Source organism: Stenotrophomonas sp. 17(2023) (assembly GCF_030345315.1).
In the GTDB taxonomy this organism is placed as follows: domain Bacteria; phylum Pseudomonadota; class Gammaproteobacteria; order Xanthomonadales; family Xanthomonadaceae; genus Stenotrophomonas; species Stenotrophomonas acidaminiphila.
In genome coordinates this window covers 3,564,130-3,619,778 of the sequence record NZ_CP128405.1, presented here as the reverse complement: position 1 = coordinate 3,619,778, position 55,649 = coordinate 3,564,130, and the positions used below count along the sequence as shown (strand labels likewise).

The 55,649-nt window shown below is 70.7% G+C and carries 51 protein-coding genes (2 of these 51 only partly in view); 30 read left to right on the top strand and 21 right to left on the bottom strand.

What is annotated here, in order from left to right:
• The 3 genes from QQA12_RS16280 to QQA12_RS16270 form a co-directional block, all read right to left on the bottom strand.
• A protein-coding gene (locus tag QQA12_RS16280) for a DUF802 domain-containing protein (protein ID WP_226049872.1) crosses the window boundary here: on the bottom strand, window positions 1–1,045 show its beginning. It extends 1,352 nt beyond the left edge of the window; 1,045 of the gene's 2,397 nt are visible here — the first part of the coding sequence; its start codon is at window positions 1,043–1,045; its stop codon lies off the left edge, out of view.
• 10 nt (window positions 1,046–1,055) lie between these two features.
• Entirely contained in the window at window positions 1,056–1,778 is a 723-nt protein-coding gene (locus QQA12_RS16275) for a DUF3348 domain-containing protein (protein ID WP_226049871.1), read from the bottom strand.
• Window positions 1,779–1,870: 92 nt separating this feature from the next.
• On the bottom strand, window positions 1,871–2,143 hold the full coding sequence (locus tag QQA12_RS16270) for a metal/formaldehyde-sensitive transcriptional repressor (RefSeq protein WP_054668485.1): 273 nt from the start codon (window positions 2,141–2,143) through the stop codon (window positions 1,871–1,873).
• A gap of 46 nt (window positions 2,144–2,189) precedes the next feature.
• On the opposite strand from QQA12_RS16270, the gene dmeF reads away from it, so the two are divergent.
• Window positions 2,190–3,203, top strand: coding sequence for a CDF family Co(II)/Ni(II) efflux transporter DmeF (dmeF, locus tag QQA12_RS16265; RefSeq protein ID WP_226049870.1), 1,014 nt, complete (start codon window positions 2,190–2,192; stop codon window positions 3,201–3,203).
• Window positions 3,204–3,215: 12 nt separating this feature from the next.
• Here the strand turns inward: dmeF and QQA12_RS16260 are convergent, their stop codons facing one another.
• A complete protein-coding gene (locus QQA12_RS16260) occupies window positions 3,216–3,851 on the bottom strand; it encodes a response regulator transcription factor (protein WP_226049869.1) in 636 nt (211 codons plus the stop codon).
• Window positions 3,848–4,954, bottom strand: a complete 1,107-nt coding sequence (locus tag QQA12_RS16255) for a histidine kinase (protein ID WP_226049868.1) — start codon at window positions 4,952–4,954, stop codon at window positions 3,848–3,850. Before QQA12_RS16255 ends, QQA12_RS16260 begins: the two co-directional genes overlap by 4 nt.
• A 164-nt stretch (window positions 4,955–5,118) precedes the next feature.
• On the opposite strand from QQA12_RS16255, the gene QQA12_RS16250 reads away from it, so the two are divergent.
• Entirely contained in the window at window positions 5,119–5,835 is a 717-nt protein-coding gene (locus QQA12_RS16250) for a hypothetical protein (protein ID WP_152985066.1), read from the top strand.
• Between the two features lie 79 nt (window positions 5,836–5,914).
• Here the strand turns inward: QQA12_RS16250 and phhA are convergent, their stop codons facing one another.
• Window positions 5,915–6,805, bottom strand: coding sequence for a phenylalanine 4-monooxygenase (phhA, locus tag QQA12_RS16245; RefSeq protein ID WP_054668480.1), 891 nt, complete (start codon window positions 6,803–6,805; stop codon window positions 5,915–5,917).
• Window positions 6,806–6,933: 128 nt separating this feature from the next.
• Between phhA and QQA12_RS16240 the strand changes: the two genes are divergently transcribed.
• The 6 genes from QQA12_RS16240 (at window position 6,934) to QQA12_RS16215 (ending at window position 15,693) form a co-directional block, all read left to right on the top strand.
• On the top strand, window positions 6,934–7,419 hold the full coding sequence (locus tag QQA12_RS16240) for an Lrp/AsnC family transcriptional regulator (protein WP_054668479.1): 486 nt from the start codon (window positions 6,934–6,936) through the stop codon (window positions 7,417–7,419).
• A gap of 149 nt (window positions 7,420–7,568) precedes the next feature.
• Window positions 7,569–9,533, top strand: a complete 1,965-nt coding sequence (locus tag QQA12_RS16235) for a TonB-dependent receptor (RefSeq protein WP_226049867.1) — start codon at window positions 7,569–7,571, stop codon at window positions 9,531–9,533.
• 2 nt (window positions 9,534–9,535) lie between these two features.
• Complete coding sequence (cobN, locus tag QQA12_RS16230) at window positions 9,536–13,510, top strand: cobaltochelatase subunit CobN (protein ID WP_226049866.1); 3,975 nt, start codon at window positions 9,536–9,538, stop codon at window positions 13,508–13,510.
• 31 nt (window positions 13,511–13,541) lie between these two features.
• On the top strand, window positions 13,542–14,021 hold the full coding sequence (locus QQA12_RS16225) for a MotA/TolQ/ExbB proton channel family protein (RefSeq protein ID WP_056932205.1): 480 nt from the start codon (window positions 13,542–13,544) through the stop codon (window positions 14,019–14,021).
• A 3-nt stretch (window positions 14,022–14,024) separates the two neighbouring features.
• Window positions 14,025–14,384, top strand: coding sequence for a DUF2149 domain-containing protein (locus tag QQA12_RS16220; RefSeq protein WP_054668475.1), 360 nt, complete (start codon window positions 14,025–14,027; stop codon window positions 14,382–14,384).
• 79 nt (window positions 14,385–14,463) lie between these two features.
• The gene (locus tag QQA12_RS16215; RefSeq protein WP_226049865.1) at window positions 14,464–15,693 is read left to right on the top strand and encodes an alginate export family protein; all 1,230 of its coding nucleotides are present in this window, start codon (window positions 14,464–14,466) and stop codon (window positions 15,691–15,693) included.
• Window positions 15,694–15,717: 24 nt separating this feature from the next.
• Here QQA12_RS16215 and QQA12_RS16210 read toward each other — a convergent pair whose 3' ends face one another.
• The 5 genes from QQA12_RS16210 to QQA12_RS16190 all read right to left on the bottom strand — a co-directional run bounded on the left by QQA12_RS16210 (window position 15,718) and on the right by QQA12_RS16190 (window position 20,463).
• Window positions 15,718–16,755 (bottom strand): patatin-like phospholipase family protein, encoded by a 1,038-nt coding sequence (locus QQA12_RS16210; protein WP_226049971.1) that lies wholly within the window; start codon window positions 16,753–16,755, stop codon window positions 15,718–15,720.
• A 112-nt stretch (window positions 16,756–16,867) separates the two neighbouring features.
• Window positions 16,868–17,464: a hypothetical protein gene (locus tag QQA12_RS16205; RefSeq protein ID WP_226049864.1), complete on the bottom strand. Its 597-nt coding sequence runs from the start codon at window positions 17,462–17,464 to the stop codon at window positions 16,868–16,870.
• Window positions 17,465–17,598: 134 nt separating this feature from the next.
• On the bottom strand, window positions 17,599–18,612 hold the full coding sequence (locus tag QQA12_RS16200) for a TIGR00266 family protein (protein ID WP_056932209.1): 1,014 nt from the start codon (window positions 18,610–18,612) through the stop codon (window positions 17,599–17,601).
• A 125-nt stretch (window positions 18,613–18,737) separates the two neighbouring features.
• Entirely contained in the window at window positions 18,738–19,580 is an 843-nt protein-coding gene (locus QQA12_RS16195; protein WP_226049863.1) for a phosphatase PAP2 family protein, read from the bottom strand.
• A gap of 58 nt (window positions 19,581–19,638) precedes the next feature.
• Window positions 19,639–20,463, bottom strand: a complete 825-nt coding sequence (locus QQA12_RS16190) for an ATP-binding cassette domain-containing protein (RefSeq protein ID WP_056932213.1) — start codon at window positions 20,461–20,463, stop codon at window positions 19,639–19,641.
• Between the two features lie 142 nt (window positions 20,464–20,605).
• Here QQA12_RS16190 and QQA12_RS16185 point away from each other — a divergent pair, with 142 nt between their 5' ends.
• From QQA12_RS16185 to QQA12_RS16165, 5 genes are all read left to right on the top strand, one after another.
• Entirely contained in the window at window positions 20,606–21,808 is a 1,203-nt protein-coding gene (locus QQA12_RS16185; RefSeq protein ID WP_182335690.1) for a fatty acid desaturase, read from the top strand.
• Window positions 21,805–22,176, top strand: coding sequence for a hypothetical protein (locus tag QQA12_RS16180; protein WP_226049862.1), 372 nt, complete (start codon window positions 21,805–21,807; stop codon window positions 22,174–22,176). Before QQA12_RS16185 ends, QQA12_RS16180 begins: the two co-directional genes overlap by 4 nt.
• 246 nt (window positions 22,177–22,422) lie before the next feature.
• Window positions 22,423–23,235 carry a bifunctional DNA-formamidopyrimidine glycosylase/DNA-(apurinic or apyrimidinic site) lyase gene (mutM, locus tag QQA12_RS16175; RefSeq protein WP_054668464.1) on the top strand — a complete coding sequence of 271 codons (813 nt, stop codon included), beginning with the start codon at window positions 22,423–22,425 and terminating at the stop codon, window positions 23,233–23,235.
• A 105-nt stretch (window positions 23,236–23,340) separates the two neighbouring features.
• Window positions 23,341–24,936: a glucan biosynthesis protein D gene (locus tag QQA12_RS16170; RefSeq protein ID WP_054668463.1), complete on the top strand. Its 1,596-nt coding sequence runs from the start codon at window positions 23,341–23,343 to the stop codon at window positions 24,934–24,936.
• Between the two features lie 267 nt (window positions 24,937–25,203).
• The gene (locus tag QQA12_RS16165; protein ID WP_226049861.1) at window positions 25,204–26,649 is read left to right on the top strand and encodes an MFS transporter; all 1,446 of its coding nucleotides are present in this window, start codon (window positions 25,204–25,206) and stop codon (window positions 26,647–26,649) included.
• Window positions 26,650–26,685: 36 nt separating this feature from the next.
• Here the strand turns inward: QQA12_RS16165 and QQA12_RS16160 are convergent, their stop codons facing one another.
• Window positions 26,686–27,306 (bottom strand): thymidine kinase, encoded by a 621-nt coding sequence (locus QQA12_RS16160; protein ID WP_054668461.1) that lies wholly within the window; start codon window positions 27,304–27,306, stop codon window positions 26,686–26,688.
• Window positions 27,307–27,430: 124 nt separating this feature from the next.
• Here QQA12_RS16160 and QQA12_RS16155 point away from each other — a divergent pair, with 124 nt between their 5' ends.
• Together QQA12_RS16155 and QQA12_RS16150 are read left to right on the top strand one after the other, a co-directional pair.
• Window positions 27,431–29,413, top strand: coding sequence for a UvrD-helicase domain-containing protein (locus tag QQA12_RS16155; protein ID WP_226049970.1), 1,983 nt, complete (start codon window positions 27,431–27,433; stop codon window positions 29,411–29,413).
• 43 nt (window positions 29,414–29,456) lie between these two features.
• Window positions 29,457–30,005: a GNAT family N-acetyltransferase gene (locus QQA12_RS16150; protein WP_056932216.1), complete on the top strand. Its 549-nt coding sequence runs from the start codon at window positions 29,457–29,459 to the stop codon at window positions 30,003–30,005.
• A 193-nt stretch (window positions 30,006–30,198) separates the two neighbouring features.
• On the opposite strand, the gene QQA12_RS16145 is transcribed toward QQA12_RS16150, so the two are convergent.
• Entirely contained in the window at window positions 30,199–30,858 is a 660-nt protein-coding gene (locus tag QQA12_RS16145) for a DUF480 domain-containing protein (RefSeq protein WP_226049860.1), read from the bottom strand.
• 177 nt (window positions 30,859–31,035) lie between these two features.
• Between QQA12_RS16145 and QQA12_RS16140 the strand changes: the two genes are divergently transcribed.
• The 5 genes from QQA12_RS16140 to QQA12_RS16120 all read left to right on the top strand — a co-directional run bounded on the left by QQA12_RS16140 (window position 31,036) and on the right by QQA12_RS16120 (window position 36,745).
• Window positions 31,036–31,938, top strand: coding sequence for a 5'-nucleotidase, lipoprotein e(P4) family (locus QQA12_RS16140; protein WP_056932218.1), 903 nt, complete (start codon window positions 31,036–31,038; stop codon window positions 31,936–31,938).
• The gene (gene pyrF, locus QQA12_RS16135) at window positions 31,935–32,654 is read left to right on the top strand and encodes an orotidine-5'-phosphate decarboxylase (RefSeq protein WP_226049859.1); all 720 of its coding nucleotides are present in this window, start codon (window positions 31,935–31,937) and stop codon (window positions 32,652–32,654) included. The genes QQA12_RS16140 and pyrF overlap by 4 nt, the downstream gene beginning before the upstream one ends.
• A 277-nt stretch (window positions 32,655–32,931) precedes the next feature.
• On the top strand, window positions 32,932–33,870 hold the full coding sequence (locus tag QQA12_RS16130) for a hypothetical protein (RefSeq protein ID WP_226049858.1): 939 nt from the start codon (window positions 32,932–32,934) through the stop codon (window positions 33,868–33,870).
• The gene (gene plsB / locus QQA12_RS16125; RefSeq protein WP_054668455.1) at window positions 33,870–36,482 is read left to right on the top strand and encodes a glycerol-3-phosphate 1-O-acyltransferase PlsB; all 2,613 of its coding nucleotides are present in this window, start codon (window positions 33,870–33,872) and stop codon (window positions 36,480–36,482) included. The genes QQA12_RS16130 and plsB overlap by 1 nt, the downstream gene beginning before the upstream one ends.
• 35 nt (window positions 36,483–36,517) lie before the next feature.
• The gene (locus tag QQA12_RS16120) at window positions 36,518–36,745 is read left to right on the top strand and encodes a hypothetical protein (protein ID WP_289211193.1); all 228 of its coding nucleotides are present in this window, start codon (window positions 36,518–36,520) and stop codon (window positions 36,743–36,745) included.
• Between the two features lie 25 nt (window positions 36,746–36,770).
• On the opposite strand, the gene QQA12_RS16115 is transcribed toward QQA12_RS16120, so the two are convergent.
• From QQA12_RS16115 to QQA12_RS16105, 3 genes are read right to left on the bottom strand one after another with little or no spacing between them, the layout of a single operon-like run.
• Complete coding sequence (locus QQA12_RS16115) at window positions 36,771–36,977, bottom strand: YdcH family protein (RefSeq protein WP_054668453.1); 207 nt, start codon at window positions 36,975–36,977, stop codon at window positions 36,771–36,773.
• Window positions 36,978–36,994: 17 nt separating this feature from the next.
• Window positions 36,995–38,464, bottom strand: a complete 1,470-nt coding sequence (locus QQA12_RS16110) for a CehA/McbA family metallohydrolase (RefSeq protein WP_226049856.1) — start codon at window positions 38,462–38,464, stop codon at window positions 36,995–36,997.
• A complete protein-coding gene (locus tag QQA12_RS16105; RefSeq protein ID WP_226049855.1) occupies window positions 38,464–41,010 on the bottom strand; it encodes a TonB-dependent receptor in 2,547 nt (848 codons plus the stop codon). The genes QQA12_RS16110 and QQA12_RS16105 overlap by 1 nt, the downstream gene beginning before the upstream one ends.
• A gap of 130 nt (window positions 41,011–41,140) precedes the next feature.
• Between QQA12_RS16105 and ttcA the strand changes: the two genes are divergently transcribed.
• The 3 genes from ttcA (at window position 41,141) to QQA12_RS16090 (ending at window position 43,896) form a co-directional block, all read left to right on the top strand.
• Window positions 41,141–42,052, top strand: a complete 912-nt coding sequence (ttcA, locus tag QQA12_RS16100; protein WP_182212632.1) for a tRNA 2-thiocytidine(32) synthetase TtcA — start codon at window positions 41,141–41,143, stop codon at window positions 42,050–42,052.
• Window positions 42,053–42,146: 94 nt separating this feature from the next.
• Complete coding sequence (locus QQA12_RS16095) at window positions 42,147–43,055, top strand: recombination-associated protein RdgC (RefSeq protein WP_054668449.1); 909 nt, start codon at window positions 42,147–42,149, stop codon at window positions 43,053–43,055.
• Between the two features lie 52 nt (window positions 43,056–43,107).
• A complete protein-coding gene (locus QQA12_RS16090) occupies window positions 43,108–43,896 on the top strand; it encodes a SprT family zinc-dependent metalloprotease (RefSeq protein WP_226049854.1) in 789 nt (262 codons plus the stop codon).
• A gap of 87 nt (window positions 43,897–43,983) precedes the next feature.
• Here QQA12_RS16090 and QQA12_RS16085 read toward each other — a convergent pair whose 3' ends face one another.
• Both QQA12_RS16085 and hemH read right to left on the bottom strand, forming a co-directional pair.
• Window positions 43,984–44,769, bottom strand: a complete 786-nt coding sequence (locus QQA12_RS16085) for an alpha/beta fold hydrolase (RefSeq protein WP_226049969.1) — start codon at window positions 44,767–44,769, stop codon at window positions 43,984–43,986.
• A gap of 68 nt (window positions 44,770–44,837) precedes the next feature.
• Complete coding sequence (gene hemH / locus QQA12_RS16080) at window positions 44,838–45,800, bottom strand: ferrochelatase (RefSeq protein WP_056932228.1); 963 nt, start codon at window positions 45,798–45,800, stop codon at window positions 44,838–44,840.
• A gap of 187 nt (window positions 45,801–45,987) precedes the next feature.
• Between hemH and QQA12_RS16075 the strand changes: the two genes are divergently transcribed.
• The 4 genes from QQA12_RS16075 (at window position 45,988) to tatC (ending at window position 48,387) form a co-directional block, all read left to right on the top strand.
• On the top strand, window positions 45,988–46,887 hold the full coding sequence (locus QQA12_RS16075; protein WP_054668445.1) for a lipid-binding SYLF domain-containing protein: 900 nt from the start codon (window positions 45,988–45,990) through the stop codon (window positions 46,885–46,887).
• A 75-nt stretch (window positions 46,888–46,962) separates the two neighbouring features.
• Complete coding sequence (gene tatA / locus QQA12_RS16070; protein ID WP_054668444.1) at window positions 46,963–47,190, top strand: Sec-independent protein translocase subunit TatA; 228 nt, start codon at window positions 46,963–46,965, stop codon at window positions 47,188–47,190.
• A 16-nt stretch (window positions 47,191–47,206) separates the two neighbouring features.
• Window positions 47,207–47,647, top strand: a complete 441-nt coding sequence (gene tatB, locus QQA12_RS16065; protein WP_054668443.1) for a Sec-independent protein translocase protein TatB — start codon at window positions 47,207–47,209, stop codon at window positions 47,645–47,647.
• Window positions 47,644–48,387: a twin-arginine translocase subunit TatC gene (tatC, locus tag QQA12_RS16060; protein WP_054668442.1), complete on the top strand. Its 744-nt coding sequence runs from the start codon at window positions 47,644–47,646 to the stop codon at window positions 48,385–48,387. The genes tatB and tatC overlap by 4 nt, the downstream gene beginning before the upstream one ends.
• An 86-nt stretch (window positions 48,388–48,473) precedes the next feature.
• On the opposite strand, the gene QQA12_RS16055 is transcribed toward tatC, so the two are convergent.
• The 3 genes from QQA12_RS16055 to QQA12_RS16045 all read right to left on the bottom strand — a co-directional run bounded on the left by QQA12_RS16055 (window position 48,474) and on the right by QQA12_RS16045 (window position 52,047).
• Window positions 48,474–49,367 carry a BPSS1780 family membrane protein gene (locus QQA12_RS16055; protein ID WP_054668441.1) on the bottom strand — a complete coding sequence of 298 codons (894 nt, stop codon included), beginning with the start codon at window positions 49,365–49,367 and terminating at the stop codon, window positions 48,474–48,476.
• A 149-nt stretch (window positions 49,368–49,516) separates the two neighbouring features.
• Window positions 49,517–50,236 carry a glutamine amidotransferase gene (locus QQA12_RS16050; protein WP_054668440.1) on the bottom strand — a complete coding sequence of 240 codons (720 nt, stop codon included), beginning with the start codon at window positions 50,234–50,236 and terminating at the stop codon, window positions 49,517–49,519.
• Window positions 50,233–52,047, bottom strand: coding sequence for a GspE/PulE family protein (locus QQA12_RS16045; protein ID WP_226049853.1), 1,815 nt, complete (start codon window positions 52,045–52,047; stop codon window positions 50,233–50,235). The genes QQA12_RS16050 and QQA12_RS16045 overlap by 4 nt, the downstream gene beginning before the upstream one ends.
• A gap of 76 nt (window positions 52,048–52,123) precedes the next feature.
• Here QQA12_RS16045 and glyQ point away from each other — a divergent pair, with 76 nt between their 5' ends.
• The 3 genes in view from glyQ to QQA12_RS16030 are tightly spaced (at most 3 nt apart) and all read left to right on the top strand, a layout consistent with a single transcriptional unit that may run on beyond the window.
• Entirely contained in the window at window positions 52,124–53,035 is a 912-nt protein-coding gene (gene glyQ, locus QQA12_RS16040) for a glycine--tRNA ligase subunit alpha (protein WP_182335669.1), read from the top strand.
• Entirely contained in the window at window positions 53,032–55,104 is a 2,073-nt protein-coding gene (gene glyS, locus QQA12_RS16035; RefSeq protein WP_226049852.1) for a glycine--tRNA ligase subunit beta, read from the top strand. The genes glyQ and glyS overlap by 4 nt, the downstream gene beginning before the upstream one ends.
• Window positions 55,105–55,107: 3 nt before the next feature.
• Window positions 55,108–55,649, top strand: partial view of a sulfotransferase gene (locus tag QQA12_RS16030; RefSeq protein ID WP_226049851.1) — the beginning only. 1,021 nt of this gene lie beyond the right edge of the window; 542 of the gene's 1,563 nt are visible here — the first part of the coding sequence; the start codon lies at window positions 55,108–55,110; its stop codon lies off the right edge, out of view.

Genomic DNA, 55,649 nt, shown 5'->3' with positions numbered 1-55,649 from the left:
CGGCGTTACCGCGCTGTTGCTCGGCGACGGCGGCGCTCCAGCTGTCACGGGCGGCGCTGGCCGCACCCTGCACGGCACTGTCCAGGCCGTCGAGCTGGCGGCGCACGGCCTGTTCGATGGCCGCGTGCAGGTGCTCGGATCGGTCCGCCAACCCGGCCATGGTGGTATCCACCACCGGCTGCAGCGCGGCACCGACGGCGTTGGCCTGCTGGGCGATGCCGTCGCGCAGCGCCTGCTGCAGCGACGCGGCCAGCTGCGTCCACGCGGCCTCGCTGCGCTGGTGGAACTCCTGCTGGCTGGACTGCAGGCGTTGCCCGGCGTCGTGCTGCTGGCGTTCCAGGGTGCCGGCCAGGGCCTGCAGGCGCTCGATCAGTGCCGGCATCAGCGCGTTCTGTTCCTGCAGCAGGCGGAAGGTCTCGCGGCGCTGGACCGCGTGCGACAGGTGCCCCAGTTGCGCGGCGATGCCGGCATCGAGCTGCTGCACGGCCTGCGCGCGCTCGCGCCGCAGCAGCGCGGACAGCAGGCCCAGCGCGGCCGAGCTGGCGACGCCGGCGATCGAGGTGCCGAAGGCGAAGCCCAGGCCCTTGACCGGTGCGGCCAGCGAACTGCGGATGGCGTCCAGGTCGGTGGCGCTTTCCAGGGCCAGCCCGGTGCCGCGCAGGGTCGCCATCATGCCCAGCAGGGTGCCGAGCATGCCCAGCAGTACCAGCAGTCCGACCAGGTATGGGGTCAGCGCCGGCGCCGGCAGGCCGACGCGGTCGCCCTCCATGCGCAGCCGCACGCCATTGCGCAGGCCCGGCTGCAGCCGCGACAGCCAGCCGTCGAGGTCGCCGGCGGCCTCGCCGAGCGATGGCAGCGCCTGTACCAGCGTGGCGGTGGCCTGCCGGTAGCGCAGCAGCTCGAAGGCGCCGGCCAGGTAGCAGGCGGCGATCAGCGCGGCGACGGCGGTGGCCAGCGGGTGGCTGCCGAGGTAGCCGATGCCGATCCAGCACACGGCCAGCAGGCCGGCAAGGAACACGACGGGAACGATGGGGTTTCTGGACATGGAGATGCGGTTACCGGGTGCGCAACGCGGCGAGCAGGCCGTCGATGGGGTGGAAGCGGACTTCCAGTTCGGCCAGCAGCGCGGTGCGCATGTCCTGGCGGAACCGTGCCAGCCAAGGGCCGGCGGCGGGAGTGGCGGGGGTGTCGTCCGGCGCGTCGGCGCCGGTGGGTTCGGGCAGGGCGGCGTCGCGCAGGCGCTGGTAGTGCAGGCCGAGCAGGCCCGGCACGATGGCCAGCAGGGCCTGTTCGCGCGGGCTGAGCGTGGCTTCCATCACCGCGTCCACCTCGGCCAGCCGCGCCTTGGCCGGCGATTGCAGCGCCAGCATGTCGCGCAGGCGGCCGCGCAGCAGGCCGGTGGCCGCCTGCATCGCGCGCTGCATGGCCAGGCAGTGCTGGCGGTAGGGCAGGTAGCCGGGGTCGACCGCGGCGGCGCTGGCGTCCTTGCGCCGCGGTGCGGACAGGTCGACGTCGGCGTCGATGGCCTCCCGCAGCGAACGCCGCAGGCGTGCGCATTCGGCTTCCTGGGCGTCGTCGAAGCCCGGGCCGTCGGCCGCTTCGGGCAGGCGGTTGTCCAGCGCGCGCGACAGGGTGATGGCGCGGTTCCAGTCGAACCACTGCGCCAGCCGCTCGGTCAGCACCGGCGGCGTGCGCGGGAGGTCGGCGTCGCCGAAGCGGGCCAGCAGGCGAATGAACGCCGGGCCCAGCACGGGCGCCCGTGTGGAAGCTTTCGCCATGGTCCTGACCGAAAAATCGGGCATTTTACATGGCCCGCCAGGGGGTGCCCCGGCGGTCCGCATTCATGCCCGGTGGGCGGCCTGCGCCGGCTTCAGCGCGCGTGCCGCTTGAGCAGCTCCAGCAGCACCCCGGCTTCGTCCGCGCGCCGCGCCGGGTCGGGCTCGGCCACGACGTGGTCGCTGAGGTGGCCGGCCATCACTTCCAGCATCAGCCCGTGCATGGCGCCCTTGGCCGCGGCGATCTGCACCAGGACCGCATCGCAGTCGTCGCCGGCTTCCAGCGCCTGTTCCAGCGCCGCCACCTGGCCGGCGATGCGGCGCACCCGGGCAAGCAGTTTCTTCCTGTCGCGCTGGATGTGTGCCATGGTGCTTATCGTATACCCTATGGGGGTATCTGAAAAGGCCGCCACGATGAACCTCGAAACCCTTGCCGTGTCCCGCCGGCACAGCCATGTCTTCAGCCAGGGCAACCCGATGGCGGAGAAGAACACCCGCCGCGCCATGATCCTGACCGTGCTGATGATGGGGGTGGAGATCACCGGCGGCTGGTGGTTCAACTCGATGGCGGTGCTGGCCGACGGCTGGCACATGAGCTCGCATGCGCTGGCGCTGGGGCTGGCCGCGTTCGCCTATGCCTGCGCGCGGCGCTACCGCGACGATCCGCGTTTCGCCTTCGGCACCTGGAAGATCGAGATCCTGGCCGGCTACACCAGTGCGATCCTGCTGCTGGGCGTGGCCGGGCTGATGGCGTTCGAGTCGATCGCGCGCGTGTTCAAGCCCAGCCCGATCCACTACCAGCAGGCCATCGCCATCGCCGTGGTGGGGCTGGCGGTGAACCTGCTGTGCGCGTGGTGGCTGCGCGACCAGCACCACCACGGTCATGGCCACGCCCACGACCATGGCGATCACCACAATCACAATCACGATCACGATCACGATCACGATCACGATCACGATCACGACCACGGCCACCATCATCACCACGGCCATCACCAGCATGACCTCAACCAGCGCTCGGCCTACCTGCACGTGCTGGCCGATGCGGCCACTTCGGTGCTGGCGATCATCGCCCTGCTTGGTGGCCTGTACTTCAACGCGTCCTGGCTGGATCCGCTGATGGGCATCGTCGGCGCGGTGCTGGTGTCGGTGTGGGCGTGGGGCCTGATCCGGCAGACCGGGCGGGTGCTGCTGGACGCGGAGATGGATGCGCCGGTGGTGGCCGAGATCCGCGAAGCGGTCGAACAGGGGCCGGTACCGGCCCGGATCAGCGACCTGCATGTCTGGCAGGTCGGCCGTGGCCGCTTCGCCTGCGCGATGGAGGTGGCGACCGCGCCGGGCGTGGAGGCCGAGGTATTCCATCGCGCGCTGTCGATCCACGAGGAGATCGTGCACGTCACCGTGGAGGTACGCAGCGCCGCGTCGTGAGGGCGACGGCGCTCAGATGATGCGCAGGGTGATCGCCTTGAGTACCGCGCGGGTGCGGTCGCGGGTATCGAGTTTGTCGAGGATGGCCGAGACGTAGTTCTTCACCGTGCCCTCGGCCAGGAACAGGCTGCCGGCGATCTCGCGGTTGCTGTAGCCGCCGGCCATCAGCCGCAGCACCGCCACCTCCTTCTGGCTGAACAGCTCCCTGGGCGCATCGTCGGCGTGGTAGCGATAGCGTTGCCGCACCGGGTCGGTGCTGACCGGCTGCAGCAGGGCCTGGCCGGCGACGATGCGGACGATGGCCTCGCGCAGGTCTTCCGGCGCGGCGTCCTTGAGCAGGAACCCCTGGGCGCCGGCCGCGGTGGCGCGCAGCAGCAGGTCGCTGTCGTCGAAGGTGGTCAGGAACAGGCAGGGCGTGGCATCGCCGCGCGCGCGCAGCGCCTGCAACGCCTGGATGCCGTCCATGCCCGGCATGCGGATGTCGGAGACGATCAGCTGTACCGGCTGCAGCACCAACTGGGCCAGCAGCGACTCGCCGCTGTCGGCTTCGAACACGATGTCGATGCCCTGCTGCTGCAGCAATGCGCGCAGCCCGGCGCGGATCAGGGCCTGGTCGTCGACCAGGGCGATGCGTGGGGCGCCGTTCACGCCGCGAACTCCGCCTGGATGTGCAGCGCGCCGGAGGCGTTGCGCTGCAGTTGCAGCCTGCCGCCATGCTCGGCAACCCGTTCGCGCATGCCGGTCAGGCCGTTGCCCTCGTGCAGTTCGCCGCGCAGCTGGCCGTCGTCGTGCATGTCCAGCAGCAGGTGCCCTTCGTGCTGCCGCAGGGCGACGTGCAGCACCTGCGCTTCGCCATGGCGCGCACTGTTGGTCAGCGCTTCCTGCACGCAGCGCAGTACCGCCTCGGCCAGCGCGGTGTCGTGCAGCTGCACGTTGTCGTCCAGCAGCAGGTGCAGGCGCGGCCGTGGCAGCGGCGCGGCCAGCGCGTGCAGGGCGGTGGCGATGTCCAGCCCGTCGCTGTCGCGCAGCGACTGCACCACCGCGCGCAGGTCGCCCAGCAGTTCGGCGGACAGCCGTTCGCACAGTGCCAGCCCCGGCGGCGCGCCGGCCTCGCCGGCCAGCGCGCGCAGCTGCAGCCGCAGCGCGGTGAGCTTGTGCCCGGCGACATCGTGCAGTTCGCGCGACAGGCGCAGGCGTTCGGCATCGCGCGAACTGTCGGCCAGCAGCGCGCGGGTGGCCAACAGGTCGGCGTTGACCTGCGCCAGCCGGTCGCGGGCCTGCTCGGCGCCGCGTGCGTAGTGGGTGGTCAACATGGCGAATGCCTGGAACCCGGCGAAGATCAGCACCACCACGCCGGCATGCCCGTTGACCCCGCGCAGCACGAGGTACATGCCCAGATTGAGGGCGGCGACGGCCACCACGGCGCTGCGCGGCGGCCAGCTGGCGGCGACCTGCGCGGCCAGCATCACCAGCAGTGCCGGCGCCACCCCGCTGTGGTGGGCCAGGCGCACCAGCGCCAGCGCCGCGGCGGCTTCGACCAGCAGCAGCGTGGCCCGCTGCCAGGACGCCCGCGGCAGTGCGGTTGCCAACAGGAACGCGGCCAGGAACACCAGCGCACAGCCCCAGCGCCAGGGCTGCGACGGGGTGTCGCCGTAGGGCAGGGTGAAGGCCACCGCACACCAGGTGAGCAGTCCAGCCAGATTGAGGGGGTGGAGAAGTCCGCGCCAGCGCGACTGCGAGCCGAGTTCCATGCGTGCATGCTGGTGGGCGCGCTGGCCGGCGGCAAGGGGGACGCCGCAGAAAGTGACTTCCGGCAGGGTCCGTAGGTGACCACGGCGACTGCCGTGGCGGGTGCCGTTCAACGAACCTGTGCACGAGCCGCCGCATTCCGCCGGCTGCCATCGGAGGACGTCTCATGCCTGGGTACTCGTTGTTCGTCGCGCTGCACGTGCTGGCCGGGGTGGTCGCGCTGGTCGGCTTCTGGTCGGCGGCGCTGATGAAGAAGGGCTCGCCGCGCCATCGTGCGCTGGGCAAGGTGTACCTGCTGGCCATGGCGACGATCGTCGCCACCGCGCTGCCGATCACCGTGGAGTACGCCGTGTTCCGCCGGCAGCCGCTGTCGGCGCTGTTCCTGGCCTACCTGATGGCCCTCACCGGCAACGCCGCCTGGCTGGCCTGGCGCGCGGTCACCGACAAGCGCGACTGGAAGCGGCTGGTGGCGCGGATCGGCTGGAAGCTGGCGCTGTGGCCGACGCTGCTGCTGGCGCTGGCCACGCTGCTGGTGGGCATCGGCCAGCGCCAGCCGCTGTTCCTGGGTTTTGCGACGATCGGCCTGTGGGTGGGCTGGCGCATGTGGAAATTCGCCCGTCGCGGCCCGTCGCGTCCGGACTGGGCACTGCGCCAGCACTACCAGTCCATGCTGGGCGCGGGCATCGCCACCCACGTGGCCTTCCTCGGCATCGGCATGCGCCCGGTGTGGCAGTGGCTGCAGGCGCACGCCGCGGTGCCGCCGCTGCTGGTCGAACTGTTCCCGTGGACGGTGCCGCTGGTGGTCGCGGTGGCCATCGGCATCCGCCTGGACCGCCGCTATGGCCGCCGCCATGCACCGGCCGCCACCCGGCCGGCGCCCTGAGCGGCCGGTTCCGGGAGTGCCAGCGAAAGAGCCGCCCGCGGGCGGCTCTTTCACTTTGGCTGCGCTGCGATACGCCGGTTCAGACGTCGCCGCCGTCGGCCCAGCCTTCGCCGCTGCCGCGCTGGAACACGCGGTCGCCGTCCTGCACGTCGCCGGCCGGCAGGTGCGCCTGCCCGGCGAGCCGCGCGTAGATCGGGGTGAAGTCCGGTTCGGTCGCCGCCATCAGCTGCTCGAAGCTGTCGATGACGAAATAGGTCTTCTGGAAGGTGTCGATGCGGTAGCGGGTGCGCATGATCCGCTCCAGGTCGAAGCCGATCCGGTTCGGCGCCGCCGATTCCAGCGAGTACAGCGATTCGCCCTTGGAGGAAACGATGCCGGCGCCGTAGATGCGCAGGCCATCGGCGGTATCGATCAGGCCGAACTCCACCGTGTACCAGTACAGGCGGGTGAGGTTCTGCAGCGCGTCCGGGCCGATGGCGTGGGCCTTGACGCCACCGCGGCCGTAGGCGGCCATGTAGTCGGCGAATACCGGGTTCATCAAAAGCGGCACGTGGCCGAACAGGTCGTGGAACAGGTCCGGCTCGGCGATGTAGTCGATCTGGTCGGGGCGGCGGATCCACCACGTCACCGGGAACCGGCGGTTGGCCAGGTGTTCGAAGAAGTCCAGTTCCGGCAGCAGCCCCTCCACGCCCACCAGGGTCCAGCCGGTGGCGGCACCGAGCACCTCGTTGAGCTGGTCGAAGCGCGGGATCATGTGCTCGCTCATGCCCATTTCGTCCTGGGCATCGAGGAACTCGCGGCAGGCGCGGCCGACCAGCAGCTCGCGCTGGCGCCGGTACAGCGTGCTCCAGGTGGCATGGTCGTCGGCGCTGTAGCCGTCCCACGGCTGCTCCACCACGGCGGTGGTGTAGACCGGCACATATCCCTTGTCGGTCTGCTGGTGCTCTACGCGGCGCGGGGACGTGTCCATGGGGCGGTTCCGGAAAGTAGATCGCCTTGATGGTAGAAATCCGCGCGCGCAACAGGTGTGCGAAATTGCGTCGAGCGGCTGCCATGACGCAAGATTGTTGCGTCGATTCGATGTTGCGAGGCAACAAAATGAATGCCATCTCCCTCGACCGCACCGATCTGCGCCTGCTGGCGGAAATCCAGCAGCATGGCCGCGCCACCAATGCCGAACTGGCCACGCGGGTGAATCTCTCGCCGTCGGCCTGCCTGCGCCGCGTGCAGCGGCTGGAAGCGGACGGGGTGATCGCCGGTTACGGCGCGCGGCTGGAGCCGCGCGCCATCGGCCTGGGCCTGCAGGCGTTCGTACGCGTGCAGCTGTCCAAGCACGGGCAGGCGGCAATCGGCCATTTCGTCGAGGCGGTGCAGCTGTGGGACGAGGTGGTGGCCTGCCACGCGCTCACCGGCGACATGGACTACCTGCTGCACATCTACGTGCGCGACCTGGATCACTTCTCGGCGTTCCTGCTCGACAAGCTGCTCGACGCCACCGGCGTGGCCGACGTCAATTCCAGCTTCGTGCTGCGCACGGTCAAGGAGTTCCGCGCGCTGCCGCTGTCGCAGCTCGGGCGCGGTTGAGCGGGCCACGCCGCCTCGGCGGCGGCGGGGCAATGTGCCGGGCTTGATCCAGGTCAATGCCCTTCAAATGAGAATGGTTATTGTTCCGTTGACTCTCATCGGCCGCCACCCGCCGGCAGCGCGGCTTCATTCCAGAGGAAACACGGACCATGACTCCACGACACTCCCGGCGCGTGTCGGGCGCCCGTACGCGCCTGTCCGCCGGTATCGGCCTGGCATCGATGCTGGCGCCGGGCATCGCGCTCGCCGCCGCCAACTCAGCCGCCGTTCCCACCGACCTTGATGCGGTGGTGGTCACCGCCACCGCCAGCGAGCGCAGCGTCGAACGTGCGCCGGCCAGCGTCACCGTCGTCAGCGGCGAGGAACTGCGCACGCGGCCGGCGCGCGACGTGCTCGATGCGATCCGCGACACGCCCGGGCTCAACATCCGCGCGGTCGGCAGCCTTGGCCGCCGCGTGGTCAGCGTCCGCGGCATGGAGAGCCGGCATACGCTGGTGCTGGTCGATGGCGAGCGCATCGCCGCCACCGACCAGGTATTCGGATTGAGCGACCTGCAGTTCGGCTGGATCCCGCTGGAGGCGATCGAACGGGTCGAGATCGTGCGCGGGCCGCTGTCCTCGCTGTACGGGTCCGACGCGCTGGGCGGGGTCATCAACATCATCACCCGGGGCCCCGGCACGCAGTGGGGCGGCGCGCTGCGCACGTCGCTGGGTCTGTTGCCCGAAGACGATGGCGGCCGCTTCCAGCAGGCGGCCGCGCATCTGGCCGGCCCGCTGGGCAAGACCTTCGCGCTGGCCGTGGATGGTGCATGGCAGAAGCAGCAACCGGTGCCGGAGCCGGACCAGCCGCGGCTGGACCAGCGCGAGGGCCAGGAGCAGGCCACGCTGCGCGCGCGGCTGCAATGGCAGCCGGCGCAGGGCCAGCGGCTGGCGTTCACCGCGATGAAGAGCGACGAGGACCGCTGGTACGGCACCCGTACCGGCGCCGGCCTGTTCCATCGCCAGTCCTATGATTTCGACCGCACCCAGGTCGGGCTGGGTTACGACGGCGGGATCGGCGGCGGCCAGCTGCGCCTGGCCGCGCAGGTCGCCACTATCCACCAGCGCCAGCGCAACACCGGCGGCGTGGCGCCTTCGCCCGAGCAGGAAGCCGGCGAGGCTTCGCTCAACGGCCATTACGGCATCGCGCTGGGCCGCAGCCACCGCCTCACCAGCGGCTTCGAGGCGCGCGAGGAACGGCTCGAACACCCTTCCTTCGCCAGCGGCGAGGAAACGGCCAGGCAGTACGCGCTGTTCCTGCAGGACGAGTGGGCGCTGACCGGCAGCGTGGACCTGGTGTACGGCGCGCGGGTGGACAAGCACGACCTGTTCGGCAGCGAGGTCAGCCCGCGCGCGTACGCGGTGTGGCAGCCGGCCGAACGCTGGACGGTGAAGGGCGGCTACTCGCGTGGCTTCAAGGCGCCGATGCTCAAGCAGATCTCGCCGGACTACCGCTTCGACGGCCCGCACAGCTTCATCGGCAACCCCGGCCTGCAGCCGGAGAAGAGCGACAACCTGGAGCTGTCGGTCGGCTACACCGGCCAGCGCCACTGGTGGCGTGCCACGGCCTTCCGCAACACGGTGGAAGACCTGATCGACTCGGTCTGCCTTGAACGCTGCACCCTGCCGCTGCGGCGCCTGTACCGCTACGAGAACGTGGACGACGCGCGCATCCGCGGTGCCGAACTGGAGGCCGGCGTGGAACTGCCGGCAAACCTGCGCCTGGCCGGCAACTACAGCTACAACGACGCGCGCGACGAAGCCGACGACAGGCGCCTGGCCGAGCGGCCGTTGCAGAGCGGCAACGCGCGGCTGGGCTGGAGCAGCGACGACCGCGGCTGGCAGCTGGAACTGCGCTACGACCATGTCGGCCGCCAGCTCACCGCCGCCAGAGTGCCGCAGGAGCAGCCGTCCTACGGCCTGTGGGGCGCATCGGTGAAACGGCGCCTGCCCGGCCGGGTGGACCTGCAGCTGGGCGTGGAGAACCTGGCCGACCACCGCGTCGAGGAGCACGGCATCTACAACTACCGGGAGCGCGGGCGCTACCTGTACGCGATGCTCGGGATCGGGTTCTGAGCATGGCCGGTTGGCGATATGCGATCTGCGGGCTGCTGCTGGGCATGGCCGGCATGGCGACGGCCGTTGCCGCAGCGGCGGCGGATGCGGCCGTCCAGGATGCGGAGCCGGCGCGGCTGGCGCTGGTCGGCAGTGGCTTCTTCGCGCAGGGCAAGCTGGCGCTGTACCGCCAGCTTGCCGCCGATGAAGGCGTGGCGCTGGACTACGTGGCCGCACCGCTGGGGCCGGACGCGCTGGCCACGCTGGCGGGCGCCGACCTGGTGCTGGCCGAGCTGCCACCGGTGCAGATGTACCGCGACGAAAAGCTGCCCGGGCAGCTGGCCATGCTGCCACGGAGCCTGCTGGTCGAACGCGATGGCGAGCGCGGCCGCGGCATGGATGAAGGGCAGGCCGCGCTGCTGGCGGCGTATGCGCGCAACGGCGGCGAGCGCAACCTGCGCGGGCTGATGCGCTACCTGCACCGATGGAAGGCGCAGCGCCGCCCGCCGGCCGATCCGCAGCCGCCGCTGGTGATGCCGGGGACCGGCATCTACCACCCCGACTACCGCGACCTGGCCTTCGCCACGCTCGATGAGTACCTGCGCTGGCTGGGGGCCCGGGTACGCCCGGGCCAGCCGGTGGTCGGCATCGCCATGTTCGCCTCGGCGATCGGCTCCGATTCCACCGCCCACATCGATGCGCTGGTGCGCGAGGTCGAGGCGCGCGGCGGCATCGCCCTGCCGTTCTTCCGCGACACCGATGCCGGGGTGCCGGTGGGCGCGCTGCTGTCGCGCGACGGGAAACCCTTCGTCGACGTGGTCGCGAACTTCGAGATCCTCTACCGCAGCGACATCGGCGCCGACTACGCGCGGCTGGGCGTGCCGGTACTGCAGGCGATCACCTACTGGGACGGAGCGGAGGCGGTGTGGCAGGCCGACCGCCAGGGCATATCGCCGGGCGCGACCTCGTTCTACCTGGCGTTGCCCGAGCAGGCCGGGTTCATCGACCCGCTGATCGTGGCCGCCGGCAGGTCGCGCACGCCGCCGCAGCCGATTCGCGCACAGATCAAGGCGCTTGCCGACAAGGCGTTCAACTATGCGGCGCTGCGGCGCACGCCCGCGGCCGACAAGCGCGTGGGCATCGTGTTCTACAACTACCCGCCGGGCGAAAAGAACCTCGGTGCCTCGGGCCTGAACCTGCCGCGCAGCCTGCATGCCACCCTCGTCGCGCTGCGCGAGGCCGGCTACGGCGCCGATCTGCCCACCGAGCCGGCCCTGCTGGAAACGCTGCAGCGACTGCTGGCGCCGGCGTACCGCGGCAGCGCGGAACTGGACGCGCTGCTGCGCGATGACCTGGCCGGCTGGCTGCCACTGCACGACTACCGGCGCTGGTTCGATGCACTGCCGGCGGCGGTGCGCGCGGACATCGTCGGCGCGTGGGGCGAGCCCGACGCCAGCCCGTGGCTGCGGCGGCGCGGCGGCGAAGCCGGCTTCGCCATCCCGCGCCTGCGCCTGCGCAACGTGACGCTGCTGCCGCAGCCCACGCGCGCATCGCCGGGTGCCGACAGCACGGACAGCGCCGGCTACCACGACATCAAGCGCCCGGTGGATCACTTCTACCTGGCCGCGTACCAGTACCTGCGCGAACAGGCCGGGCGCGACGCCATCGTCCACTTCGGTACCCACGGCACGCAGGAGTGGAGCTACGGCAAGGAGCGCGGGCTGTCGGTCTACGACAATCCCATGCTGCTGGTGGGCGACGTACCGGTGGTCTATCCCTATATCGTCGATGACGTGGGCGAGGCGCTGCAGGCCAGGCGCCGTGGCCGCGCGGTGATCGTCAGCCACCAGACCCCGGCGTTCGGCAGCGCCGGCCTGCACGGCGAGCCGCTGCGCCTGCACCAGCTGATCGAGGAGTACCAGCAACTCGACCAGGGCGCGGTGCGCGACACCGCCGCGCGCCAGTTGCGTGAGCTGGCCGCCAGCAGCGGCATCGCCGCCGACCTGCAATGGGATGCGGCGCGGATCGCGGCCGACCTCGATGGCTTCCTCGTCGAACTGCACGCCTACCTCGACGCGCTCGGTGGACAGCCGCAGCCACAGGGCCTGCACGTATTCGGTACCCGCGCCGACCCCGCGCGCCGTGGCGACACGCTGCGGCTGATGCTGGGCAGGCGCATCGACCAGGCGCTGGGGCTGGGCAACGATCCGCACGCCGCATCGGCCGACTACCGTGCACGCGGCGACGAACCTGGCCGACGCTGGCTGCAACGTCACCTGTACGACGGGCAGCCATTGCCGGACGACGCACCGCCGGCGCAGCACGAACTGCTGGACGCCGCGCGCCGTGCCGATGCCACGCTGGATGCCGGCAGCGAACTGACCGGGCTGCTCGATGCACTGGCCGGGCGCTATTCCACGCCGGGGCTGGGGGGCGACCCGCTGCGCACGCCCGAGAGCCTGCCGACCGGCCGCAACCTGTACGGGTTCGATCCGATGCGGGTGCCGTCGCGCGCGGCCTGGGACGCCGGCCAGGTGGCGTTGCGGCAGCTGATCGACAGCTACCGCGACACCCACGCCGGGCAGTACCCGGACAAGCTCGCGTTCTCGTTGTGGGGGGTGGAGACCATGCGCCACAACGGCATCCTCGAAGCCCAGATATTCGCCGCGCTGGGCGTGCGCCCGGTGTGGGACGAGGGCGGGCGCATCGGGAAGGTGGAACTGATCCCCGCCGCCGGGCTGGGCCGGCCGCGGATCGACGTGGTGCTGTCGGCTACCGGCCTGTACCGCGACCAGTTCGCCACGCTGATGCAGCGGATGAACGAAGCCGTCGCGCTGGCCGCCGCCGCCGAGAACGGCGACAACCCCATCGCCCGCCACACCGCCGGCGTGCGCGCGCGGCTGCTGGCGCAGGGACTGGCCGAGGACCTGGCCGACCGCTATGCGCGCACCCGCATCTATTCCAGCGCGCAGGGCAGTTACGGCAGCGGCCTGGGCGGCACGGTGCTGAAGACCGGCCAATGGGATGCCGACACCGAGCTGGCGCAGCGCTATCTGGCGCAGATGCAGTACGGCTACGGACCCGATCCGGCGCACTGGGGCGAGGTTCCCGCCGGCGTGAACGCCTACGCCGAGCACCTGCGCGGCACCCGCGCCGCGGTGCTGTCGCGCTCGTCCAACCTGTACGGAATGCTGACCACCGACGACCCGTTTTCCTATCTGGGTGGGTTGTCGCTGGCGGTGCGCCACCTCGATGGCGCGGCGCCTTCGCTGTACATCTCCAACCTGCGCGACCCGGCCGGCAGCCGCGTGGACGACGCCGCGCGTTTCCTCGCCGCCGAACTGCAGACCCGCCAGTTCCACCCCGGCTGGATCACCCAGATGCAGCAGGAAGGCTATGCGGGCACGCTGGAGATCGTCGCCTCGATGGACAATTTCTGGGGCTGGCAGGCGGTCGATCCGGGCATGGTCCGCGACGACCAGTGGCAGAGCTTCCACGATGTCTACGTCGCCGACCGCCTGCAGCTGGGCATGCGCGATTGGTTCGAGCGCGCCAATCCGCATGCGCTGGCGCAGATCGTCGAACGCATGCTCGAGGCGCAGCGCAAGGGCTACTGGAACGCAGACGAAGCGACCCTGCGCAGCCTGGTGGACACCTGGACCGAACTGGATGCGCGCCACGATGTGCTGCCGGGCAGCGACAAGCTGCGCCCGCACGTCGCGCGGCTGGCCGCGGCGTTCGGCCTGCAGCCGCGCGGCGCAGCGCCGCCGGACGCGCCGGTGCCGGCATCGCCCGCTGCCCCCGCATCGCCACCGGCAACAGCGCCCGCCAACGCCCCGCCACCGCCGGTTCCCGCTCCGGCCAAGGTCAGCGGCATGCAGCTGCAGCGCGTGCCGCCGCCGGCGCCGCCGGTACCCGGCGCATGGTGGCTGGCGCTATGGCCGGCATTGCTGGCGTTCGCCGGCGGCGGCTGGCGACAGGCGCGCATGACCTCCTGATTTCCCTTTCCTCCTCGAACGAAGAACCGACATGAACCTGATCGAATCCCTGTTGCACCAGCTTTCCGGCTGGTTCCTCGCGCCGGTGCTGCTGCTGATCCTGGCGCTGTTCCTGTACGCCTGCTACGCGCTGGGCATGTTCGCGGTGGAAGCCGTGCAGCGCCGCGGCGACCGCATGCATGCGATGGAGCGGCACTGGCGCCGCAACGGCGGCGGGCTGGAAGACATGGAACTGTGGACGCTCAAGCGCCTGGAGCCGCTGCGTATCGGCAGCCGCACCGCGCCGATGCTGGGGCTGGTGGCGACCATGATCCCGATGGGACCGGCGCTGGCCGGGCTGTCGGACGGGCGCATGGATGAGGTCGCGCGCCACGTCGGGGTCGCCTTCGCCGCGGTCATCGTCTCGCTGCTGGCGGCCTCGGCGATCTACACCGTGCTGGTGGTGCGGCGGCGCTGGCTGCTGCAGGACCTGCGCCGGATCGAGCTGGCCATCGCCGGCGCGGAGGGCTGAACCATGCGCCGTCGCTATCTCGACGAGGACGACCAGGACGACCCGGTGCTGTCGGTCGTGAACCTGATCGACGTGTTCCTGGTGATCGTGGCGATCCTGCTGATCGCGCTGATCCGCAACCCGCTCAATCCCTTCAGCCACGACAAGGTGGTGATGGTCGCCAACCCCGGACAGGCCGACATGGAGATCGTGGTCAAGGACGGGCGCACGCTGGACCGCTACAAGGCCAGCGGCAGCATCGGCGAAGGCGAGGGCACCCGCGCCGGCACCGCCTACCGGCTCAAGGACGGCAGCATGATCTACGTGCCCGAAGGCGGTGACCGGAGCGAAGGCGCCGCATCCGCGGGACAGGGACAGCGCTGACCGCGCGGCTTGACCGGCGTCATGGTGGTCGCGGGGGGCGGCGCGGAGGATGGCGCCATTCCCCCAAGGAGCATCCGCCATGACGATCCGCCTCCTCCATGCCCTGCCGCTGTTGCTGGTCGCCGCCCCGGTGCTGGCCGCCGATGCCGGTGGCGCGCCACTGCTGGACCTGCGCTACCGCTACGAGCACGTCGCGCAGGACGGCTTTGCCCGCGATGCCGACGCCAACAGCGCGCGCCTGCGGCTGGGCTATCGCACCGCGCGCTGGCATGGCTGGTCGGCGCTGGCCGAGGCGGACGGCGTCGCGCACCTGGGCGGGGAGCGGTTCAACGACACCCGCAACGGCCGCACCGGCTACCCGACGGTGGCCGACCCGGACTACGCCGAACTGAACCAGGCGCTGCTGCGTTACGACGGCGCCCACGCCAACGTGCAGTTCGGCCGCCAGCGCATCAACCTGGGCAACCAGCGTTTCGTCGGCGGCGTGGGCTGGCGCCAGAACGAGCAGACCTATGACGGCGCGATGATGGAACTGGCGCCGGACGCGCGCTGGAAGCTGACCTACGCCTACGTTGCCAACATCAACACGGTGTTCGGCCCCGATGAACCCAAGGCCCCCAGCCTCACCGCGCCGGCCAACATCCACGGCGACAGCCACCTGCTGCAGGCGCGGTTCGCGCCCGGCCCGGCGCTGGCGCTCACCGGCTACCACTACCGCCTGGACCTGGAGAACGTGGCGGTGGCCGCGGGCGCGCCGCGCGGCACGCTGTCGGGCAACACCACCGGCCTGCGCCTGCAGGGCAGCCACGGCGCCTTCGGCTACGTGCTGGAACATGCGCGGCAGGTCGATGGCCGCGGCAACCCGTGGTCGCTGGACAGCCGCTACTGGCTGGGCGAGGCCAGCCATGCCGCAGGCGAAGTGAAAAGCACGCTCGGCTACGAAGTGCTCGGCGCCGGCGAGAGCGGGCCCGGCAACCGTGCGTTCCAGACGCCACTGGCGACCAAGCACGCGTTCCAGGGGTGGGCCGACCAGTTCCTGACCACGCCCGCCGATGGTCTGCGCGATGCGTATGCGGGCGTGGTGGTGCCGCTGGCCGGCGGCAAGGCGCAGGCGTGGTACCACGACTTCCGCAGCGATCGCGGCAGCTACCGCTACGGGCGCGAGTTCAACCTGTCGTGGGAGCGCGCCGTTCCGCAGCTCAAGGGCCTTAGCGTGCTGCTCAAGGCCGCGCGCTACCGCAGCAGCGACGACCTGCGTACCCGCGATGCCGACAAACTCTGGGTGCAGCTGCAGTACACCCGGTCCTAGCCGCGTCGTGGCGGCAGCGCGGCTTCAGCGTACCGGTGCCGCGCAGCTGCCTTCCTTGCCGCGCAGCTTGTCCAGCCGCGAGCGGCTGTCCAGGCAGCGCTGGTAGGCCTCGGTCGCGGCGGCGCTGGCCCGCGCATCGGCGTTGCGCGCGCTGGCCGCATGCGCCTGCTGCAGGCGGGCGATGCCGGCGCGGATCTGCGGCATCGCCGCCATCGCCGCCTTCTCGCCCTCGAGGATGGCGCGGCCGCGCTGCTCGAAATCGGCCGCGCCGATGTCCAGCACCTGCGGCCGGATCACCACGTCGGCGCGCGCCAGCTCCCGCTCGCCCAGGCGCTGGCCCATGATGGAGATGGACTGGTTCAGCGTGCCCAGCAGGCCGCTCGGGCGCTGGCCGCTGGCCTTGCTGGAAATGTCCACGGCGATGACGAACTCGGCGCCGAGCTGGCGCGCGGCATCCACCGGCACCGGGCTGACCACGCCGCCGTCGACGAAGGTCTTGCCGCCGATGGTGACCGGCTCGAATACCCCCGGCACCGAGCTGGACGCCCGCACCGCCTGGCCGACGTTGCCGCGCACGAACACCGCGCGCTCGCCGGTCTCCAGCTGGGTGGCCACCGCCGCGAACGGCTTCTTCAACTGCTCGGCAGGCTTGTTGCCGACCTGCGCGTTGACGTAGTCCTGCAGCTTCTGGCCCTGGATCAGGCCGCCGGAGAACAGGCGCACGTCGCGGATGCTGGCCTGGTCCAGCGAGACCGCCTTCTGCTGCATGTCGAAGGCGTTCATGCCGCTGGCGTACAGGGCGCCGACCACGCTGCCGGCACTGGTACCCGATACCACCACCGGCTCGAACCCGTTGGCCTCCAGCATCTTGATCACGCCGATGTGGGCGAAGCCCTTGGCCGCGCCGCCGCCCAGGGCCACGCCGATCTTCACCGGCTTGGCCGCGGTGACCGGCCGGCTTGCGGCCGGCGCCGCGGGCTTCACGTTCTCGCCACCGCATGCGGCCAGCAGGCCGGACAGGGACAGGGACAGCAGCAGGCGGGCGGTGCGCGGCTTCATGATGAACGGGCAGGGGTGTTGAAAAGGGCGCCAGCATAGCGCTTTGCGCCGGGCACGGGCCGCGCCGGCCGCGCGGCCGTTTAGGCGCCACTTCGTTGCCGCCGCGTGGTGGCGGTCAGGCGTCGCCGGTCAGCAGCACCAGGCTGGCCAGCGACATCAGCCAGAACAGGCCGCCCGGCACCAGCCAGAGCCAGTTGGCCACCGTCAGCCGCGCATTCGCCGCGCCCGTGGCGTCGCCGCTGGCCAGGTTGGCCGCGCGCTGCGCGTGGACCATCGCCAGGGTGCCGCCGGCCAGGCTCAGTACGATCAGCCCGAAACCCGGCCCGAATGGCAGCACCGAATCGGGGAGGCGGCTGATGATGCGGCCGGTGATCGCCGAGACCACGAACAACGTGGCCCAGGCGCCGGGTGACCAGGCATGGCGGCTGCCGGAGCGTTGCAGCCGCTGGTCGATTTCGCGGTTCAGCCCGTGGGCGAAGAAGATCGAGAAGAGGGCGCGCGGGACCGGCCAGATGTCGAGCTTCCTGTCGAGCTTGTGCAGTTTCCAGTGACGCCAGAACCAGTACAGCGAATACAGCCCCATGGTGGCGAACGAGAGCAGTACCAGCTTGGTGACGGACACCACGTAGAACGGCGGCAGGCGCGGCCGTTCCGTGGGAGCGGCGACCAGCGCCGCCCGTGGTGCCGCGTAGACATCGTCCTGCGCGTCCATGCCACCCATCCATCCCTGCAGGTGATTGCGGCGAGTATGCGAGGGCCCGCGCACGCCGACAAGCGGCGCCGGCCCGCGCGCCGGGCGGTCCTGCAGCGCCGGCCGCGTGCCCGGGCGCTGCGCGCCGCGGTGGCTCAGAAGCGGTTGTCGCCGTCCAGGATGCGTCCCAGCCCGCCCAGCACCGAGCCTTCGCCGCGGCTCTGGCCGCCGCCCTGCGGCGCGGCCGCGTACATGCGTCCGGCCAGGCGCGAGAACGGCAGCGACTGCAGCCACACCTTGCCCGGTCCGGTGAGGGTGGCCAGGAACACGCCCTCGCCACCGAAGAACATGCTCTTGAGCCCGGCCACGCGGCGCACGTCCATGTCCACGCCGGCGTGGTAGGCGACCACGCAGCCGGTATCCACGTCGATGCGCTCGCCGGCCGCCAGTTCGCGTTCGACCACGCAGCCGCCGGCATGCACGAATACCCAGCCGTCGCCTTCCAGCTTCTGCATGATGAATCCCTCGCCGCCGAACAGGCCGGTCATCACCTTGCGCTGGAGATGCACCCCGACCTGCACCCCGCGCGCACCGGCCAGGAAACTGTCCTTCTGGCAGATCAGCTTGCCGCCATGCTCGTCGAGCTTCATCGGCAGCACGGTGCCGGGGTAGGGCGCGGCGAAGGCGACCTTGGCCTTGCCCTGGCCGCCGTGCGTATAGAGCGTGGCGAACAGGCTTTCGCCGGTGATCACGCGCTTGCCGGCCGACAGCAGCTTGTCCATGAAGCCGGCGCCCTCGCTCTCGTGGCGGCCGTCGCCGAACACGGTGTCCATCCGCACCGCGGCGTCCTTGTACATCAGCGCGCCGGCCTCGGCGATGGCGCTCTCGCCCGGATCCAGCTCGATCTCCACGAACTGCATCTCGTGGCCGACGATGCGGAAGTCGATGTCATCGGCGCGGTTGCGGCGTCCTCCCACCGGCGGCGGCATCGGTGGCGGCGACGCCTGGCCGCCGAGCTCGGGCAGCGAGCCGGCCGGCTGCCAGCCCTGCAGGCCCTCGCGCCAGGCCAGCGCATCGCGGTGCAGCTGGGCGTGGCGGCGGGCGGCCTCGTCGTCGAGCGGGCCGATACGGTCGGAGTGTCCGGGGGTGTGGAAGTACCACTGGCTCATGGGCGCGCCTGGCTGGGGAAGAGCGCCCAGTCTATGACGCGGCGCCGCTGCCGGGCATGGTCCGGCGCGGCGTCCGCGCAGGTGGCGCTCAGGGTGTGTCGCGTCGCCGGGGTGCGGGTGGCCGCTCAGCGCGCGTCGGGCAGGCCGGTCGCCAGCGCCTCGGCTTCGGCGGTGCAATCGCGCGGTATCGGCAGCGCCTGCGCACGCGCGGCGGCGATCTCCTGCCGGGCCGCGGCCAGGTCGGCGACGAACCCGGTGTTGTCGTGCAGGCGCGCGACCGTGGCCGCACCCAGCGCCTGGCCCTGCTGCACGTCGCTGTACCAGTGCACGTTGCATACCAGCCGGCTGTGGCCATAGTTGCGCCCGCGCTCGAGCAGCGCGGTGGCGCGCTCCGGGGCGATCTCCGACAGGATCAGCGCCCATGCCCAGCCGATGGCGGTGTGGCCCGACGGGTAGGAGCCGCTGCCGCGCAGGTGCGGCTCGTCGTCCGGGGTGCAGGTCGGCTCGCCGTTGACCATGAACGGGCGTGGCCGCCGGTAGTGGTTCTTGGCCGCGCGGGTGGCCGCGCTGGCGTCGATCAGGCTGCGCTGCAGCAGGCGGTACAGGGCCGGGGTGTGTCCGCTGTCCACCGCAATCCCCAGCGCACAGCTGAACTGCCCGGCGCCGGCGGGAAAGCGCAGGCCGGCGTCGGCGCTTGCCTGCGCGAAGCGCGCGCTGCCGCGCAGTGCGGTGGCCTGGCGGGCGATGGCCTCGTCCAGCGCCGCCCAGGCCGAGCCCGGCGCCGGTGGTGGCGGGCTCAATGCCTGGCTGTCCGGGATCGCCGCGCCCTGCAGGTAGCCGGTCGGCGCCGGCTCGGCGGATGCGTCGTGGCCGCGGGCAACGGGGGCGGGCGTGCTGGCGCATGCCGCAAGCGCGGCGGCCAGGACGGAGGCCGCGCCCAGGCGCAGCGGAAACGGGGAACGGGACATCGTGCAGGCATGGATCGGCGGAACGGGCCGGCATCATCGCACCGATGCCCCGGCCCACCTAGATGGCGCGGGCCCACGCGCTGAGCCGGCCGTCCTCCTCCCGCACCTCGATCGGGCCGCCGAACACTTCGGACAGCGGGCCGGCGCGCAGCAGCTCGCCCCGCCTGCCGTCGGCGAAGATGCGCCCGCCCTTCATCAGCACCACGCGCTGGATCTCCGGGATCACTTCCTCGATGTGGTGGGTGACCAGCACCAGGGTGATGCCCTGCCCGGCGAGGTGGCGCATGGTGTCGATCAGGTGCTGGCGCGATACCAGGTCCAGGCCGGTGGACGGCTCGTCGAGCAGCAGTGCGCGCGGCTGGTTCACCAGCGCGCGGGCGATCAGCACGCGGCGGGTCTCGCCTGCGGACAGTTCGGCGTAGCTGCGGCCGAGCAGCGGCAGGGCGCGTGCCAATCCCAGCGCGTGGCGCGCGCGGGCGCGCATGTCGTCGCTGACGTCGCGGTGCGCCGGCACCACGTAACTGGCGAAAAAGCCGGAGATCACCGCCTCTTCCACGCCCAGCCCCGGCATTTCGGCCAGGTTGCCGGACAGGTCGCCGCTGACGATGCCCAGCTGCGAGCGCAGCCGGTCCACCTGCCAGCGGGTCTGGCCCAGCACCTTGACCGGCACATGGCCATCGGCGCGCGCCAGCGGGTACAGCTCGCGGGTGATCAGCTTGATGAAGGAGGACTTGCCGCAGCCGTTGGGGCCGAGGATGGCGGTGTGCTGGCCCTGCTCGATGCGCAGGTCCAGTTCGTGCAGGACCCGGACCTGGCCGCGGATGACGCAGGCGTGGTCCAGTTCGATCAGGGGGGCCGCGGCGGCGGCAGGGGCGGTGGACATCGTTCAGGCGGGAGCGGGGCAAGGGGCGCGCAGCTGAAGGATTGGACCAAAGTCGGGCGCCGGGTGGATGAAGTTTGCCGCTGCAGGCCCCATCATGTGTATCCACAGTTTCATATGCCACCGAACGGCCTGGAGTTCCGCGATGTCCGACACCCTCCTCGACTTCCTCACCGGCGGCGTCGCCGGCCTGGGCTGGTGGGGCATGCTGGCGGTGCTGCTGGTGTTCACCCAGCTCACCATCTTCGCGGTCACCCTGTACCTGCACCGCAGCCAGGCCCACCGCGGCGTGGATTTCCACCCGCTGATCGCGCATTTCTTCCGCTTCTGGACCTGGCTGACCACCTCGATGATCACCCGCGAGTGGGTGGCGATCCATCGCAAGCACCACGCCAAGGTGGAAACCGACGAGGACCCGCACAGCCCGGTGACCAAGGGCATCGGCCGCGTGTTCTGGCGCGGCGTCGAGCTGTACCGCGAAGCCCGCGCCCAGCGCGCGGACATCGAGCAGTACGGCCGCGGCGCGCCCGAGGACTGGATCGAACGCCACCTCTACACCCCGCACGCCAACCTCGGCCCGGTGGTGCTGTTCGCGCTGGACTTCGCGCTGTTCGGCCTGCCCGGCATCGCCCTGTGGGCGATCCAGATGGCGTGGATCCCGTTCTGGGCCGCCGGCGTGGTCAACGGCCTGGGGCACTGGTGGGGTTACCGCAACTTCGAATCGGCCGATACCTCGACCAACCTGACCCCGTGGGCGTTCTGGATCGGCGGCGAGGAGCTGCACAACAACCACCACGCCTTCCCCAGCTCGGCGCGTTTCTCGATGCGCAGGTGGGAGTTCGACATCGGCTGGCAGGCGATCCGCCTGCTGCAGGCGCTGGGCCTGGCCAAGGTGCTGCGCGTGGCGCCGACCATGGACATCCGCCCGAACATCGCCGTGCCCGACACCGACACGCTCAAGGCGCTGCTCTCGCACCGTTTCCAGGCAATGACCGACTACCAGCGCAACGTGTTCGCCCCGGCCCTGCGCGAAGAGGCCGCCATCGCCGGCGCCAAGCTGCGCAAGATGCTGCCGCGGCGCATGCGCAAGGGCCTGGTCAACGACGGCCGCTGGCTCAAGCCGGCCTGCCGCGAACAGCTGCAGCAGTGGGTGAGCCAGCGCCCGCGCATCCAGCTGCTGGTGGAACACCGCGCGCGGCTTTCGGCGCTGCTCGAGGCGCGTACCCACGACGCCGCCGAGCGCCTGCGCCACCTGCAGCAGTGGTGCCACGAGGCAGAGGCCAGCGGCGTGGCCGCCCTGCAGGCGTACGCGGCGCGACTGAAGGGTTACTCGCTCAGCGCGGCATGAGCGCCCGCGCCGCCGCGCCGGTCCCGGGACGCCGCTTCGCGCGGCGCCTGCCGGTGCTGCTGGCGGCGCTGCTGCCATGGGCCGCGCCGGCACAGGTGCACGATGCCGGCGACTACCTGCGGCGCATGGACCTGGACGGCGACGGCCGGGTCGCGCCGGACGAATACCAGCGGTGGATGCTCTACGCCTTCGAGCGCATGGACCGCGACGGCAACGGTGTGCTGGAGCCGGCGGAACAACCCGGCGGCCGCGGCCGGCCGATCACCCGCGAACAGCACGGGCAGGTGATCCTCGAACGCTTCCGCAAGCAGGATGCCAACGGCGACGGTTACCTGGACGCGCGCGAGCTGATGGCGCCACCGCGTTGATGCGCTGCCGGCGTACGACCGCAATGGCGCCCCGAACCATCCGGGACATCGGCGATGACGCACTTGTCCGTACCATTGCCGGCCACCACGTCGTTGCGATTGCCGGGGGCCGCGCTGTCGCTGGCGCCGGGCAACCAGCCCATGTGGCGCTTTTCCAGTTGCGCGTGGGCCGCTTCGGCTGCATGCGCGCGCGGCCAGGCCAGCCCGGACCCGCGTTCCGGGGGGCGCGAATAACAGGATCGAGCGATGCCGGAACTGCCCGAAGTAGAAACCACCCGCCGCGGCCTGGAGCCGCACCTGCAGGGGCGGCGCATCCACGGCGTGATCCTGCGCCGGCCGGACCTGCGCTGGCCGATTCCGCCGGACATCGAGCGGGCGCTGCCCGGCCAGCGCATCGCCGCGATCCGCCGCCGCGCCAAGTACCTGCTGCTCGATACCGATGCCGGCAGCGCGCTGCTGCACCTGGGCATGTCCGGCAGCCTGCGCGTGCTGCCCGGCGACACCCCGGTGCGTGCCCACGACCACGTCGACATCAGCCTCGAGGACGGGCGCCTGCTGCGCTTCAACGACCCGCGCCGGTTCGGTTGCCTGCTGTGGCAGCCGCCGGGCGAAACCCATGAACTGCTGCGCGGGCTCGGCCCCGAGCCGCTGGACGCGGCGTTCGACGGCGACTACCTGTTCGCGCGCAGCCGCGGCCGCAGCGCACCGGTCAAGAGCTTCCTGATGGACCAGCGCATCGTCGTCGGCGTCGGCAACATCTACGCCGCCGAAAGCCTGTTCATGGCCGGGATCAACCCGCTGCGCGAGGCCGGCAAGGTGTCGCGCGAGCGCTACCAGCGCCTGGCCACGGCGGTGAAGGACATCCTCGGCTACGCCATCACCCGCGGCGGCACCACCCTGCGCGATTTCATCAGTCCCGACGGCGCCCCCGGCTACTTCGAGCAGGAGCTGTCGGTGTACGGCCGCGAGGGCCAGGCCTGCGTGCGCTGCGGGCGCCCGCTGCGCCATGCCAGCATCGGCCAGCGCGCCAGCGTGTGGTGCGGCCACTGCCAGCGCTGAGCGGCCGCGGCGGGCCGGCGCGCGGCCGGGCCGGCCTTCACCCGCGGCTTACCTTCGTTCACCCGCCGCTGCCTATCATCCGCCCACCCCTTACCGGACGACCGCATGGATCGACGCGACTTCCTCCAGCGCGCCTCGCTGGCCCTGGCCGCCTTCGGACTGCCGGCGCTGCCGGCCTGTGCCGCCGCCGAACGGCAGTTGGGCCTGCGTCGCATCGGCCAGCCGCAGCCGTTCGACTTCGCCGCGCTCAAGGGCCAGGCGCGCGCGCTGTCGCAGGCGCCGTACCGCAGCCACAAGCGCACCCTGCCGCCGGAAGTGGAGGCGCTGGACTGGGACCAGTACCAGTCCATCCGCTACCGTCAGGACCACGCGCTGTGGGCCGACCAGCCCGGCAGGTTCCAAGCCAGGTTTTTCCACCTGGGCCTGTATTTCCATTCGCCGGTGCGCATGTTCGACGTGGTCGACGGCAAGGCGCAGGAGCTGGCCTATGACGGCGCCGCGTTCGATTACGGCAACAGCGGCATCCACGGCGGGCGGCTGCCGGCGGACCTGGGCTTCGCCGGCTTCCGCCTCAACACCCGCAGCGATACCGAACGCGACTTCGCCGCGTTCCTTGGCGCCAGCTACTTCCGCGCGGTGGGCAAGGAAGGCCAGTACGGCCAGTCCGCGCGCGGGTTGGCGATCGACACCGGCACCGGCAGGCCCGAGGAGTTCCCGGACTTCATCGCCTACTACCTGGAGCAGCCGGCGCGCGACTCGGACACCGTGGTCGTCCATGGGCTGCTGGATTCGCCGAGCGTGACCGGTGCCTATCGCTTCGCCATCACCAACGGCGACGTGCTGCTGATGGATATCGACAGCGCGCTGTACCCGCGCCGGGAGATCGAGCGGCTGGGCATCGCCCCGTGCACCAGCATGTACCAGGTGGGCGAGAACGACCGCCGCATGGCCTGGGACTGGCGCCCGGAGATCCACGACACCGACGGCCTGTCGATGTGGAGCGGTGCCGGCGAGTGGATCTGGCGCCCGCTGTGCAACCCGGCGCAGTTGCGCTTCAACATGTTCGTGGACGACAACCCGCGTGGCTTCGGCCTGCTGCAGCGCGACCGCGACTTCGACCATTACCAGGACGACGGCGTGTTCTACGAGAAGCGCCCGTGCCTGTGGGTCGAGCCGAAAGGCCAATGGGGCGAGGGCTCGGTGCAGCTGGTGGAGATTCCCACCGTCGACGAGACCTTCGACAACATCGTCGCGTTCTGGAACCCGAAGCAGAAGCCGCAGCCGGGGCAGGAACTGCTGGTCGGCTACCGGCTTTACTGGGGCGCGCAACCCCCGGCACGGCCGCCGCTGGCGCACTGCGTGGCCAGCCGCACCGGGCTGGGCGGGGTGATCGGCAAGAAGCGCGAGTACTTCTCCTGGCGCTTCGCGGTGGACTTCGAAGGCGGCGAACTGGCCGGCCTGATCGACAAGGCCGAGGTCGAGGCGGTGGTGGAAGCCAGCAGCGGGCGGGTGGAGGTGGTTTCGGCGCGCCCGCTGCGCGAGATCAACGGCTACCGCGCCATGTTCGACCTGGTGCCGCCCGACGGCGGCACCGGGCAGATCGACATCCGCCTGTACCTGCGCAGCGGCGGCAAGGCGCTCACCGAGACCTGGCTGTACCAGTACAGCCCGCCGCCGGCGGACCAGCGCACGCTGTACTGACGCGCCGCGTCCCGGCGTGTCCGGCAGCGCGCGGCCGGGGGCTGCGGCGCAACGGCCGGGCCGCCGGCCGGCGTCGTGCACGCGCGCTGACCGGTGCATCGCCAGGCATCCGTTGACAGCATCGCCGGATCGCGCCTAAAACGGCCGACGGTCCGTCATTGCCCGCGCGCGCGTGGCGTGGCGGGACCGCGCACGGGGCATCCCGTGGGTCCGCAGGGGACGGGCGCGGCGCGCCCGCAGTGACGACGACAACGAGACCGGGATGCCATGACGCAGAAAACCCGCTGGTCGCAGTTCGGTGTGCTCATCACGGTGTTCTTTTTCTGGGGCTTCGTCGCCGCCAGCAACGACATCCTGATCCCGGTCTTCCAGAAGGCCTTCGACCTCAGCCACGCACAGAGCCAGCTGGTGTCGTTCGCGTTCTACATCGCCTACACGGTCGGCTCGCTGGCCTATTTCGGCATCTCCCGGCTCGCGGGCCAGGACCTGCTCAACCGCATCGGCTACCGCAACGGCATCTGCCTGGGCCTACTGGTGTCGGCGCTGGGCACGCTGCTGTTCTACCCGGCGGCCAACAGCGGGTCGTTCGTACTGATGCTGTCGGGCCTGTTCATCGTCGGCCTGGGATTCTCGCTGCAGCAGATCGCGGCCAATCCGCTGGCCATCGTGATGGGCAATCCGGCCACCGGCGCGCAGCGCCTGACCCTGGCCGGCGGGGTCAACAACTTCGGCACCACCATCGGCCCGCTGCTGGTCAGCGTGGCGATCTTCGGCAGCGTGGCCAGCGGCAACACCGAAGCCAGCATCGAGAGCGTCAAGATGCCCTACCTGGTGCTGGGCGCGGCATTCGTGCTGGTGGCGCTGTTCCTGAGATTCTCCTCGGTGCCCAACTACATCGACCTGGAAGGCGTCGCCCGCAGCGAGTCGCAGGACGCCGGCCGGCTCCCGCACAAGGCGTCGGCGTTCGCCTACCCGCAGCTGCTGCTGGGGATGGTGGCGATCTTCCTCTACGTCGGCGTGGAGGTGTCCACCGGCGCGCACCTGCCGGCCTACATGCGCGAACACCTGGGCGTGGATACCTCGGCGGTCGCGCCGTACGTGTCGCTGTACTGGGCCAGCCTGATGATCGGCCGCTGGACCGGCGCGGCCGGCGCGTTCGAGATCGGCGCCGGTGCCCGGCGCATGCTGACCCTGGTCCTGCCGTTCGTCGCCTTCGGCGTGTTCCTCGCGGTGAACGCGGCGCTGCGCCACGAGGTGGCGCAGTTCTACGGCTATGCCGGAGTGATCGTGGTGATGATCGCCGCCACCCTGCTCAGCCGCGGCAATCCGGCGCGGATGCTGCTGTACTTCGCGCTGTGCGGCATCGCCGCGCTGCTGGTGGGCATGTTCAGCGACGGCAAGACCAGCGCCATCGCCTTCATCAGTTCCGGGCTGTTCTGCAGCACCATGTGGCCGTGCGTGTTCGCGCTGGCCATCGCCGGACTCGGTCGCCACACCAACCAGGGCAGCAGCCTGCTGGTGATGATGATCATGGGCGGCGCGCTGGTACCGCTGCTGCAGGGCGTGCTGGCCGATACCGCCGGCATCCACATGAGCTTCTGGGTCGGAGTGGCCTGCTTCGCCTACCTGGCGTTCTACGCGCTGCGCTCGGCCGCGCTCCTGCGCCGCCAGGGCATCGACCTGGACCGGCTGGCAGCCGAAGGCGGGCATTGAGCCACCCGGCGGCGGCCGTCACCGCGGCGCCGCCCGCTACAGCGGCAGCGGCGCCTGCATCGGGTCGATCCGGCCCTCGCCACGGGTGATCTTCTTGAACTCGGCGCGGCTGACCGACACGTAGCGGTCGTTGCCGCCGATCTCCACCTGCGGGCCGTCCTGCACGGCGAAACCGTTCCCGTCCACGCGCACGGTCATGGTCGCCTTCTTGCCGCTGTGGCAGATGGTCTTGATCTCCTGCATCTCGTCGGCCCAGGCCAGCAGGTACTGGCTGCCCTCGAACAGCTCGCCGCGGAAATCGGTGCGCAGGCCGTAGCACAGCACCGGGATGCGCAGCTGGTCGACCACCTCGCTCAGCTGCCACACCTGCGCCTTGGTCAGGAACTGCGCCTCGTCCACCAGCACGCAGCCCAGCCGCCCGTGCGCGGCGATGTCGCCCTCGACCAGCCGCTGCAGGTCGGTGTCGTGGTCGAAGGCGGTCGCCTCGGCCTGCAGGCCGATCCGCGAGGCGACCACGCCGCTGCCGGCGCGGTGGTCCAGGCGCGGGGTCAGGATCGCCACGCGCATGCCGCGTTCGCGGTAGTTGTGCGCCGATTGCAGCAAAGTGGTGGTCTTCCCGGCGTTCATCGCCGAGTAGTAGAAGTAGAGCTTGGCCATGGAGCTGGGAACGAGTGGAAAGGGGCGGGTCGAGGCAACGGCCGACCCTGAGGGGTGACAGAATACCCGCCGCCGGCCCACCCGGGCTTCTCACGTTTCTGGTTCCCGTCCCTTCGTTCCCATGCTGGATTCCCTCAATCCCCCCCAACGCGCGGCGGTGCTGCACACCGAAGGCCCCCTGCTGGTGCTGGCCGGTGCCGGCAGCGGCAAGACCCGCGTGATCGTGGAGAAGATCGCCCACCTGATCGGCAGCGGCCGCTACAGCGCCCGCCGCATCGCCGCGATCACCTTCACCAACAAGTCGGCCAAGGAAATGCGCGAGCGCGTGGCCAGGCGCCTGCAGGGCGGCCAGGCCGAGGACGTGACCATCTGCACCTTCCACGCGCTGGGGCTGAAGTTCATGCAGATCGAGCACGCCGCGGTGGGCCTGAAGCGCGGATTCTCGATCTTCGACGCCGACGATGCGGCCGCCCAGGTCAAGGACCTGCTGGGTGGCGGCAACGCCAAGCCCGACGACATCGAGGACATGAAGAACCTGATCTCGCGGGCCAAGAACGCCGGGCTCTCGCCGGAGCAGGCGATGGCGGCCGCACGCAGCAACCGCGAGAAGGACGCGGCGATGGTCTACGCGCTGTACCAGGCGCGGCTGACCGCGTTCAACGCGGTCGATTTCGACGACCTGATCCGGCTGCCGGTGCAGGTGCTGGAAGAGAACCCGGACATCGCCGCGGCCTGGCGCGAACGCATCGGCTACCTGCTGGTGGACGAATGCCAGGACACCAACGATGCCCAGTACCGGCTGCTCAAGCAGCTGGCCGGCGCGGCCGGCAACTTCACCTGCGTGGGCGACGACGACCAGTCGATCTATGCCTGGCGCGGCGCCAACCCGGAGAACCTGCACAACATGGCGGTGGAATACCCGTCGCTGCAGATCATCAAGCTCGAACAGAACTACCGCTGTTCCAACCGCGTGCTGCGCGCGGCCAACGCGCTGATCGCGCACAACCCGCACGAACACCTGAAGACGCTGTGGTCCGACCAGGCCGACGGCGAGCGCATCCGCGTGTGGGAGTGCCGCAACAGCGAGCACGAAGCGGAAAAAGTGGCCGCCGAGATCCAGTTCATCGCCACCAGCCGGCGCGTGCCGTGGAGCGATTTCTGCATCCTGTTCCGCGGCAACTTCCAGAGCCGGCCGCTGGAGAAGGCGCTGCAGATGGTCGGGGTGCCCTACCACCTGACCGGCGGCACCGTGTTCCTGGAGCGGCAGGAAGTGAAGGACACCCTGGCCTGGCTGCGGCTGCTGGTGAACCCCGACGACGACACCGCGTTCATGCGCGCGGTGCAGGCGCCCAAGCGCGACGTCGGTGCCGGTACCCTGGCCAAACTGGCGGAGCTGGCCTCGGACAAGGGCATGTCGATGGCGCAGGCGGCCGAGGCGATGGGCGCGCTGGCGCAGCTGCCGCCGCGCGCGGCCAACAGCCTGAGCCGCTTCACCGACATCCTGCGCGCGCTGCGCATGGACATGCGGCAGATGTCCTCCGGCGACCTGGTGCGGCGCGTGGCCAAGGACTCGGGCCTGCTGGCCGAGCTGCGCCACCAGGCCAAGGACACCGCCGGCTACGAACGCCGTGCCGCCAACCTCGAGGAGCTGGCCTCGTGGTTCGAGAACGGCCCGCGCGGCGCCAGCGCCGCGGACATGGCCGCGCAGCTCGCGCTGATCTCGCGCAGCGACAAGGACGACGGCGGCAACCAGGTGCGGATGATGACCCTGCACGCCTCCAAGGGCCTGGAATTCCCGTACGTGTTCATCGTCGGCTGCGAGGACGGCGTGCTGCCGCACCAGGTCAGCCTCGACGAAGGCAACCTGCAGGAGGAGCGGCGCCTGCTGTACGTGGGCATCACCCGCGCCAAGATCCAGCTGTGGATGAGTTACAGCCGCCTGACCCGCAAGTTCGGCGAGCACGTGCGGCTCAAGCCCAGCCGTTTCTTCGACGAGCTGCCGGCGGCCGAGATCCAGCGCGACGGCGCCGACCCGGTGGCCGATGCCGTGCACAAGAAGGAGCGTGCGCAGGCCGGACTGGCGGCGATCCAGGCGCTGTTCGACTAGCCGCCAGCGGGCTTGCGCCCGCGCGTGCGTGGAGCCACCCTGCATGGCAACGACCGTGGCGGGCCAGACGATGCTGATCGAAACCGAACGACTGCGCCTGCGCCCGTTGCGCGATGACGACGCCGATGCCGCGGCGATGCTGGAGCTGCTCAACGAGCCGGGCTTCCATCGTTACATCGGCGACCGCGGCATCCGCACGCTGGAGCAGGCGCGCGGCTGCATCCGCGACGGCCCGCTGGTGAGCTACGCGCGGCACGGCTATGGCATGTACGTGGTCGAGCGCCGCAGCGACGGGGCCTGGCTGGGCAATGCCGGGCTGGTGCACCGGGCCGCGCTGCCGCATGCCGATGTCGGCTATGCCCTGCTCGAGCGCCATACCGGCCAGGGCTATGCGCTGGAGGCGGCCCGGGCGGTGCTGGGCCATGCGCGCGCTACGCTGGGGCTGGGCGCGCTGTGCGCGATCGTGACGCCGGGCAACGTGCGTTCGGTCGCATTGCTGGAAAAGCTTGGATTCCAGGCCAATGGCAGTGTGCGCCTGCCCGGCAAGGACGAGGACCTGCTGCTGTTCGTCAACGAGCCTGCAACCGGTTAGCCCGGGTCGCACCCGGGACCCGCCAGTGCGGAGGGAGGCGCATGCCGGAGGCATGGCCCCGGCATGCATCGCTGTGCGGCGATGGGCACTGGCCGCTGGCGGGGCGTCCACGGTAATGCCCCCGCGGCGCGAGCCCCGCAGCTGCGTTGGATCAATCGTCGCTGGGAGGGGCAAGCCCCGCAGCTACGCTGGCTCAGTCGTCCAGCCGGGACTGCAGCTGCGCCAGCTGTTCCTGCAGCGTCGCCACCGCGGCTTCGAGCTGCGCCACGCGTTCTTCCAGCGCGCCGTTGTCCGCGGCCGTGCCCGCGGGTGCGCGGAACTGCGCGGCCAGCGCGTCCACGTCCACCGGGCCGCCGAGCAGGTGCATGTAGCGGTCCTCGCGCTGGCCGGCCGCGCGTGGCAGCTGCACCACCAGCCCACGCTGGATCAGGCGCCCGAGCTGGTGGCGCAGGTCCTCGGCGTCGGCGAACTTGGCCATCCGTTCGCTGCGCGTGGCCAGTTCGCCGGCGGTCTGCGGGCCGCGCAGCAGCAGCAGGCCCAGCAGCGTGACCTGCTGCCGCGGCAGGTCGAGCTTGGCGCCGAGCAGGTGTTCGTAGCGCTCGGCGCGCGCGGAGAAATGCTGGCGGGCCAGGCCCATCGCCTCCAGCTGGCGCAGTGCGTGCTGCACGGTGCCGGCGTCCAGGTTCATCACCGGATCGCGTGCGGTCTTCTGGTTGGCCGCGGTCTGCGCGGCGTTGACCGTCAGCGGATAGGTCTCGGGCGTGGTCGCTTCCTTCTCGACCAGGCAGCCGAGCACCCGCATCTGCGCGGCGTCGAGCACGGGAACGGGCAAGGGGGCAGGGGTGTCGGTCATCGTCGGCATCCGGTCGCGCGAGGGGGGCGCAAGCATAGCCGAGGGCCCGACAGAACCGGGGTCGGAGTCGGCTTGCCGCAAAACCGACGCTGCCCCTGGTTTTGCCTGCCCTCGGCGCGGGCCGGGTGGGGAGCCGGTAAACTTGTCGGGTTTTCGTTCTGTCCGGTAGCCGTGCCCATGTCCCGAATCCACCACTCCCTCCTGCTCGCCGGCGCGCTGTTGTCGCTGGCCGCGTGCAGTACGTCCCGGCCCCTGGTCCACGGCGAGCCCGCTGTGCCGGCCCCGGTGACCGTCGCCACCGAGGGGGCCAACGACAACCTGAATGCGGTGCTGTGGGTGCAGCGCTCGCAGGAGTACCGGGCCAACGCCCTGCAGACCTGGCGCGCCGCCGCCGCGCAGCTGGACCGCGCGCTGGCCGACCGCTCGTGGACCGCGCTGCTGCCGCAGGAAGGCGGCAGCCAGCAGTCGGCCAGGTTGAAGCCGGCGGTGGTGGTGGACGTGGACGAAACCGTGCTGGACAACTCGCCCTACCAGGCGCGGCTGGTGCGCGACGGCGGCAGCTACGACGACGTCAGCTGGGACGCCTGGGTGTCCGAAGGCAAGGCCGGCGCGGTACCGGGTGCGGTCGAGTTCGCGCAGGCCGCGGCGGCCAGGGGCGTGACCATGATCTACATCACCAACCGCACCGAGCACATGAAGGACGTCACCCTGGCCAACCTGCGCCGGCTCGGCTTCCCGGTCGCTGGCGACGACGTCTACCTGGGCCTGGACAAGTACGTGCCGGGCTGCGAACAGGAAGGCAGCGAAAAGGCTTGCCGCCGCCAGCTGGTGGCCCGGCAGTACCGGGTGCTGATGCAGTTCGGCGACCAGCTCAGCGACTTCGCCGCGATCGGGGTCAATACCCAGGCCGGCCGCGATGCGCTGCTGCAGGCCCACCAGGGCTGGTTCGGCCAGCGCTGGTGGATGCTGGCCAACCCGACCTATGGCGGCTGGGAGCCGGCGCAGTTCAACAATGCCTGGTCGCTGCCCGAAGCCGAGCGCCGCGCCGCCAAGCGCGCCGCGCTGGACCTCGCCCAATGAGCCGCGGCCCGCTGCCGCTGCGCACCGACGAGCGCCTGATCTTCGCGCTGGATGTGCCGGGGCGCGCCGAGGCCATCGACTGGGTCGAGCGGCTTGGCGACGCGGTGTCGTTCTACAAGATCGGCATGGAACTGCTGGCCTCGGGCGAATATTTCGCGGTGCTCGACGAACTGGCCAGGCGCGACAAGCGCGTGTTCGTCGACCTGAAGTTCTTCGATATTCCCGCCACCGTCGCCGGCGTCATCCGGCGCCTGTCGCAGTGGCCGGTGAGCTACTGCACGATCCACGGCTGGCACCCGGCGATGATGCAGGCCGCGGCCACGGCCAACACCTCGGACATGCGCCTGCTGGCGGTGACCGTGCTGACCTCCATGGGCCGCCCCGACCTGGCGCAGATGGGCATCGACCGCGAACCGGTGGAGGTGGTGGTCGAACGCGCACTGGCCGCGCAGCGCGCCGGTATCGATGGCGTGATCGCCTCCGGCCAGGAGGCCGCGCCGATCCGCGCCGCCACCGGCAGCGGCTTTTCCATCGTCTGCCCGGGCATCCGTCCCGGCGGCCCGGTGGGGGACGACCAGCAGCGCACGGTCGGCGTGGCCCAGGCGTTCGCCGATGGCGCCGACGCCATCGTCGTCGGCCGGCCGATCCGGCTGGCCCCGGATCCGCGTGCGGCGGCGCAGGCGATGCAGCGCGAAATCACAGATTTCTTTGATTAAAAATCAATAACTTACATATTGATTCATGAAGTGTTGCATTAACTGAAGCGGGCGCGTAGGCTGTGCCCCGTCCCGGCATTGCCGGTGATGTGTCACATGTCCCCGGCTCCGCCGGCTTGAGGAGGTTCGCCACCGGCAACGGGGCGGCCTCTTTTTTTTGCGCGCAAACCGGCGCCGCTTGCCGCTGTCACCTTGCTGGCCGCAAGATGCCACGGCCCGGGGGAGGACCAACGACGCCATGCCACGCCGTTCATCTCGCAGCCGTTCGCGTCTCGTCTTGCTGTCGCTGTGCGCGGTGGCCGTGCTTGCCGCCGGCTGCCGGCGCTCGCAGGAGCCCTTGCCGGGTGCTGCCACCGAGCCGGCCGCGGCCGTGCGCCAGCTGGTCCAGCACCTGCACGACGACGACCTGGCCGGCTACGCCCGCGCGGCGGTACCGCCGGCGCAGTACGCGGAACTGGAGGCGGCCTGGGCCCAGGGCCACAGCCGCTGGCCACTGGACCAGCTGCCGCTGCACGACAAACTGCCGGCGCTGCTGGCCACGCTGTCGGCCGCCGACGCCGAGACCCGGCTGCAGCGCGCATTCAAGGCGCAGATCGCCGGGCAGGCGGCCGGCGTGCGCCAGGCCGCGCACTCGCTGGGCCTGTTCGGCGAGCAGTACATCAGCCACCAGGGCGACTACAGCGCCGACGAGCGTGCCCACTACGTGCAGCTGGTCAAGGCGCTCAGCGCCTGGGCACAGGCCGCGCCGCTGTCCGATCCCAAGCTGGCCCGCTCGGCCATCACCACCTTCACCACCGCCGCGCGCGCCACCGGCCTGGACAGCGACGCCGCGCTGCAGGCCGCGGGCATGACCGGCAGCCTGCAACGGCTGTCACCGTTCGCCGCGGCCAGCAAACAGGTGCTGGCCAGCTACGGGTTGTCGCTGGACGAGAGCGTCGCGCAGATGCGCACCGGCCTGAGCAGCCAGGACGGCGACAGCGCCGTCGTCCACGTGCAATACCCGCTGGCGGGCCACGACATCGACCTGCAGGTGGCGCTGCAGCGCCGCCAGGGGCACTGGTACCTGGCCCGCACCCTGGCCGAAGTGGACGCCGTGCTGGCCGCCGCGCGCGCCGCCGCCCCGCCGCCGGTGGAGGGCGAGGCGCCCCGGTCCGGCTCCGGCAACGACGCAACCACCGGCACTGGGGACAGCCTGGCGGCGGCAGCTAAGCCATAATGTCGCCGATGTCGAAACAGAACCCACGGCCCGAACAGGGCGAACTCCTGCCGTCGGGCGAAGCCAGCGCCCCGGCCGCCTCCCCCCTGCCGGCCGCGGCCGGTCGGCCGCCCGTACGCCCGGGCCGGCGCCCGCTGTGGGCGCGCCTGCTCGGCCGCCTGATCGAGCCGTGGCTGGGGCTGAAGATCGAGCCCGAGCAGCTCCAGCACGACCCGGCGCAGCCGGTGGTCTACGTGCTGGAGGACTACGGCCTGTCCAACGCGCTGATCCTGGACAAGGCCTGCCGCGACGCCGGGCTGCCGTCGCCGCTGGTCCCGCTGGCCGGCGACCCGACCGGGCGCAAGCGCGCCTATGTCGCGCTGTCGCGGCGTTCCAGCAACAACGCGCTGATCCCCGAGCAGCGCGGTGCCCGTACCCATTCCGACTCGCTGGCGCGGCTGCTGCAGGCGCATCGCGCCAATCCGGCGCTGGACGTGCAGCTGGTGCCGGTGTCGATCTTCGTCGGCCGCGCGCCGGACAAGCAGAGCGGCTGGTTCGCGGTGCTGTTCTCGGAAAACTGGGCGCTGGTCGGCCGCTTCCGCCGCCTGCTGGCGGTGCTGCTCAACGGCCGCGACAGCATCGTGCGCTTCGCCGCGCCGATTTCGCTGCGCGAGACCGTGGAAGAGGGGCTGGAGCCCGAACGCACCGTGCGCAAGCTGCAGCGCGTGCTGCGCGCGCACTTCCGCCGCATCCGCGAATCGATCATCGGCCCGGATCTTTCCACCCGCCGCCTGCTGGTGGACAAGGTGCTGGAAGCCGAGCCGGTGCGCGAGGCCATCGCCGCCCAGGCCAAGCGCGACAACTCCAGGCCGGCCGATGCCTGGAAGAAGGCGCAGGGCTACGCCTGGGAGATCGCGGCCGACTATTCCAGCCCGGTGGTGCGTTCGGCCAGCTTCATGCTGACCCACGTCTGGAACCGCATCTACGCCGGCGTGCTGGTCCACCACCTGGACAAGTTCAAGGAAGCCGCGCCCGGGCACGAAGTGATCTACGTGCCCAGCCACCGCAGCCACATGGACTACCTGCTGCTGAGCTACCTGCTGTACGACCGCGGCATCGTGCCGCCGCACATCGTGGCCGGCATCAACCTCAACCTGCCGGTGGTCGGCACGCTGCTGCGCAAGGGCGGCGCGTTCTTCATCCGCCGCAGCATCCGCGGCAACGCGCTGTACTCGGCCGTGCTCAGCGAGTATGTCGCGCAGCTGGTGGCCGGCGGCTACTCGATCGAGTATTTCGTCGAGGGCGGGCGCTCGCGCACCGGGCGCCTGCTGCAGCCCAAGGGCGGCATGATCTCGATGACGCTGCGCGCGTTCCTGCGGCAGCCGCGCAAGCCGGTGCTGTTCCAGCCCATCTACATCGGCTACGAGAAGCTGATGGAGGGCAACAGCTACCTGGACGAACTGTCCGGGCGGCCCAAGGAAAAGGAATCGATCTGGGCGCTGCTGTGGGGCATCCCCAAGGTGCTCAAGCAGAATTACGGCCAGGTGGTGGTGAACTTCGGCGAGCCGATCGCGCTGAACGACGTGCTGGCCGAGAAGGCGCCGGAGTGGGATGGCCAGCCGGTGTCCGAGGACGAGAAGCCGTCCTGGCTGTCGGGCACGGTCGATACCCTGGCCGAGCAGATCCAGGTGCGCATCAACGGCGCCGCCGACGTCAACCCGATCAACCTGCTGGCGCTGGCGCTGCTGTCCACGCCCAAGCACGCCATGGGCGAGGCCGACCTGGTCGCTCAGATCGAGCTGTGCAAGAAGCTGCTGGTGGAACTGCCGTATTCGGATCGGGTGACGGTCACCCCGCATTCGCCCGAGCGCATCATCGCCCACGCCGAGGAGATCAACGTCCTCACCCGGGTCAAGCATCCGCTGGGCGACGTGCTCAGCGTCAGCGGCGACACCGCGGTGCTGCTGAGCTACTTCCGCAACAACGTGCTGCACCTGTTCACCGCGTCTTCGTGGGTGGCCTGTTGCTTCCAGAACAACCGCCGCATGAGCCGTGCCGGCCTGCTGCGGCTGGGGCGCGGGCTGTACCCGTTCCTGCAGCAGGAGCTGTTCCTGCCGTGGACCGAGGACGAATTCGCCGCGCGCATCGAGCAGACCATCAACGTGTTCGTGCGCGAAGGCCTGCTGCAGCAGGTGGGCGAGGACGAGGGCGGCATGCTCGCGCGCAGCACCGGCCAGACCGACGAGGTGTTCCGCCTGCGTGCCATCGGCCATTCGCTGCAGCAGGCGTTCGAGCGTTACTACATCGCCATCTCGGTGCTGGTGAAGAACGGCCCCGGCGTGCTCGGCGCGGCCGAACTGGAAAGCCTGTGCCAGCAGGCCGCGCAGCGCCTGAGCCTGCTCTACGCCCCGGCCGCGCCGGAGTTCTTCGACAAGACCCTGTTCCGCGGTTTCATCCAGAAGATGCGCGAGCTGCGCCTGGTCTGGCCGGACGAGAACAGCAAGCTGCTGTTCGACGAGCGCCTCGATGCCTGGGCCAAGGACGCCAAGTTCATCCTCGGCCGCGAACTGCGCCACACCATCGAGCGGGTGAGCCCGGAAGCGGTGAAGCCGGAGGAACCGGCGGCGGGTTGAAGCTTCCCCGGCGCCGGACAACGGAGGGCAAGGTGATGTGGCAGACAACGTTCTTCGCGTCGGTGGCGACCCTCTGCGTGCTTGCCGCGGTGCACGCCATGCGCCGCAAGCCGCGCGATGTTTCCGCACTGCCGGCCCTTTCGGAAGAAGTGAAGGCGCTGTTGCGGAGCGGTAGGAAGATCGCCGCGATCCGGGCCTACCGCCGGCAATGCGGCGCATCGTTGCTGGAAGCTCACCGGGTCATCGCCCGCCACGCGGACTGAGCGACCGCCGTGGCGGCGCCGCAGGTCAGGCCGGCTCGTCGGGAATCAGCATGCTTTCCAGCCTGGTGATGCAGTCCCTGAGCTGCAGCTTGCGCTTTTTCAGCCGCTTGGCGTCCAGCTCGTCGTCGGGGTTGGCGGCGAGCCTGCCGATGCGTTCGTCCAGGCTGCGGTGCTCGGCCCGCAGTTCGGCGATGCGCTGGCTGATCTCGGCGAAGGGCGGCAGCTCGGACATGCTGCCAGCTTAGCGGGTCAGCGGGGCCAGTTCACGTACACCGGGTTGCCCAGCATCAGCAGGCTGCCGTCGCCATCGCGCGCATCCACGCGCAACCAGTGCCGCTTGCCATCCGAGCGCCAGCGCAGGCTGGCCCGCTGGCTGCCGTCCTCGCCGGTTTCCACCGTGGCGGGGTGGCGGCGGCCGTCGATGACGAACTCGATCCGCAGCGGGCGGGGATAATCCAGCTCGGCGTGCGCGGTGGCCCACTGTCCGGCGGGCAGGTCCAGTTGCTGGCCCATCCCGGTGCGCTGGCCGCCCGCGTCGCGCAGCCACAGGTCCAGCCGGCTGCCGGCGACGTTGCGCACGTCCACCACCACCCGGCCCTGCCTCAGTGCGGCCAGGATGGCGTCGCGCGACAGTGCCGGGGCATGCACCAGGGTGGCCGGCAGGCCGATTGGCGAAGGACCTTCGGCCGCGCCCGGATCATGGCTGTCGCTGCCGCCGATGGCGGTCATGCGCCGGCCCTGCTGCAGCTGCTGCTCCCAGAAGCCGACGCCCGCGCGTGGGCCGTCGGCCTGGCTGGCGTTGACCACTTCCACCGCGGCGACCGCGTCCATGTCCACCGGTTCGGCGGGGGTCCAGCCGCAGCCCATGCACGCCTCGCCGGAGGCCAGCGCCGGGTGGTTGATCGACAGCAGCGCACCGCTGTCGTTGACCTGGCGCAGCAGCGGGTTCCAGTCGGGCAGGGTGTCGCCGAGCCGGAACGGCAGCGGCCCGTTGATGCCGAATACGTTGGCGTGGCCCTGGAAGGTGGTGACTTCCATGCCCGGAATCAGCAACAGGCGATCGAACCAGGGCTGGTGGCGCGCCAGCTCCTCCAGGTGCGAGGCCGTGTTGTGCTCGGTGACGGCGACGAAATCCAGGCCCTGCCGTGCCGCGGCCTGCAGGCTCAGGAACAGCGGGCAGGGCACCTTGTTGCCCTGTTGGCTGCTGCAGCCGCCGTCGCTGTGGATGCTGTGCATGTGCAGGTCGCCGCGGTACCACGCCGGCCCCTCGCGCAGTACCTGCGGCGCGCGGTCCCTGCCGGCCTGAACTTCATCCTCGTCCCACAGGGTCACGCCGACGGTGTAGGGCGTGCGTGCCCCGGCACGGATGTTGGGAATGCCGAGCAGCACCTTCCACTGGCCTGCCGGCAATGCGCCGGGCAGGTAGCCACCGCTGGCGTCGTAGCGGGAAACCGTGACCGCGCGGCGCGAACCGCCGCTCCAGCCGCGAAAGCCATGCGTGTCCAGCAGGCCGAGGTCGATGACGGTACGCTCGCCGGCGCCGTCATGCCGCAGCGTGACGTCCACCCTGGCGGTGCCGTCGGGCACCGTGAACGGCAGTTCCAGGTACCGCTGATGGTCCTTGCCGCTCAGCGTGCCTTGCAGTTGCAGGGTCTGCGCGGCGTGGGCGCAGGTGCTGGCGGCAAGCGCCGCCAGCACCACCGGGAGCAGGGCGCGCATCAGAACCGGTACATCAGGGCCAGGCGGTAGTTGCGGCCCAGCAGCGGCCGCGCGATGAAGGCGCTGGCGCCCGCATCGCTGCTCGCGAGCTCGCCGGCACGCGGATTGCCCTCGGTCAGGCCCAGCGAGTTGGTGACGTTGTCGACGTAGCCGTACATCGACACGCGCTCGCTCAGCTCGTAGCGCGCGCTGAGGTTGAGCAGCTGGTAGGACGGCAGGCGCACCGAGTTGGCGGTGTCCACGTAGCGCTCGCCCTGGTGCTCGGCGGCGGCCTGCAGGCGCAGGCGCTGGTCGAGCAGGTTGATGCCGGCGACCACGCGCGCGCCCAGCTCCGGCACGCGGATCAGCTGGTTGCCGACGAAATCGCGCAGCACCGGCGCGCCATTGACCAGCTCGCTGTAGCGCAGGTCGCGGTACTGCGCATCCTGCCAGGTGGCGTTGACGCGCAGGTCGAACCAGTCGGTGGGGTACCACGCCGTCTCCAGTTCCAGGCCGAACGTGCGGGTACTGGCATAACCGGCTTCGCGGGTGGACACGCCGGTGTCCGGGTTGAAGCGGTAGTTGCTGAAGCCGACGTTGTCGTACTTGGTGTAGAACGCCGTGGCGTAGGCGCTGAACAGCGGGTTGGCGAACTTGAAGCCGACTTCGGCCAGGTCCATCGTCTGCGTGTCGGCCGCCTTGCCGTTGGCGGATGCGCAGGCGGCGACGGTCGCGGCCGAGGTCGCGTCGCAGTTGTCGTTGCGGGTGATGTAGTTGCCCAGGCTGGGCAGGCGGAAGGCCGAGGTCCAGCGGCCGAACACGCCCATGCCATCGTTGAACTGCCAGTTGGCGCCGATCGACCAGCCCAGGTCGTCCGACTCCAGGTCGTGGTTCACGTACAGGCCCGAACCGGCAAGCATCTGCGAGGTCGCCAGGGTGCCGCCGTCGACGCTGCGGCGCACCTCGTTCCAGCCGCTGCTGCTGGCCTTCTCCCAGCGCAGGCCGCTGTCGATGCGCAGCCTGTCGTTGACCTGCCACTCGTCGCTGACATAAAAGGCCTGGGTCTTCTGTTCGCCCGAGGCGTTGTTCCATTCGTAGCCGTAGCGCCACACGCCGTTGTCGCTGAGCGTACGCAGCACGTTGCCGTTTGCATCCAGCGCGACCAGGTCGAGCAGGCCGGCGTTGTCGGTGGCGTCCATCAGCACCGAGGACGAGTAGCGGGTGTAGTCCTCCCGGGTCGAGGCCAGGTAGTAGCCCAGGGTCAGGTCGTGCTGCTGGCCGCCGAGCGCGAAGCTGCGCATCAGCCGCGTGTCGCTGACGAACTCGCGCACCGGGATGTCCAGCCCGCGCAGTCCGCCGATCACCATCAGGCCATTGCCGTTCTGGCTGGCGGTATCGAAGCCGCCGCTTCCATTCACGTAGCGCAGGCCCAGCGCGGTGGCGCCCGGCACCGACGCCAGCAGGTTCTTCTGCCCGGCGAGGAACGTGGCCGCCGGCGTCAGCGAGTTGGGGAACACGCCGTTGCGGATGGTGTCGGTGCGGCTGAAGCGTGCCGATTGCGCCAGTTCCCAGTCGCCGCCCAGTCCGGTCTCCAGCTTGAACGTGAGCTGGTCGCGCTTCACATGGGTGCCTTCGCTGTTGTCGAAATCCCAGCCGCGGCCATCGGCGGTCTTCATCGACAGGTAGCGGGTTTCCGGACCGGCCAGCGTCCCGTGGTTGCCGTCGAAGCCGGGCACCGCGCGGATGTCGCCGTCGCCGTTGGTGTACATCGGGATGCCCAGGTACAGGGCGACGCGGTCATCCATGCGCTTGGCGTCGATGCTGAAACGCCCGCCCTCAAACTCCCTGGCCAGGTTCAGGCGGAACTGGCCGCCATCGTTGCCGTTGAAGCCGGGATCGCGCACGCCGTCCTCGACCCGGTAGAAGCCACCCAGCAGCAGCTTCCAGCCATTGGCCAGCGGGCTGCCGTAGGCGAAGTCCAGGCGGTTCAGGCCGCTGTCGCCGACGGTGTACTTGAACACGCCGCTGGCGTCCTCGCCGACCTGGCGCGGGATGAAGTTGATCGCACCGGCCGGGGCGTTGGAGTACATCACCGATGCCGGTCCGCCGCGTACCACCTCGATGCGTTCGATGGTTTCGTCCAGGCGGAATGCCTGGTCGCCGTTGAGGTAGCCCAGCGCCGGGTCATGCACCACCGGGATGCCGTCTTCCAGCAGGGTGACCGAGCCGAAGCCGTCGACCGGGATGCCGCGCGCGCGGATGTTGCCGCTGGCCTCGCCGCCGGAGGCTTCCACCCAGAACCCGGGCACCGATTTGAGCGCCTCGGTCACGCTGGTCGGCGCCTGCATGCGCAGCTGCTCTTCCTCGATGTTGGTGATCGAGTAACTGGTCTCGGCCTTGGTGCGCACGCCGGTGCCGCTGCGGCCGGTGACGATGACCGTATCCAGGTCCTTGGCGGAGGAACGGGAAGCGCTGGCGGCCTCCTGGGCAAGCACGGAAGCCGGGGCAAGGGCGGAGGACAGCAGCAGCGCACGGCAGACGGCGGAAGCGAGACGGTTATCGAGCACGATGGACCCAGGGGCTGGACGGGGGAGCCCGGGATGCTGTCAGCGCGGCGTGACGTCGCCATGACGCTTTTGTGCCAGCCCGTGTCACCCACCGCTGTGGAGCGCGGGGCCAGCCGGTAGAATGCACGCGATGAGTGCCGTCATTCCCCTTCCCGATCCCGCGCCGCGCGCCCGCGACCCGCGCGTGGCCGAACGCGAACACCACAAGCTGGGCAAGCGCCTGCGCCGCCAGGTCGGCCAGGCCATCGCCGACTTCGGCATGATCGAGGCCGGCGACAAGGTCATGGTCTGCCTGTCCGGCGGCAAGGACAGCTACACCCTGCTGGACATCCTGCTGCAGCTGCAGAAGAAGGCGCCGGTGCCGTTCGAGCTGGTGGCGGTGAACCTGGACCAGAAGCAGCCCGGATTCCCCGAGCATGTGCTGCCCGAATACCTGGCCGGCATCGGCGTGCCGTACCACATCATCGAGCAGGACACCTATTCGGTGGTCAGCCGGGTGATCCCGGAAGGCAAGACCATGTGTTCGCTGTGTTCGCGGATGCGTCGCGGTTCGCTGTACAGCTACGCCGAGGAAAACGGCTTCACCAAGATCGCGCTGGGCCACCACCGCGACGACATGGTGGCCACGTTCTTCATGAACCTGTTCCACCACGCCAAGATCTCCGGCATGCCGCCGAAGCTGCGCAGCGACGACGGCAGGCACGTGGTGATCCGCCCGCTGGCCTACGTGCGCGAGAGCGACATCATCGACTACGCGGCGGCGCGGCGGTTCCCGATCATCCCCTGCAACCTGTGCGGCAGCCAGGAGAACCTGCAGCGCAAGCAGGTCGGGCTGATGATGAAGCAGTGGGAAAAGGACCACCCCGGGCGCATCGAGCAGATCTCGCGCGCGCTGGGCGACATCCGCCCCTCGCAGATGGCCGATCCGAACCTGTTCGACTTCATGGCGCTGGGCCGCCGCGACGACGCGCCGCTGCCCGACGCGCATGCCTGGCTGGCCGGTGGCGACCCGCAGGCCGCCCGGCAGCCGGAAGAAGACTGAGGCGCCGCGGCCACCCTGATTCCGGTGCCGCGTCGCGGCGTCTTTTCCAGGCGGGAGGCATGTTCCCGCCGATCACGCATTCCCCAGGACCTCCATGTTTTTCAAGAACCTCACCCTGTTCCGCTTTCCCACCTCGGTCGATTTCTCCGAAGTCGATACCCTGCTGCCGCACGTCGTGCTCAAGCCGGTCGGCGCGCTGGAAATGAGTTCGCGCGGCTTCATCTCGCCCTTCGGGCGCGAGGAGAAGGAGCAGTTCTCGCACCGCATCGGCGATGCGCTGTGGCTCACCGTCGGCGGCGAGGAGAAGATCCTGCCCGGCGCGGTGGTCAACGACCTGCTGGCGCGCCGGCTGGAGGAAATCGAGGAGAAGGAAGGGCGCAAGCCCGGCGGCCGCGAGCGCAAGCGGCTCAAGGACGACCTGCTGCATGAACTGCTGCCGCGCGCCTTCGTCAAGAGCTCGCGCACCGATGCCTTCCTCGACCTGCAGCACGGCTACGTCGCGGTGGACAGCTCCAGCCGCAAGACCGGCGAGAACGTGATGAGCGACATCCGCGGCATGCTCGGCAGCTTCCCGGCGATGCCGTTGAACGCCGAGGTCGCGCCGCGCGCGATCCTGACCGCGTGGATCGCCGGCGAGCCGCTGCCCGAAGGCCTGAGCCTGGGCGAAGAATGCGAGATGAAGGACCCGGCGGAAGGCGGCGCGGTGGTCAAGTGCCAGCACCAGGAACTGCGCTGCGACGAGATCGACAAGCACCTGGACGCCGGCAAGCAGGTGACCAAGCTGGCGCTGGTGTTCGAGGACAACCTGTCCTTCGTGCTCGGCGACGACCTGATCGTGCGCAAGCTCAAGTTCCTCGACGGCGCCCTGGACCAGCTCGAACACATCGACGAGGAAGGCCGCCGCGCCGAGCTCGACGCCCGGTTCGCATTGCAGAGCGGCGAGATCCGGCGCCTGTTCCTGCTGCTGGAGCAGGCGTTCAAGCTGAGCAAGGCCGACAGCTGAACGGGCGATCCATCGACCGGCCCGGCGCGCGGGCAGGGACTATGCTGGACACATGGCCAACCTGTTCCGCCGCCTGACCGCACCCGCCGCGCCCGTCATCCAGCGCGACACCGTGCGGCTGCGCCTGGACGATGCCGAGATCGACGTGCTGCGCGTGCGCGACCCGCGTGCGCGCCGGCTCAAGCTCAGCGTCGATGAACGCGGCGCGCGGCTGACGCTGCCGCTGCGCGCCAGCCTGGCGTCCGGCGAGCGCTTCCTGCAGGCCAACCGGCAATGGCTGCAGCAGCAGTTGGCGCGGTTCGATGGCGAAGGCCTGCTGGCGGCGCCGCTGGCATTGCGCGAACCCGGCGTGCTGCCGCTGCGCGGGGCGTTGCTGCCGGTGCGCTGGCAGGAGGGCCGCTTCACCCGGATCGAGGTGGATGCCGAAGGCGCCTGCATCCAGTTGCCGGCGCGGGCCGGTGACGCCTCGCTGCGCCGGGTGCTGCGCGAGTTCTACGAAGCGCGGATGCGCGCCGACGTCGGCCGCTGGCTGCCGGCCTATCTGCCCGGGTTGCCGCGCGCACCGGCGCGGCTGCGGTTGAAGGTGATGTCCTCGCAGTGGGGTTCGCTGGCGCCGGACGGTTCGCTGGCGCTGGACCTGGCGCTGGCCTTGGCCCGGCCGGCGGCGTTCGAGTACGTGCTGGTCCACGAGCTGTGCCACCTGCTGCAGGCCAACCATTCGCCGGCCTTCTGGGCCGAGGTGGAGGCGCGCTTCCCGCAGTGGCGGCACGAACGCGACTACCTGCGCGAGGAAGGCCGCCGGCTCAAGGCGACGCTGCGGCAGCTGCTGCGCGGCGCCTGACGCACCGGCGGTACCCGGCGCGATCCGGGCCGCCCGCCACGCGTCCCCGCGGTTGTGCCGGCGCGCGTGCGGGTACCTGCCCCGGCATCAATGGCGCGGAACCGTACCGAGGAAATCGCGGACCACCGCCGCCACCGCTTCGGGCTGGTCCATGTGCAGGTGGTGGTGGCCGAGCAGGGTGTGCAGGCGGCCATGCGCCAGCAACGCCGCGCGCTGGCTGCGCTCGGGCTCGGGAAAGTAGGGCTGCGCCGGCGTGGCGTAGATTACCTGCGCCGGGCATTCGATCGCGGCCAGCACGTCGCGCACCTGGTCCTCGGTCATGCGCACCGCGGTGGGCAGCATCAACCGCGGATCGCTGCGCCAGCTCCAGCCGCCGGCGACCGCGCGCACGCCACGCTCGACCAGCAGCCGCGCCGACGGCTCGTCCAGCTGGTTGGCCAGCATCCGCGCGCGTACCGGCGCGGCGATATCGGCGAACACGCGCAGCTGCTTGTCGCTGAACGCGGCCAGTGCCGCCACGTGCGCGCGCAGGCGCTCGACCGTCTGCGAGGCGGGTGCGGCAAGGCCGCCCAGCGCCTCGATGGCGACCAGCGCCTGCGTCCGCCGTGGCGCCACCGCCGCCACCAGGCTGGCGATCGCGGCACCCATCGAGTGGCCCAGCAGCACGCAGCGCTTCCAGCCCAGCGCGTCCATGATCGCCAGTACCTGCACGATCGCCTGTGGCGTGGTGTACGCCGCGTCGGCAGGCAGGGGGTCGCTCAGGCCGTGGCCGGGCAGGTCCACCAGCGCCCAGTCCAGCTCCGGCAGCCGCGCCGCCAGCGGGACGAAGCTGGCGGCGTTGTCGAGCCAGCCGTGCAGCGCCAGCACCGGCATGCCGCCAGGGCTGCCGGCGCGGAGCCCGGCCACGCGCAGGCCGCCGGCGTCCAGTTCGAACGGCGTGGTCATGCGTCCTGCGCGGTGGCCAGCGCAGCCAGCGCGCGGGCATGGGCAGGGCTGTCGTTCAGGCAGGGGATGTAGCGCATGGTGGCGCCGCGCTCGGCGACGGTGGCGGTGAAACCCATCGCCACTTCCTCCAGCGTTTCCAGGCAGTCGGTGGCGAAGCCCGGGCAGACCACGTCCAGCGTCCGTACGCCGCCCTCGGCCAGCGCCCACAGCGTGGGCTCGGCATAGGGCTGCAGCCAGCGCTCGCGGCCGAAGCGCGACTGGTAGGCCAGCTGCCAGTCGCCGTCGCCCAGCTGCAGCGCCGCGGCGATCGCGCGTGCGCTGGCCTCGCAGCGCTGCGGGTACGGATCGCCAGCGTCCGCCAGCCGCTGCGGGATGCCATGGAAGGAGAACACCAGCCGGTCGCCGCGGCCATGCGCCTGCCAGTAATCGCGGATCGAGCCGGCCACCGCCGCCACCCACTGCGGGTCGTCGGCGTAGTCGCGGATGGTGTGCACCTGCACGTCGCGGTGGCGGGCCTGCCACTGCTGCACCTTGTCCTCGACCGAAGCGGTGGTGGTGGTCGAGTACTGCGGGTACAGCGGCAGCACCACGATGCGCCTGGCACCGGCCGCGGCCAGCGCGTCCAGTGCCGGCTGCAGTGCCGGCTGGCCATAGCGCATGGCCTCGCGTACCTGCCAGTGCGGCAGTTCGCGGGCGATGTTGGCCACCAGGCGACGGGTATGTACCGCCAGTGGCGAGCCCTCCGGCATCCACACCTGCGCGTACTTGTGCGCGGAGCGGCCGCCGCGCAGCGGCAGGATCAAGCCGTACAGCAGCGGCTTCCACAGCAGGGGGGGAATCGAGACCACGCGCGGGTCGCCGAGGAACTCGGCCAGGTAGCGACGTACCGCCGGGGCGGTGGGTGTCTCGGGCGTGCCTAGGTTGACCGCGAGCAGTGCGGTAGTGGGTGCGTCGGACATGCGCGCATTGTGGCAGAAGGCAGTGACCGGTTTGCAGTGGCCGGCAGCTGCGAACGGGTCCGGGTCGCGGCCACGCCTGCTGACGCGCGTGGGTACGGGCTGGCGCCGCTCACTCCCTATTCATGGCGTCGCTTCCAATCTCCAGTGCTTGCCGTATCTTTCCGTGCATCGACCTGTGGAGTCCGCCATGCGCCGCCTGCCGTACATCGCCCTGCTGCTGTCCGCGAGCCTGTTGTCCGCCACCGCCCTGGCCGGGCCGCAGGAGGACCAGCGCGCCCGCAACGCCGTGCGCGTGCTCGGCGAGATCCAGGAGATTCCCGAGCAGGCCATTCCCGACAAGCTGCTCGACGAGGGCCGCGCGATCATCGTCATCCCCGACACGATCAAGGCCGGCCTGGTGCTCGGCGGCCGCCGCGGCCATGGCCTGATGTCGGTGAAGATGCCCGACGGCAGCTGGTCCAACCCGGTGTTCGTCAAGCTCACCGGCGGCAGCATCGGCTTCCAGGCCGGCGTGCAGTCCTCCGACGTGATCCTGGTGTTCCGCAACAACCGCAGCCTGGACAACATCGTCAACGGCAAGTTCACCCTGGGCGCCGACGCCGGCGTGGCCGCCGGCCCGGTCGGCCGCAGTGCCGCCGCCGCCACCGACGGCCAGCTCAAGGCCGAGATCTGGTCGTGGTCGCGCGCCCGCGGCCTGTTCGCCGGGGTGGCGCTGGACGGCGCGGTGCTGTCCATCGACGATGCCGCCAACCTCGACGCGTACGGCCAGGGCACCACCCCGCGGATGATCCTCGAGGGCCGCCTGAATGCGGCACCCTCCAGCGACGTGGTCGCGTTCCGTGACCGCCTGGAGGAATCCACCTACGCCGCGCGCGAGAAGCGCGGCACCCAGGGCGACACCGCACCGGTTGCCGCGTCCGCGCCGCGCGCGCAGGCGGTCACCGTATCCGCCGGCACGCCGCAGCAGGGCGCCGAGGCGACCACCCAGCCGTTGCAGCCGGCCACCGCCGAGCCCGCGCCGCAGCAGGGTTTCCAGCCGGTGTCCGAAGGCGAAATCCGCACCGAGTCGCTGGACGGCGGCAACTGACCTTCGGCAGGGGCGTCCGGCGGGGCCGGGTGCGTTATGCTCACTGACCTCCACACCGAATAACGCGAGCGGATCATGGGCAGTTTCAGCATCTGGCATTGGTTGATCGTGCTGGTCATCGTCGTGCTGGTGTTCGGCACCAAGCGGCTGACGAGCGGCGCCAAGGATCTGGGCAGCGCGGTCAAGGAATTCAAGAAGGGCATGCGCGATGACGACGCGCCGCCGGCGCGCCTGAACGACGAATCGCGCGAACGCGAATCCAGCCGCGACACGCAGGCCGAGCGCGACCGCGAGACGCGCTGAACCGAAGGTTCCACGCGTGTTCGATATCGGCTTCAGCGAACTGCTGCTGATCGGGGTGGTGGCGCTGGTGGTTCTGGGCCCCGAACGGCTGCCCAAGGCGGCGCGCTTTGCCGGGCTGTGGGTGCGCCGTGCGCGCAACCAGTGGGATTCGGTCAAGCAGGAGCTCGAGCGCGAACTGCAGGCCGAAGAACTGCAGCGCAACCTGCGCAGCGTGCGGCAGTCGGTGCAGCAGGCCGAACGCGACCTGCAGGAAGGCGCCACCCAGCTGCGCGGCGACGTGGATGCGCTGCGCAGTGAGGTCGATGCCGTTGCCGCCCCCGCGCCGCCCGCCGCCGATGCAGGCGATGAGCGCACGGCGCAGGCGCTGCCGGCGCCCGAAGCGGCCCCCGCGCAGGCACCTGCGCCGGAGATGACCGAAGCGGTGGCGTCGCCGGCCCCCACGGAGCGCGCGCCATGAGCGATGACTTCAACGAAAGCCCGTTGATCGAGCACCTGGTCGAGCTGCGCGCACGCCTGGTGCGCGGCCTGCTGGGGCTGGGCGTGGTGCTGCTGGCGCTGCTGCCGTTCGCGCGCACGCTCTACAACCACCTGGCGACGCCGCTGATATCGCAGCTGCCCGCTGGGCAGTCGATGATCGCCACCAATCCGGCCGGCGCGTTCTTCGCGCCGCTCAAGCTGACGTTCTTCACCGCCGTGTTCATCGCCGTGCCCTGGCTGCTGTACCAGGCCTGGGCATTCGTGGCGCCGGGCCTGTATGCGCGCGAGAAGCGCCTGGCCGTACCGCTGCTCGCCTCGGCGGTGGCGCTGTTCTACATCGGCTGCGCGTTCGCCTACTTCCTGGTGCTGCCGGCGGTGTTCCATTTCCTGACCACGTTCCGCCCGGAAGTGATCGCCATCACCCCGGACGCCAACGCCTACCTGGATTTCGTGCTGGCGATCTTCTTCGCCTTCGGCGCCAGCTTCGAGCTGCCGGTGGCGATGGTGATCCTGGTGCTGCTGGGCTGGGTCACGCCGCAGCAGCTGCGCGAGGGGCGCGGCTACGCCATTGTCGGCATCTTCGTGCTGGCCGCGGTGCTGACCCCGCCGGACGTGGTCTCGCAGCTGATGCTGGCGATCCCGATGTGCGTGCTCTACGAACTGGGCATCCACGCCTCGCGCTGGCTGCAGCCACGCAGGCAGCCGGCCTCCGAGCCGTAAGCACGGCACCCACCCGATCGGGGCGTTGCAGCCGCCTGCGTGCCGCCCGGCGGGGACGCCGCACCGCCGCCGCGGTGTGGCTCAACTCAGGCTTCGATGACGTGCATGTCCGGCGGTGATGCCGCCGCGGCCGCGGTCGGGCCCAGCATCTGCTTCCAGGCCGCGTACACCGCGCCGGCGAACACCGGCATCAGCACGGCCATCAGCAGCAGCTGCGCCACCGCCATGGCCGCGGTCTGGCCGGCGACCAGGCCGACGATGACCGCTAGGATCATCACCGCGAAATAGATCGCGAAGATGGCGATGAAGGCCAGCACGAAGAACACCAGCATCGCCGGCAGGTTGTGCAGGCTCGAACGCAGGCTGCGGCGCAGCGCGTGCCAGCCGCCGGTGCGCTGGAACATCACCTGCGGCGGCATCACGAACAGCGCCAGGGTCAGCGCGGCGAAGGTGGCCAGCATCAGCAGCAGCCACAGCAAGATGCGCCCGGCCGGCAGCGTCGCCACCAGCGCCTCGATCTGCGCCGGGTCCGGCTGCGCGCCGGACTGGCTCAGCTCGTTGATCCGCAGCATCACGTCCGACAGCCGCTGCAGGCCGTCGCTGCCGACCAGTACCAGCAGCAGCGTGCCCAGCAGCAGCGCCGCCACCAGCTGCGGCAGCAGCGCCACCAGCAGGTGCGGGGCGCGGCCTTCGCGCACGCCCTCGAGCAGGTGCGCCGGACGCGCCGGGCGGTTCTGGTCCACTTCGCGCACGGCCCACAACAGGCCGCCCATGAACAGCGGCCCGGCCAGCAGCAGCAGGAACTGCACCAGGGTGCCCAGTGCCGGCACCAGCAGGGACAGCGACAGCACCAGCGAGGCGCCAACGCCCCAGAGGATGCCCAGCGAGCCCAGCGCCAGCGGCGCGCGCCTGAGCAGGCCGAAGCCGGCCAGCAGCCATTCCGCGCCGGCGGAGGCCGGCACCTTGCGAATATCGCCCATTGCAGTTCCGAGAAGGGGGAGCGCCGGCACCACGCCGGCGTGGGCGGATTATCGCCCGAACCCGGCCGACGGGCGAGTCGCGCCACGGGAACCTGCATTCCGCCACCGGCTGCGCTGCCGGCACCGCGCGGCGCCGGGCGCCGGCGCGGTTACAGCGTGCGGGCGTGGCGCACGAAACGGCGCAGCAGCTGGCGCGCCTGCGGCGCGGCGCTGACCTGGCGCGACACGGTGCGCGCGCAGCCGCCGTGGCGGGCAATGCAGTCGGCGCGGGCGCGCACGTAGCCGCGCATGTGGTGGGTGGCGAATTCCGGGTGGAACTGCAGGCCCCAGGCGTTGTCGCCCCAGCGGAACGCGTGGCAGCCGTCCTGTGCCGAGCGTGCCAGCACGGTGGCGCCCGCCGGTGCCCGGAGCACGGTCTGCAGGTGGGTGGCCTGGGCCGGGAAACTGGCCGGCAGCCCGCCGAACAGCGGATCGCCGGCGGCGGCCGGGTCCAGTTCCAGGCGGATGGTGCCCGATTCGCGCCCGGCCGGGTTGTAGTCCACCTGCCCGCCGAGCGCGTGCGCCAGCAGCTGGTGGCCGTAGCAGATGCCCAGCAGCGGCATGCCGGCGTGGGCGGCCTCGCGCAGCCAGTCGGCGCTGCGCTCGCTCCACTCGGCGCGGTCGGTGACGAAGGCCGCCGAGCCGGTGACGATGGTGGCGGCGAAGCCGTGGCGCGCGGGCAGGCGCTCGCCGTGCTCGACATTCACCACCACGGTCTCGGCCTGCTCCAGGCCCGCGGCGACGCGGATCCAGTGCGGGAAGCGGCCGTAGCGGCGCAGGCTCGGGAACGGTTGCCCGGTTTCGATGATGAGGAACGGCGGGGGTTTCATTCCGCTGGGGGCAGGACCGACAGGACTTCCTCGATTGTAGTCAGCCCCTGCGCCACCTTTTCAAGCCCGGTACGGCGCAGCGTGCGCAGCCCGTCGGCGCGCGCGGCGTGGCTGAAACCGGCCAGGTCCATGTCCGCGCGGATCAGCGAACGCAGCCGCGGGCCCAGTGGCAGCAGTTCATACAGGCCGATCCGGCCCAGGTAGCCGGTGCGCCGGCACTCCAGGCAACCCACCGGCGCACAGGCGTGGATGGCATCAGGTAATGCCTCATTGCCATCACGCAGCGGCGCCCAGTCCTCGTCGTCGAGCACGTCGGCGCGCTTGCAGTGCGGGCACAGCGTGCGCACCAGGCGCTGCGCCAGCACGCCGTTGACGGTGGAAGCGATCAGGTAGTGCGGCACGCCCAGGTCGAGCAGGCGGGTGATGGCCGAGGGGGCGTCGTTGGTGTGCAGGGTGGACAGCACCAGGTGGCCGGTCAGCGAGGCCTGCACCGCCATCTGCGCGGTCTCCAGGTCGCGGATCTCGCCGATCATGATGATGTCCGGGTCCTGGCGCAGCAGGGTGCGCACGCCGCTGGCGAAGTCCAGGTCGATGTTGGTCTGCACCTGCATCTGGTTGAACTCGGGCGCGATCATCTCGATCGGGTCCTCCACCGTGCACACGTTGACGTCCGGGGTGGCCAGGCGCTTGAGCGTGGAGTACAGGGTGGTGGTCTTGCCCGAGCCGGTGGGGCCGGTGACCAGCACGATGCCGTGCGGGCGCGCGACCAGCTCGTTCCAGCCGGCGGCTTCCTCCGGGCTGAAGCCCAGCTGCTCGATGCTCTTGAACGCCGCGTCCGGGTCGAAGATGCGCATCACGCACTTCTCGCCGAACGCGGTGGGCATGGTCGACAGGCGCATCTCGACCTCGCGCCCGCCCGGGGAGCGGGTCTTGATGCGGCCGTCCTGCGGGCGCCGGCGCTCGGCCAGGTCCATGCGCCCGAGCACCTTGATGCGGCTGATCACGGCGGTCATAACCGCCGGCGGCAGCTCGAACACCTTGTGCAGCACGCCGTCGATGCGGAACCGCACCCGGCCCATGTCGCGGCGCGGCTCCAGGTGGATGTCGCTGGCGCGCTGCTCGTAGGCGTACTGCAGCAGCCAGTCGACGATGCTGACCACGTGGTGGTCGTCGGCGTTGACGTCGCCGGCGCGGCCCAGTTCCACCAGCTGCTCGAAGCTGGGCAGGCTGCCGCCCTCGGTACGCGCGTCGCTGCGGGCATTGCGCACCGAGCGGGTGACGCCGAAGAACTCCATCGAGTAGCGGTGCAGGTCCAGCGGGTTGACCAGCACGATCTCGATCCGGCGCCGGGTCAGGTGCTGCAGGTCGGGTATCCAGTCGCGCGCCATCGGCTCGCTGGTGGCCACCAGCACCCGCTCGGCGTCCATCGCCAGCGGCAGGATCCGGTGGCGCCGGGCATAGGCGTGGGAAACCACCGCGGTGGCGTTGGCCACGTCCACCCGGGTGGGGTCGATGCGCAGGTAGCGGACCCCGGTGCGGGCGGCCAGCCATTCGGTGAGCCGCTCCAGCCCGAGTTCGCCGGAGGCCGGGGGCGCCGCGGCCAGCTTGAGGTTGGCCAGCAGCACCAGCGGGTGCACCTCGCTGGCGTTGCGCGCGCCCTGTGCGGAGAAGCGGATGCGCTCCTGGTCGTGCGCGGCCACCAGCCCGTCGCCCAGCACCGCGGCGGCAATGTTGGAGAACTGCAGCCGGCCCGGGGCGATGGCCACCGGGGACGGCGGGGTCGGGACGCTCGGTGCGGCCGGGTGTTCCACCTGAAACTCCTTGCTGGCGCGGCCGCCGCGCGGTCGCTCGCTATACTAGCGCACCCATCCGTACGGCCCAGGCAGCATGTCCGCGACTCCCACCGTTCCCATCACTTTCCAGGGCCTGATCCAGACCCTCAACGACTACTGGGCGAAGCAGGGCTGCGTGCTGATCCAGCCGCTGGACCTGGAAGTGGGCGCCGGCACCTTCCACCCGGCCACGTTCCTGCGCTCGATCGGCCCGGAAAGCTGGAACGCCGCCTACGTGCAGCCTAGCCGCCGCCCCACCGACGGCCGCTACGGCGAGAATCCCAACCGCCTGCAGCGCTACTACCAATACCAGGTGGCGATGAAGCCGAGCCCGGACAACATCCAGCAGCTGTACCTGGATTCGCTCAAGGCGCTGGGCATCGACCCGCTGGTGCACGACCTGCGCTTCGTCGAGGACAACTGGGAATCGCCGACCCTCGGCGCCTGGGGCCTGGGCTGGGAAGTGTGGCTCAACGGCATGGAGGTCACCCAGTTCACCTACTTCCAGCAGGCCGGCGGCCTGGAGTGCAAGCCGGTGCTGGGCGAGATCACCTACGGCCTGGAGCGGCTGTGCATGTACCTGCAGAACTGCGACAACGTCTACGACCTGGTGTGGACCTACGGTCCGGATGGCACCCCGGTCACCTACGGCGACGTCTACCACCAGAACGAGGTGGAGCAGAGCACCTACAACTTCGAGCATGCCGACGTGGCCGAAATGTTCCACCGCTTCGACGCCTGCGAGCAGGAAGCGCAGAAGCTGGTCGAGGCCGGGCTGCCGCTGCCGGCCTATGAGCAGGTGTGCAAGGCCAGCCATTCGTTCAACCTGCTGGACGCGCGCCGCGCCATCTCGGTGACCGAGCGCCAGCGCTACATCCTGCGCGTGCGCGCGCTGGCCCAGGCGGTGGCCAGGTTGTACGAGGCCAAGCGCCTGGAAGCGGTGGCGGCCAGGGAGGTGCAGGCATGAGCATGCAGCCGCTGCTGATCGAACTGGGCGTGGAAGAGCTGCCGGTCAAGGCGCTGCCGGGCCTGGCGCAGGCGTTCTTCGACGGCGTGGTCGACGGGCTGGCCCGGCGCGGCATCGCCTTCGAGCGCGACGACGCCAAGCCGCTGTCCACCCCGCGCCGCCTGGCGGTACTGCTGCCGGGCGTGGAAACCGAGCAGCCCGAGCAGCACTCGGAAGTGTTCGGCCCGTACCTGAACATCGCGCTGGACGCCAACGGCGAACCGACCAAGGCGCTGCAGGGCTTCGCCGCCAAGGCCGGCATCGACTGGACCGCGCTGGAGCGCACCACCGATGCCAAGGGCGAGCGCTTCGTGCTGCGTTCGGTGACGCCGGGCGCGAAGACCGCCACGCTGCTGCCGGAGATCGTGCGCGAGGCCATCGCCGCGATGCCGATCCCCAAGCCGATGCGCTGGGGCGCGCACGAGTACGCCTTCGCCCGCCCGGTGCACTGGCTGGTGCTGCTGCACGGCAACGAGGTCGTCGACGCCGAGCTGCTCGGGTTGAAGTCCGACCGCTTCAGCCGCGGCCACCGCTTCATGGCCGACAAGCAGGTGTGGCTGAGCCACCCGTCCGATTACATCGAATCGCTGAAGGCGGCGTACGTGCTGGTCGACGCCGACGCGCGCCGCGAGCGCATCGTGCACGAGGTCAACGCGGCCGCGGCGCAGGCCGGCGGCGTGGCGCGCATCACCGACGACAACCTGGAGCAGGTGGTCAATCTGGTCGAATGGCCGTCGGCGGTGCTGTGCAGTTTCGAACGCGAATTCCTGGCGGTGCCGCAGGAAGCGCTGATCGAGACGATGGAGATCAACCAGAAGTTCTTCCCGGTGCTGGATGCCGGCGGCAGGCTGACCGAGAAGTTCATCGGCATCGCCAACATCGAATCGAAGGACGTGGCCGAGGTGGCCAAGGGCTACGAGCGGGTGATCCGCCCGCGGTTCTCCGATGCCAAGTTCTTCTTCGACGAGGACCTCAAGCAGGGCCTGGCGGCGATGGGCGACGGGCTGAAGACCGTCACCTACCAGGCCAAGCTGGGCACGGTCGCCGACAAGGTGCAGCGCGTGAGCGCGCTGGCGCAGCGCATCGCCGGGCAGGTGGGTGCCGACCCGGGGCAGGCGAGGCGCGCCGCCGAGCTGGCCAAGAACGACCTGCAGTCGCGCATGGTGGGCGAGTTCCCGGAACTGCAGGGCATCGCCGGCCGCCACTACGCCGTGGCCGGTGGCGAATCGCCCGCGGTCGCACTGGCCATCGACGAGGCCTACCAGCCGCGCTTCGCCGCCGATGACATCGCCGCCTCGCCGCTGGGCAAGGTGCTGGCCATCGCCGAGCGCCTGGACACCCTGGCCGGCGGCTTCGCCGCGGCGCTCAAGCCGACCGGCAACAAGGACCCGTTCGCGCTGCGCCGCAATGCGCTGGGCCTGGCGCGCACGATCATCGAGTCGGGCTTCGACCTGGACCTGCCGGCGCTGCTGGCCGCCGCCAATGCCGGCCTGGCCGGGCGCGAGGTGCAGGCCGACACCGGCGAGCTGTACGACTTCATCCTCGACCGCCTGAAGGGCTACTACGCCGACAGGGGCGTGCCGGCCACGCACTTCAACGCCGTGGTCGAACTGAAGCCGGCCTCGCTGTACGACTTCGACCGCCGCATCGACGCCATCGGCACCTTCGCCCAGCTGCCGGAAGCCGAGGCGCTGGCCGCGGCCAACAAGCGCATCCGCAACATCCTGCGCAAGGCCGAGGGCGACATCCCGGGCATGATCGACCCGGCGCTGCTGCGCGAGCCGGCCGAGAGCGAACTGGCCGAAGCGGTGGTTGCGGCCATCGACGACACCGGCGCGGCGCTGGCGCAGAAGGACTACGTCAGCGTGCTGGGCCGCCTGGCGCGCCTGCGGCCGCAGGTCGACGCGTTCTTCGACGGGGTCATGGTCAACGCCGAGGACCCGGCGCTGCGTGGCAACCGCCTCGCGCTGCTGCGTACCCTGGGCGACCGCCTGGGCAGCGTGGCGGCGATCGAGCACCTGTCCGGCTGAGGCATGGACGTGGCCGCCTCCTGGCAGTCCGCGCAGGCCGCACTGGCCCGGCGCGACATGCCGGAGGCGCGCCGGCACCTGCTGGCGGTGCTGGAACGGCAGCCCGCGCACGCCTACGCGCGGGTGATGCTGGCCGGTACGGTACTGGCCCAGGGGCGCCTGCGCGAAGCGGTGCAGCAGCTGCAGCTGGCAGCTGTGCAGGAACATGACGATCCAGCGCTGCTGCTGCGGGTGGCGCAGGCGCTGCTGCGCGTGGGCGACAGCGAAGGCGTGGCGGCGCTGATGCGGCAGGCGTGCGTGGCGCGCTGCGACGATGCTGCCACCCTGGCGGCGCTGGCCCACGTGCTGCAGTCGCTGGGCCTGCACGCCGATGCGCTGCGGCTGATGCGGCGCGCTGCCGCGGCCGGCTTCGACAATGCCGACTTCCAGTACTTCCTTGGCGTGCAGCTGCAGTTCAACGGCGAACTGGACGCGGCCGGGCAGGCGCTGGCGCGCTGCCTGCAGCTGCGCCCGGGCCATGGCCGCGCCGCGCTGACGCGCGCGCG

What these genes read in the sequence shown, in the direction of transcription:
- QQA12_RS16165 (WP_226049861.1), top strand. Translation starts at nt 25,204, where the DNA reads ATGACGCAGAAAACCCGCTGGTCGCAGTTCGGTGTGCTCATCACGGTG.
- cobN (WP_226049866.1), top strand. Translation starts at nt 9,536, where the DNA reads ATGGCCGGTTGGCGATATGCGATCTGCGGGCTGCTGCTGGGCATGGCC.
- QQA12_RS16250 (WP_152985066.1), top strand. Translation starts at nt 5,119, where the DNA reads ATGCCTGGGTACTCGTTGTTCGTCGCGCTGCACGTGCTGGCCGGGGTG.
- QQA12_RS16190 (WP_056932213.1), bottom strand. Translation starts at nt 20,463, where the DNA reads ATGTCCACCGCCCCTGCCGCCGCCGCGGCCCCCCTGATCGAACTGGAC.
- QQA12_RS16140 (WP_056932218.1), top strand. Translation starts at nt 31,036, where the DNA reads ATGTCCCGAATCCACCACTCCCTCCTGCTCGCCGGCGCGCTGTTGTCG.
- glyQ (WP_182335669.1), top strand. Translation starts at nt 52,124, where the DNA reads ATGTCCGCGACTCCCACCGTTCCCATCACTTTCCAGGGCCTGATCCAG.
- QQA12_RS16145 (WP_226049860.1), bottom strand. Translation starts at nt 30,858, where the DNA reads ATGACCGACACCCCTGCCCCCTTGCCCGTTCCCGTGCTCGACGCCGCG.
- dmeF (WP_226049870.1), top strand. Translation starts at nt 2,190, where the DNA reads ATGAACCTCGAAACCCTTGCCGTGTCCCGCCGGCACAGCCATGTCTTC.
- QQA12_RS16200 (WP_056932209.1), bottom strand. Translation starts at nt 18,612, where the DNA reads ATGAGCCAGTGGTACTTCCACACCCCCGGACACTCCGACCGTATCGGC.
- ttcA (WP_182212632.1), top strand. Translation starts at nt 41,141, where the DNA reads ATGAGTGCCGTCATTCCCCTTCCCGATCCCGCGCCGCGCGCCCGCGAC.
- pyrF (WP_226049859.1), top strand. Translation starts at nt 31,935, where the DNA reads ATGAGCCGCGGCCCGCTGCCGCTGCGCACCGACGAGCGCCTGATCTTC.
- QQA12_RS16275 (WP_226049871.1), bottom strand. Translation starts at nt 1,778, where the DNA reads ATGGCGAAAGCTTCCACACGGGCGCCCGTGCTGGGCCCGGCGTTCATT.
- tatC (WP_054668442.1), top strand. Translation starts at nt 47,644, where the DNA reads ATGAGCGATGACTTCAACGAAAGCCCGTTGATCGAGCACCTGGTCGAG.
- QQA12_RS16220 (WP_054668475.1), top strand. Translation starts at nt 14,025, where the DNA reads ATGCGCCGTCGCTATCTCGACGAGGACGACCAGGACGACCCGGTGCTG.
- QQA12_RS16055 (WP_054668441.1), bottom strand. Translation starts at nt 49,367, where the DNA reads ATGGGCGATATTCGCAAGGTGCCGGCCTCCGCCGGCGCGGAATGGCTG.
- phhA (WP_054668480.1), bottom strand. Translation starts at nt 6,805, where the DNA reads ATGGACACGTCCCCGCGCCGCGTAGAGCACCAGCAGACCGACAAGGGA.
- QQA12_RS16240 (WP_054668479.1), top strand. Translation starts at nt 6,934, where the DNA reads ATGAATGCCATCTCCCTCGACCGCACCGATCTGCGCCTGCTGGCGGAA.
- hemH (WP_056932228.1), bottom strand. Translation starts at nt 45,800, where the DNA reads ATGTCCGACGCACCCACTACCGCACTGCTCGCGGTCAACCTAGGCACG.
- QQA12_RS16225 (WP_056932205.1), top strand. Translation starts at nt 13,542, where the DNA reads ATGAACCTGATCGAATCCCTGTTGCACCAGCTTTCCGGCTGGTTCCTC.
- QQA12_RS16120 (WP_289211193.1), top strand. Translation starts at nt 36,518, where the DNA reads ATGTGGCAGACAACGTTCTTCGCGTCGGTGGCGACCCTCTGCGTGCTT.
- QQA12_RS16160 (WP_054668461.1), bottom strand. Translation starts at nt 27,306, where the DNA reads ATGGCCAAGCTCTACTTCTACTACTCGGCGATGAACGCCGGGAAGACC.
- plsB (WP_054668455.1), top strand. Translation starts at nt 33,870, where the DNA reads ATGTCGCCGATGTCGAAACAGAACCCACGGCCCGAACAGGGCGAACTC.
- QQA12_RS16205 (WP_226049864.1), bottom strand. Translation starts at nt 17,464, where the DNA reads ATGGACGCGCAGGACGATGTCTACGCGGCACCACGGGCGGCGCTGGTC.
- QQA12_RS16185 (WP_182335690.1), top strand. Translation starts at nt 20,606, where the DNA reads ATGTCCGACACCCTCCTCGACTTCCTCACCGGCGGCGTCGCCGGCCTG.
- QQA12_RS16195 (WP_226049863.1), bottom strand. Translation starts at nt 19,580, where the DNA reads ATGTCCCGTTCCCCGTTTCCGCTGCGCCTGGGCGCGGCCTCCGTCCTG.
- QQA12_RS16110 (WP_226049856.1), bottom strand. Translation starts at nt 38,464, where the DNA reads ATGCGCGCCCTGCTCCCGGTGGTGCTGGCGGCGCTTGCCGCCAGCACC.
- QQA12_RS16150 (WP_056932216.1), top strand. Translation starts at nt 29,457, where the DNA reads ATGGCAACGACCGTGGCGGGCCAGACGATGCTGATCGAAACCGAACGA.
- QQA12_RS16075 (WP_054668445.1), top strand. Translation starts at nt 45,988, where the DNA reads ATGCGCCGCCTGCCGTACATCGCCCTGCTGCTGTCCGCGAGCCTGTTG.
- mutM (WP_054668464.1), top strand. Translation starts at nt 22,423, where the DNA reads ATGCCGGAACTGCCCGAAGTAGAAACCACCCGCCGCGGCCTGGAGCCG.
- QQA12_RS16090 (WP_226049854.1), top strand. Translation starts at nt 43,108, where the DNA reads ATGGCCAACCTGTTCCGCCGCCTGACCGCACCCGCCGCGCCCGTCATC.
- tatA (WP_054668444.1), top strand. Translation starts at nt 46,963, where the DNA reads ATGGGCAGTTTCAGCATCTGGCATTGGTTGATCGTGCTGGTCATCGTC.
- QQA12_RS16180 (WP_226049862.1), top strand. Translation starts at nt 21,805, where the DNA reads ATGAGCGCCCGCGCCGCCGCGCCGGTCCCGGGACGCCGCTTCGCGCGG.
- QQA12_RS16085 (WP_226049969.1), bottom strand. Translation starts at nt 44,769, where the DNA reads ATGCCGGTGCTGGCGCTGCACGGCTGGCTCGACAACGCCGCCAGCTTC.
- QQA12_RS16235 (WP_226049867.1), top strand. Translation starts at nt 7,569, where the DNA reads ATGACTCCACGACACTCCCGGCGCGTGTCGGGCGCCCGTACGCGCCTG.
- QQA12_RS16255 (WP_226049868.1), bottom strand. Translation starts at nt 4,954, where the DNA reads ATGGAACTCGGCTCGCAGTCGCGCTGGCGCGGACTTCTCCACCCCCTC.
- QQA12_RS16170 (WP_054668463.1), top strand. Translation starts at nt 23,341, where the DNA reads ATGGATCGACGCGACTTCCTCCAGCGCGCCTCGCTGGCCCTGGCCGCC.
- QQA12_RS16215 (WP_226049865.1), top strand. Translation starts at nt 14,464, where the DNA reads ATGACGATCCGCCTCCTCCATGCCCTGCCGCTGTTGCTGGTCGCCGCC.
- QQA12_RS16270 (WP_054668485.1), bottom strand. Translation starts at nt 2,143, where the DNA reads ATGGCACACATCCAGCGCGACAGGAAGAAACTGCTTGCCCGGGTGCGC.
- QQA12_RS16115 (WP_054668453.1), bottom strand. Translation starts at nt 36,977, where the DNA reads ATGTCCGAGCTGCCGCCCTTCGCCGAGATCAGCCAGCGCATCGCCGAA.
- QQA12_RS16095 (WP_054668449.1), top strand. Translation starts at nt 42,147, where the DNA reads ATGTTTTTCAAGAACCTCACCCTGTTCCGCTTTCCCACCTCGGTCGAT.
- glyS (WP_226049852.1), top strand. Translation starts at nt 53,032, where the DNA reads ATGAGCATGCAGCCGCTGCTGATCGAACTGGGCGTGGAAGAGCTGCCG.
- QQA12_RS16050 (WP_054668440.1), bottom strand. Translation starts at nt 50,236, where the DNA reads ATGAAACCCCCGCCGTTCCTCATCATCGAAACCGGGCAACCGTTCCCG.